The organism is Caulobacter sp. GW821-FHT10E02, assembly GCF_059415225.1.
In genome coordinates, this window is record NZ_JBWKMV010000005.1 from 113642 (window position 1) to 166805 (window position 53164).

Annotated in this window: 65 protein-coding genes and 1 pseudogene (2 of these 66 cut by a window edge); 34 read left to right on the plus strand and 32 right to left on the minus strand. The window is 67.8% G+C overall.

Annotation, left to right across the window (positions count from 1 at the left end):
- The 3 genes from AC07NI_RS23130 to AC07NI_RS23140 all read left to right on the plus strand — a co-directional run.
- A protein-coding gene (locus tag AC07NI_RS23130; protein WP_291871567.1) for an alkylphosphonate utilization protein crosses the window boundary here: on the plus strand, positions 1-73 show its 3' portion. 149 nt of this gene lie to the left of the window's left edge; the window shows 73 of its 222 coding nt (coding positions 150-222); the start codon falls outside the window, past its left edge; it ends in the stop codon at positions 71-73.
- A gap of 53 nt (positions 74-126) precedes the next feature.
- Complete coding sequence (locus tag AC07NI_RS23135) at positions 127-1020, plus strand: CPBP family intramembrane glutamic endopeptidase (protein WP_494623527.1); 894 nt, start codon at positions 127-129, stop codon at positions 1018-1020.
- Positions 1021-1112: 92 nt separating this feature from the next.
- Complete coding sequence (locus AC07NI_RS23140; RefSeq protein WP_494623529.1) at positions 1113-1784, plus strand: hypothetical protein; 672 nt, start codon at positions 1113-1115, stop codon at positions 1782-1784.
- A gap of 135 nt (positions 1785-1919) precedes the next feature.
- On the opposite strand, the gene AC07NI_RS23145 is transcribed toward AC07NI_RS23140, so the two are convergent.
- Entirely contained in the window at positions 1920-2402 is a 483-nt protein-coding gene (locus AC07NI_RS23145; RefSeq protein WP_494623531.1) for a VOC family protein, read from the minus strand.
- 181 nt (positions 2403-2583) lie between these two features.
- On the opposite strand from AC07NI_RS23145, the gene AC07NI_RS23150 reads away from it, so the two are divergent.
- The 6 genes from AC07NI_RS23150 (at position 2584) to AC07NI_RS23175 (ending at position 8988) form a co-directional block, all read left to right on the plus strand.
- Positions 2584-3582 (plus strand): aldo/keto reductase, encoded by a 999-nt coding sequence (locus tag AC07NI_RS23150; protein ID WP_494623533.1) that lies wholly within the window; start codon positions 2584-2586, stop codon positions 3580-3582.
- 217 nt (positions 3583-3799) lie between these two features.
- Positions 3800-5029, plus strand: coding sequence for a sensor histidine kinase (locus tag AC07NI_RS23155; RefSeq protein ID WP_494623535.1), 1230 nt, complete (start codon positions 3800-3802; stop codon positions 5027-5029).
- Between the two features lie 105 nt (positions 5030-5134).
- Positions 5135-6103, plus strand: a complete 969-nt coding sequence (locus tag AC07NI_RS23160; protein ID WP_494623537.1) for a transporter — start codon at positions 5135-5137, stop codon at positions 6101-6103.
- Positions 6104-6227: 124 nt separating this feature from the next.
- Positions 6228-6779, plus strand: coding sequence for a hypothetical protein (locus tag AC07NI_RS23165; RefSeq protein WP_494623539.1), 552 nt, complete (start codon positions 6228-6230; stop codon positions 6777-6779).
- 60 nt (positions 6780-6839) lie between these two features.
- Entirely contained in the window at positions 6840-7874 is a 1035-nt protein-coding gene (locus AC07NI_RS23170; protein WP_494623541.1) for a mechanosensitive ion channel family protein, read from the plus strand.
- Positions 7875-7938: 64 nt separating this feature from the next.
- Positions 7939-8988, plus strand: coding sequence for an HpcH/HpaI aldolase/citrate lyase family protein (locus tag AC07NI_RS23175; protein WP_494623543.1), 1050 nt, complete (start codon positions 7939-7941; stop codon positions 8986-8988).
- A gap of 131 nt (positions 8989-9119) precedes the next feature.
- On the opposite strand, the gene AC07NI_RS23180 is transcribed toward AC07NI_RS23175, so the two are convergent.
- From AC07NI_RS23180 to AC07NI_RS23190, 3 genes are all read right to left on the minus strand, one after another.
- Positions 9120-9545, minus strand: a complete 426-nt coding sequence (locus AC07NI_RS23180; RefSeq protein WP_494623545.1) for an OsmC family protein — start codon at positions 9543-9545, stop codon at positions 9120-9122.
- 72 nt (positions 9546-9617) lie between these two features.
- Positions 9618-11006 carry a cytochrome P450 gene (locus AC07NI_RS23185; RefSeq protein ID WP_494623547.1) on the minus strand — a complete coding sequence of 463 codons (1389 nt, stop codon included), beginning with the start codon at positions 11004-11006 and terminating at the stop codon, positions 9618-9620.
- A gap of 101 nt (positions 11007-11107) precedes the next feature.
- On the minus strand, positions 11108-11308 hold the full coding sequence (locus AC07NI_RS23190; protein ID WP_494623549.1) for a hypothetical protein: 201 nt from the start codon (positions 11306-11308) through the stop codon (positions 11108-11110).
- Between the two features lie 287 nt (positions 11309-11595).
- Between AC07NI_RS23190 and AC07NI_RS23195 the strand changes: the two genes are divergently transcribed.
- The 6 genes from AC07NI_RS23195 (at position 11596) to AC07NI_RS23220 (ending at position 15782) form a co-directional block, all read left to right on the plus strand.
- Positions 11596-12558, plus strand: coding sequence for an acetyl-CoA carboxylase carboxyltransferase subunit alpha (locus tag AC07NI_RS23195; protein WP_494623551.1), 963 nt, complete (start codon positions 11596-11598; stop codon positions 12556-12558).
- 98 nt (positions 12559-12656) lie between these two features.
- Positions 12657-13088 carry a carboxymuconolactone decarboxylase family protein gene (locus AC07NI_RS23200; protein ID WP_494623553.1) on the plus strand — a complete coding sequence of 144 codons (432 nt, stop codon included), beginning with the start codon at positions 12657-12659 and terminating at the stop codon, positions 13086-13088.
- Between the two features lie 42 nt (positions 13089-13130).
- Positions 13131-13523 carry a lysozyme inhibitor LprI family protein gene (locus AC07NI_RS23205; RefSeq protein ID WP_494623555.1) on the plus strand — a complete coding sequence of 131 codons (393 nt, stop codon included), beginning with the start codon at positions 13131-13133 and terminating at the stop codon, positions 13521-13523.
- Between the two features lie 17 nt (positions 13524-13540).
- Positions 13541-13903, plus strand: coding sequence for a lysozyme inhibitor LprI family protein (locus tag AC07NI_RS23210; RefSeq protein ID WP_494623557.1), 363 nt, complete (start codon positions 13541-13543; stop codon positions 13901-13903).
- Between the two features lie 117 nt (positions 13904-14020).
- Entirely contained in the window at positions 14021-14689 is a 669-nt protein-coding gene (locus AC07NI_RS23215; RefSeq protein ID WP_494623559.1) for a superinfection immunity protein, read from the plus strand.
- Between the two features lie 115 nt (positions 14690-14804).
- Complete coding sequence (locus AC07NI_RS23220) at positions 14805-15782, plus strand: NAD(P)H-dependent flavin oxidoreductase (RefSeq protein WP_494623561.1); 978 nt, start codon at positions 14805-14807, stop codon at positions 15780-15782.
- 46 nt (positions 15783-15828) lie between these two features.
- On the opposite strand, the gene AC07NI_RS23225 is transcribed toward AC07NI_RS23220, so the two are convergent.
- Complete coding sequence (locus tag AC07NI_RS23225; RefSeq protein ID WP_494623563.1) at positions 15829-16254, minus strand: helix-turn-helix domain-containing protein; 426 nt, start codon at positions 16252-16254, stop codon at positions 15829-15831.
- A gap of 81 nt (positions 16255-16335) precedes the next feature.
- Here AC07NI_RS23225 and AC07NI_RS23230 point away from each other — a divergent pair, with 81 nt between their 5' ends.
- On the plus strand, positions 16336-16554 hold the full coding sequence (locus tag AC07NI_RS23230) for a helix-turn-helix domain-containing protein (protein WP_494623565.1): 219 nt from the start codon (positions 16336-16338) through the stop codon (positions 16552-16554).
- Here the strand turns inward: AC07NI_RS23230 and AC07NI_RS23235 are convergent.
- From AC07NI_RS23235 to AC07NI_RS23305, 15 genes are all read right to left on the minus strand, one after another.
- Positions 16551-16787, minus strand: a complete 237-nt coding sequence (locus AC07NI_RS23235) for a helix-turn-helix domain-containing protein (RefSeq protein WP_494623567.1) — start codon at positions 16785-16787, stop codon at positions 16551-16553. The two genes, AC07NI_RS23230 and AC07NI_RS23235, sit on opposite strands and share 4 nt — an antisense overlap.
- Positions 16788-16844: 57 nt before the next feature.
- Entirely contained in the window at positions 16845-18359 is a 1515-nt protein-coding gene (locus AC07NI_RS23240) for a class I adenylate-forming enzyme family protein (protein ID WP_494623569.1), read from the minus strand.
- A 44-nt stretch (positions 18360-18403) separates the two neighbouring features.
- The gene (thcA, locus tag AC07NI_RS23245; RefSeq protein ID WP_494623571.1) at positions 18404-19162 is read right to left on the minus strand and encodes a Thoeris type III anti-phage system protein ThcA; all 759 of its coding nucleotides are present in this window, start codon (positions 19160-19162) and stop codon (positions 18404-18406) included.
- Entirely contained in the window at positions 19081-20241 is a 1161-nt protein-coding gene (gene thcB4, locus AC07NI_RS23250) for a Thoeris type III anti-phage system protein ThcB4 (protein WP_494623573.1), read from the minus strand. Before thcB4 ends, thcA begins: the two co-directional genes overlap by 82 nt.
- 39 nt (positions 20242-20280) lie before the next feature.
- The gene (locus tag AC07NI_RS23255; protein WP_494623575.1) at positions 20281-20862 is read right to left on the minus strand and encodes a toll/interleukin-1 receptor domain-containing protein; all 582 of its coding nucleotides are present in this window, start codon (positions 20860-20862) and stop codon (positions 20281-20283) included.
- A gap of 1 nt (position 20863) precedes the next feature.
- A complete protein-coding gene (locus AC07NI_RS23260; RefSeq protein ID WP_494623577.1) occupies positions 20864-21343 on the minus strand; it encodes a TIR domain-containing protein in 480 nt (159 codons plus the stop codon).
- 233 nt (positions 21344-21576) lie between these two features.
- A complete protein-coding gene (locus AC07NI_RS23265) occupies positions 21577-22305 on the minus strand; it encodes a hypothetical protein (protein WP_494623579.1) in 729 nt (242 codons plus the stop codon).
- A 125-nt stretch (positions 22306-22430) separates the two neighbouring features.
- Positions 22431-24689 (minus strand): excinuclease ABC subunit UvrB, encoded by a 2259-nt coding sequence (uvrB, locus tag AC07NI_RS23270; RefSeq protein WP_494623580.1) that lies wholly within the window; start codon positions 24687-24689, stop codon positions 22431-22433.
- 84 nt (positions 24690-24773) lie between these two features.
- Positions 24774-26273 (minus strand): hypothetical protein, encoded by a 1500-nt coding sequence (locus tag AC07NI_RS23275; RefSeq protein WP_494623582.1) that lies wholly within the window; start codon positions 26271-26273, stop codon positions 24774-24776.
- 18 nt (positions 26274-26291) lie between these two features.
- Positions 26292-26864 carry a hypothetical protein gene (locus AC07NI_RS23280; protein ID WP_494623584.1) on the minus strand — a complete coding sequence of 191 codons (573 nt, stop codon included), beginning with the start codon at positions 26862-26864 and terminating at the stop codon, positions 26292-26294.
- 9 nt (positions 26865-26873) lie between these two features.
- Positions 26874-27749 (minus strand): DNA/RNA non-specific endonuclease, encoded by an 876-nt coding sequence (locus tag AC07NI_RS23285; protein WP_494623586.1) that lies wholly within the window; start codon positions 27747-27749, stop codon positions 26874-26876.
- A 23-nt stretch (positions 27750-27772) separates the two neighbouring features.
- The gene (locus AC07NI_RS23290) at positions 27773-28246 is read right to left on the minus strand and encodes a hypothetical protein (protein ID WP_494623588.1); all 474 of its coding nucleotides are present in this window, start codon (positions 28244-28246) and stop codon (positions 27773-27775) included.
- 12 nt (positions 28247-28258) lie between these two features.
- Positions 28259-28582 (minus strand): hypothetical protein, encoded by a 324-nt coding sequence (locus AC07NI_RS23295; RefSeq protein WP_494623590.1) that lies wholly within the window; start codon positions 28580-28582, stop codon positions 28259-28261.
- A gap of 156 nt (positions 28583-28738) precedes the next feature.
- Positions 28739-29176, minus strand: coding sequence for a DUF1810 domain-containing protein (locus tag AC07NI_RS23300; protein ID WP_494623592.1), 438 nt, complete (start codon positions 29174-29176; stop codon positions 28739-28741).
- Between the two features lie 20 nt (positions 29177-29196).
- The gene (locus AC07NI_RS23305) at positions 29197-30093 is read right to left on the minus strand and encodes a LysR family transcriptional regulator (protein ID WP_494623594.1); all 897 of its coding nucleotides are present in this window, start codon (positions 30091-30093) and stop codon (positions 29197-29199) included.
- 118 nt (positions 30094-30211) lie between these two features.
- Between AC07NI_RS23305 and AC07NI_RS23310 the strand changes: the two genes are divergently transcribed.
- Both AC07NI_RS23310 and AC07NI_RS23315 read left to right on the plus strand, forming a co-directional pair.
- The gene (locus tag AC07NI_RS23310) at positions 30212-30952 is read left to right on the plus strand and encodes an SDR family oxidoreductase (RefSeq protein ID WP_494623596.1); all 741 of its coding nucleotides are present in this window, start codon (positions 30212-30214) and stop codon (positions 30950-30952) included.
- Positions 30953-30984: 32 nt separating this feature from the next.
- Positions 30985-31884: an SDR family oxidoreductase gene (locus AC07NI_RS23315; RefSeq protein ID WP_494623598.1), complete on the plus strand. Its 900-nt coding sequence runs from the start codon at positions 30985-30987 to the stop codon at positions 31882-31884.
- 129 nt (positions 31885-32013) lie between these two features.
- Here AC07NI_RS23315 and AC07NI_RS23320 read toward each other — a convergent pair whose 3' ends face one another.
- Positions 32014-32391 carry a VOC family protein gene (locus AC07NI_RS23320; protein WP_494623600.1) on the minus strand — a complete coding sequence of 126 codons (378 nt, stop codon included), beginning with the start codon at positions 32389-32391 and terminating at the stop codon, positions 32014-32016.
- Between the two features lie 137 nt (positions 32392-32528).
- On the opposite strand from AC07NI_RS23320, the gene AC07NI_RS23325 reads away from it, so the two are divergent.
- The 3 genes from AC07NI_RS23325 to AC07NI_RS23335 all read left to right on the plus strand — a co-directional run bounded on the left by AC07NI_RS23325 (position 32529) and on the right by AC07NI_RS23335 (position 35461).
- Complete coding sequence (locus AC07NI_RS23325) at positions 32529-32858, plus strand: PadR family transcriptional regulator (RefSeq protein ID WP_494623602.1); 330 nt, start codon at positions 32529-32531, stop codon at positions 32856-32858.
- Between the two features lie 35 nt (positions 32859-32893).
- A complete protein-coding gene (locus AC07NI_RS23330; RefSeq protein ID WP_494623604.1) occupies positions 32894-33865 on the plus strand; it encodes a hypothetical protein in 972 nt (323 codons plus the stop codon).
- Between the two features lie 429 nt (positions 33866-34294).
- Positions 34295-35461 (plus strand): cell wall hydrolase, encoded by a 1167-nt coding sequence (locus tag AC07NI_RS23335; protein ID WP_494623606.1) that lies wholly within the window; start codon positions 34295-34297, stop codon positions 35459-35461.
- Here the strand turns inward: AC07NI_RS23335 and AC07NI_RS23340 are convergent.
- On the minus strand, positions 35421-36251 hold the full coding sequence (locus AC07NI_RS23340) for an SDR family oxidoreductase (protein WP_494623608.1): 831 nt from the start codon (positions 36249-36251) through the stop codon (positions 35421-35423). The genes AC07NI_RS23335 and AC07NI_RS23340 overlap by 41 nt on opposite strands.
- An 82-nt stretch (positions 36252-36333) precedes the next feature.
- Positions 36334-36513, minus strand: a complete 180-nt coding sequence (locus AC07NI_RS23345) for a YegP family protein (RefSeq protein WP_494623610.1) — start codon at positions 36511-36513, stop codon at positions 36334-36336.
- 158 nt (positions 36514-36671) lie between these two features.
- On the opposite strand from AC07NI_RS23345, the gene AC07NI_RS23350 reads away from it, so the two are divergent.
- Together AC07NI_RS23350 and AC07NI_RS23355 are read left to right on the plus strand one after the other, a co-directional pair.
- Complete coding sequence (locus tag AC07NI_RS23350; RefSeq protein WP_494623612.1) at positions 36672-37223, plus strand: DUF1003 domain-containing protein; 552 nt, start codon at positions 36672-36674, stop codon at positions 37221-37223.
- Positions 37220-38125: a carbon-nitrogen hydrolase family protein gene (locus AC07NI_RS23355; RefSeq protein WP_494623614.1), complete on the plus strand. Its 906-nt coding sequence runs from the start codon at positions 37220-37222 to the stop codon at positions 38123-38125. Before AC07NI_RS23350 ends, AC07NI_RS23355 begins: the two co-directional genes overlap by 4 nt.
- Here AC07NI_RS23355 and AC07NI_RS23360 read toward each other — a convergent pair.
- Positions 38122-38472, minus strand: coding sequence for a DUF3147 family protein (locus AC07NI_RS23360; protein ID WP_494623616.1), 351 nt, complete (start codon positions 38470-38472; stop codon positions 38122-38124). The genes AC07NI_RS23355 and AC07NI_RS23360 overlap by 4 nt on opposite strands.
- A gap of 51 nt (positions 38473-38523) precedes the next feature.
- Here AC07NI_RS23360 and AC07NI_RS23365 point away from each other — a divergent pair, with 51 nt between their 5' ends.
- Positions 38524-39144, plus strand: coding sequence for a DJ-1/PfpI family protein (locus AC07NI_RS23365; RefSeq protein ID WP_494623618.1), 621 nt, complete (start codon positions 38524-38526; stop codon positions 39142-39144).
- Positions 39145-39190: 46 nt separating this feature from the next.
- Here the strand turns inward: AC07NI_RS23365 and AC07NI_RS23370 are convergent, their stop codons facing one another.
- From AC07NI_RS23370 to AC07NI_RS23380, 3 genes are all read right to left on the minus strand, one after another.
- Positions 39191-39442 (minus strand): hypothetical protein, encoded by a 252-nt coding sequence (locus AC07NI_RS23370; RefSeq protein ID WP_494623620.1) that lies wholly within the window; start codon positions 39440-39442, stop codon positions 39191-39193.
- A gap of 100 nt (positions 39443-39542) precedes the next feature.
- A complete protein-coding gene (locus tag AC07NI_RS23375; protein ID WP_494623622.1) occupies positions 39543-39722 on the minus strand; it encodes an HHHH-motif protein in 180 nt (59 codons plus the stop codon).
- Between the two features lie 91 nt (positions 39723-39813).
- Positions 39814-40755: a GlxA family transcriptional regulator gene (locus tag AC07NI_RS23380; protein WP_494623624.1), complete on the minus strand. Its 942-nt coding sequence runs from the start codon at positions 40753-40755 to the stop codon at positions 39814-39816.
- 85 nt (positions 40756-40840) lie between these two features.
- On the opposite strand from AC07NI_RS23380, the gene AC07NI_RS23385 reads away from it, so the two are divergent.
- Positions 40841-41521, plus strand: a complete 681-nt coding sequence (locus AC07NI_RS23385; protein ID WP_494623626.1) for a DJ-1/PfpI family protein — start codon at positions 40841-40843, stop codon at positions 41519-41521.
- Between the two features lie 144 nt (positions 41522-41665).
- Here the strand turns inward: AC07NI_RS23385 and ygiD are convergent, their stop codons facing one another.
- On the minus strand, positions 41666-42436 hold the full coding sequence (gene ygiD, locus AC07NI_RS23390; protein WP_494623627.1) for a 4,5-DOPA-extradiol-dioxygenase: 771 nt from the start codon (positions 42434-42436) through the stop codon (positions 41666-41668).
- A 104-nt stretch (positions 42437-42540) separates the two neighbouring features.
- Here ygiD and AC07NI_RS23395 point away from each other — a divergent pair, with 104 nt between their 5' ends.
- The gene (locus AC07NI_RS23395; protein WP_494623629.1) at positions 42541-43704 is read left to right on the plus strand and encodes an acyltransferase family protein; all 1164 of its coding nucleotides are present in this window, start codon (positions 42541-42543) and stop codon (positions 43702-43704) included.
- A gap of 1 nt (position 43705) precedes the next feature.
- Positions 43706-44479, plus strand: coding sequence for a tyrosine-protein phosphatase (locus AC07NI_RS23400; protein WP_494623631.1), 774 nt, complete (start codon positions 43706-43708; stop codon positions 44477-44479).
- Here AC07NI_RS23400 and AC07NI_RS23405 read toward each other — a convergent pair.
- Positions 44457-44616: pseudogene (locus tag AC07NI_RS23405) on the minus strand (hypothetical protein). The gene AC07NI_RS23400 and the pseudogene AC07NI_RS23405 sit on opposite strands and share 23 nt — an antisense overlap.
- A gap of 81 nt (positions 44617-44697) precedes the next feature.
- Here AC07NI_RS23405 and AC07NI_RS23410 point away from each other — a divergent pair.
- Genes AC07NI_RS23410 through AC07NI_RS23420 form a run of 3 tightly spaced genes read left to right on the plus strand, consistent with a single transcriptional unit; the run spans position 44698 to position 48214 of the window.
- Positions 44698-46137 (plus strand): MFS transporter, encoded by a 1440-nt coding sequence (locus AC07NI_RS23410; protein ID WP_494623633.1) that lies wholly within the window; start codon positions 44698-44700, stop codon positions 46135-46137.
- Between the two features lie 32 nt (positions 46138-46169).
- Positions 46170-47483, plus strand: a complete 1314-nt coding sequence (pabB, locus tag AC07NI_RS23415) for an aminodeoxychorismate synthase, component I (protein WP_494623634.1) — start codon at positions 46170-46172, stop codon at positions 47481-47483.
- Positions 47480-48214 (plus strand): aminotransferase class IV, encoded by a 735-nt coding sequence (locus AC07NI_RS23420; RefSeq protein WP_494623636.1) that lies wholly within the window; start codon positions 47480-47482, stop codon positions 48212-48214. The genes pabB and AC07NI_RS23420 overlap by 4 nt, the downstream gene beginning before the upstream one ends.
- Here AC07NI_RS23420 and AC07NI_RS23425 read toward each other — a convergent pair.
- From AC07NI_RS23425 to AC07NI_RS23435, 3 genes are all read right to left on the minus strand, one after another.
- Positions 48201-48785: a TadE/TadG family type IV pilus assembly protein gene (locus AC07NI_RS23425; RefSeq protein ID WP_494623637.1), complete on the minus strand. Its 585-nt coding sequence runs from the start codon at positions 48783-48785 to the stop codon at positions 48201-48203. The genes AC07NI_RS23420 and AC07NI_RS23425 overlap by 14 nt on opposite strands.
- The gene (locus AC07NI_RS23430) at positions 48782-49339 is read right to left on the minus strand and encodes a TadE/TadG family type IV pilus assembly protein (RefSeq protein ID WP_494623639.1); all 558 of its coding nucleotides are present in this window, start codon (positions 49337-49339) and stop codon (positions 48782-48784) included. Before AC07NI_RS23430 ends, AC07NI_RS23425 begins: the two co-directional genes overlap by 4 nt.
- A 92-nt stretch (positions 49340-49431) precedes the next feature.
- A complete protein-coding gene (locus tag AC07NI_RS23435; protein ID WP_494623641.1) occupies positions 49432-49872 on the minus strand; it encodes a pilus assembly protein N-terminal domain-containing protein in 441 nt (146 codons plus the stop codon).
- A gap of 317 nt (positions 49873-50189) precedes the next feature.
- On the opposite strand from AC07NI_RS23435, the gene AC07NI_RS23440 reads away from it, so the two are divergent.
- From AC07NI_RS23440 to AC07NI_RS23455, 4 genes are all read left to right on the plus strand, one after another.
- Positions 50190-50369 carry a Flp family type IVb pilin gene (locus tag AC07NI_RS23440; protein ID WP_494623642.1) on the plus strand — a complete coding sequence of 60 codons (180 nt, stop codon included), beginning with the start codon at positions 50190-50192 and terminating at the stop codon, positions 50367-50369.
- A gap of 170 nt (positions 50370-50539) precedes the next feature.
- Positions 50540-51052 carry an A24 family peptidase gene (locus tag AC07NI_RS23445; RefSeq protein WP_494623644.1) on the plus strand — a complete coding sequence of 171 codons (513 nt, stop codon included), beginning with the start codon at positions 50540-50542 and terminating at the stop codon, positions 51050-51052.
- A 206-nt stretch (positions 51053-51258) separates the two neighbouring features.
- On the plus strand, positions 51259-52164 hold the full coding sequence (cpaB, locus tag AC07NI_RS23450) for a Flp pilus assembly protein CpaB (RefSeq protein WP_494623646.1): 906 nt from the start codon (positions 51259-51261) through the stop codon (positions 52162-52164).
- Positions 52161-53164, plus strand: partial view of a type II and III secretion system protein family protein gene (locus AC07NI_RS23455; protein ID WP_494623647.1) — the 5' portion only. It continues 796 nt past the right edge of the window; 1004 of the gene's 1800 nt are visible here — the first part of the coding sequence; it begins with the start codon at positions 52161-52163; the stop codon falls past the right edge of the window. The genes cpaB and AC07NI_RS23455 overlap by 4 nt, the downstream gene beginning before the upstream one ends.

The window sequence follows — 53164 nt, forward strand, 5'->3', positions numbered from 1 at the left end:
CGACGAAATCGAAGCCAATGTCGACAAGGTCAAGGGCTTGGTCCTGCGGACGGAGTTCGTGAAGAAGGCGTAAGTTGTAGGTCCCCCGCGAGTCGCCTTATCTGCGAGGACTACGGGGGACTTTTCATGATCAAGACGTCGGACTGGGTGTATCCGGTCGAGCTGGGCGAGCGCCGTTTCCTGCATCCGGGGATGCTGCGCTGGCTGCGGGCACTGGGCTGGGCCGTGGGCCTGTTCTTCCTGGTCGCCCTGACGGCCTTCACGAGCGCGGAAGCGCTGGGCAAGCTGTGGCCCAAGACCTTCGGGCCGGGCCAGCTGTTCGCGCACATCGCCGGCTCGGTGATCGGTCTCTGCGTCTACGGCCTGGCCGTCTGGCTGGCCGAGGGCCGCAAGGCCTCCGAACTGGCCTTGAAGCCGCTGCTGCCGCAGCTGATCGCGGGCCTCCTCATCGGCGCGGCGATGTTCGCCGCGGTGATGGGGATCATGGCCGTCGGCGGCCTCTACGACATCAAGAGCCTGGGCGCGGCGCCGGCCTGGATCGCGCTGGGCAACGCCGTCCAATCGGGCGTGGTCGAGGAGCTGATGATCCGCGCGGTGCTGCTGCGCCTGGTCTGGCGCGCCTTCGGCCCGTGGGTCGCCTTCGCCGTCTCGGCCGCCCTGTTCGGCTTCGGCCATATCGGCAATCCCAACGCCACCGTGTTCGCGGCGATCGCCATCGCCCTGGAAGCCGGGATCATGCTGGGAGCCTTCTACGCCCTGACCGGGCGTCTGTGGATGTCGATCGGCGTCCACGCGGCCTGGAACTTCACCCAGGGCTACGTCTTCGGGGCGGCGGTGTCGGGCGGCAACTTCGGTCCGGCCATGGCCAACAGCGTGGCGCGTGCGGGCAAGCCCGAGTGGCTGACCGGCGGTCCGTTCGGTCCGGAAGCCTCGGCCCCGGCCTTGATCGTCTGCACGGTCGTCGGCCTGGTCGTCGTCTGGATGGCCTGGCGGGCCGGGCAGTTCGCGAAGAAGGCCTAGCTTAACCTCGTCGCGCTAGGATGGTCCTTAAGAGGTCAGAAGACCGCACGGGGCTGAAAGCCATGGTGAGCGCAGCGGGGCAGGCGGGACCGATGGTCCTGGCCGCCTACGGCAAGACGATGGGGCTGGTCGCGCCGGAGCCGTCCCAAGGGGCGGGCAAGGACGATGCTCCGGTGGCGAAGAAGAGCCCCGAGGCCGAGGCGCTGGACCGCCTCAAGAGCGACATGCGCGCCAACCGCAAGACCCAGATCGGCGACGCCAAGGGCCGCGCCCGGGCCAAGCTGCAGCAGGTCATCGACAAGATGAAGATGCTGAAGAAGATCTACGCCAACGACCCCAAGGCGATGGCGAAAGCGCTGGCCGCCGTGGCCAAGGAGCTGCAGGGCGCGGTCAAGGACTACGGCAAGGCGGCCAAGGAGGCCGGCGAGATGTTCAAGGCCGACTTCGCCGCCGCCCCCGACGCCTCCCTGACCCCCGATCAGCAGGCCTCAGCCCGCCAGGACCTGGAAGACCAGGCCAAGACCGAGGCCAGTGGCGACATGGACTTCATCAAGAGCGTCCGCGACCTCAGCAAGGCGCTGAAGGACGACCTGCAGACCGCCAAGACCAAGGGCATCCTGACCCAGCCGGGCAAGTTCGAACGCTCCGACGAGGTCAAGGACGCCGAGGACGGGCTGAAGGAGCTCGACCAGATGACCGAGGACCTGGACAGGCAGATTCGGCGCGACATGCCGCCGGGCAGCTTGATGAAGCTGGCGGCGTAAGAAACAACATCCTCCCCCGCGATGCGGGGGAGGTGGCCCAGAGGGCCGGAGGGGGCTAGCTCGGCCTCGCTCCAGCTAGCCCCCTCAGTCACTCCGTGACAGCTCCCCCGCAACGCGGGGGAGCATCTAACCGCCTCACTCCCCCCGGAACGCCTTCTCGATCGCCGCGACGTCGATCTTCCTCATCGTCATCATCGCCTGGAACGCCCGCCCCGCCGCCTCGCGGTCTGGGCTGGTCGTCGCCTGGATCAACTGCTTGGGCGTCACCTGCCAGGACAGGCCGAAGCGGTCCTTCAGCCAGCCGCACTGGCTCTCCTGGCCGCCGTCGGCGGTCAGGGCGTTCCAGTAGTGGTCGACCTCGGCCTGGCCGTCGCAGTCGATGACGAACGAGAAGGCCTCGGTGAGCTTGAAGGTCGGGCCGGCGTTCATGGCGGTGACCTTCTGGCCGTCGATCTCGAACTCGACGATCATCACCTTGCCGGTCTCGCCGCCTTCCTTGCCGTCGCCAGGATAGCGGGCGATGTTGTTGATCTTGGCGTTCGGGAACACCGAGACGTACAGCTTGGCGGCGTCCTCGGCCTGGTGGTCGAACCACAGGAACGGCGTGATCTTGGGCATGGGTCTTCCTCCGTTATGGTGAGCCTAGGACGGTTGGACGACAGCCGTTCCGACACGTCTCGCGAAAAGATTGGCAATCGCGCCGCGAAGATTGCCTGATCCTCCACATCGGCGCGACCGCCCTAGGCTTGCCGCGCCCGGGGCCCATCTTCATGCTCACCCCACAGCAAGGAGCTTTCCCATGAAGACGCGCAAACTCGGCGACGGCCTCGAGGTCTCGGCCATCGGTCTCGGCTGCATGGGCATGGGCCAGGTGTACGGCACCGCGCTCGACACCGCCGACGCCCACAAGGTGCTGGCCAAGGCCGTCGAGCTGGGCGTGACCTTCTTCGACACCGCCGAGGTCTACGGCCCGTACGAGAACGAGATCCTGGTCGGCGCGGGCCTCAAGCCCTTCCGCGACAAGGTCGTGATCGCCACCAAGTTCGGCTTCGACATCGCGCCGGAAGGCACGGGCGAGGGCTTCTCGCGCATGCGCGGTGTCAACAGCCGCCCCGAGCACATCCGTGAGGTCGCCGAGGCGTCGCTGAAGCGCCTGGGCATCGAGACCATCGACCTGTTCTACCAGCACCGCGTCGACCCGAACGTGCCGATCGAGGACGTGGCCGGCACGGTCAAGGACCTGATCGCCGAGGGCAAGGTCAAGCATTTCGGCCTCTCGGAAGCCGGCGCGGCGACCATCCGCAAGGCTCACGCGGTGCAGCCGGTGGCGGCCCTGCAGAGCGAATATTCGCTGTGGTTCCGTGAGCTGGAAGCCGAAATCCTGCCGACCCTGCGCGAGCTGGGCATCGGCCTTGTCCCCTACAGCCCGCTGGGCCGGGGCTTCCTGACCGGCGCGCTGAAGAGCGATCTCGCCGACAACGACTTCCGCCGCAACCTGCCGCGCTTCCAGGGCGAGGCCATGGCCAAGAACCTCGGCCTGGTCGAGGCTCTCACCGCGATCGCCGGCGAGAAGGGCATTACGCCCGCGCAGCTGGCGCTCGCCTGGATCCTGCACCAGGGCGGCGACATCGCCCCGATCCCCGGCACCACCAAGATCGCCCGCCTGGAGGAGAACATCGGCGCGGTCGACGTGACCCTCTCGGCCGACGATCTGGCCCGCATCGCCGCGGCGGTGCCGGAGACGGCGATCGAAGGCGACCGCTACACCGCCGCCGGCATGGCGATGGTCGGCCGCTGAGCCCACGGTCCGGCGCGGCGCCCCGCTCGCGCCGGACCTCGATCCTTATATCGCGTACAGTCGCCTAGCCGACGTTCCGCGCCGCCGTGGCGTGGTAGCGTTCCGCACGGTGGGGCCGCTTAGGTTTGTCCCGCGAAATAATTCTCCAACAAGCTGAGCCATTCGCGCGTTTGTGCGTTTTGGACCGAGCAGCTGGGCAGTGGGGCGCTCGGAGATCATGGCGGACGGATATCGAGCAGCGGACCAGGGCACGGGGATCGACCCCGCGGTGGCGCACGTCTTCATCACGGACGAGCTCGCCACCCGGCCGATCAAGCCGGCGGACCACCTGCGCGAAAAGCAGGCCATCCAGGACCTGGCCCTGCGCATGGCCGACCAGCCCGAGCAGGTGCTGCCGCGCTTCGTCGACCTGGCCATGGAACTGACCGGCGGCGTCTCGGCGGGCCTCAGCCTCTATGAGCCCGAGCCCAGCCCCGGCGTCTTTCGCTGGCGCTATCTGCGTGGCAGCCTCTCGCCGTTCGAGCAGGCGCTGACCCCGCGCAACTTCAGCCCCTGCGGCGTCACCCTGGACCGCAACGGCCCGACGCTCTCGCGCCATCCCGAACGGGTCTATGACTGGATCGTCGACGCGGGCATCACCGTACCCGAGGTGATGCTGGTGCCCTTGAGCTTCGGCGGTCATCTGCCGATCGGCACCCTGTGGATCGTCTCCGAGCAGGAGGGCTGGTTCGACGCCGGCCACGCCCGCTCGATGACCGAACTGGCGGCCTTCCTCGGCATCGCCCTGCGGATGCTGGACAGCGAGCGCCAGTTGCAGGCCGCGTTGGAGGAGCAGGAGACCCTGACGCAGGAGATGAGCCACCGGGTCAAGAACCTGTTCGCCATCACCGACGGCATGATCCGCGGCACGGCCCGCACCGCCGCCGACAAGACCGAGATGGCGCAGGCGCTTTCGGGCCGGCTGCACGCCCTGGCCAACGCCCACACCCTGGTCAGCCGCAAGCTGCACGAGGTGGGCCGCGCCCCGCGCGCCGGCGACATCGGTACGCTGATCCAGGCGGTGGTGGCCCCGCACGAGCACACCGACCTTGGCCTGCCGTCGCGGTTCTCGCTGGAGGGGCCGCACGTGGCCTGCGGCGATCACGCGATCAACGGCGTGGCCCTCGTCTTCCACGAGATGACCACCAACGCCATCAAGTACGGCGCGCTGTCGAACGAGCAGGGACGGGTCGACGTCCGCTGGACGCTGGACGGCGACATGCTGAACCTGAACTGGCGGGAGCGCGACGGGCCGGTCGTGACGAGCGCCCCCGCGTCCAAGGGCTTCGGCAGCGCCCTCGTGCGCAACACGGTCGCTGGCCAGTTCGGCGGCAGCGTCGACTACGACTGGGCGCAGAGCGGTCTCAGCGTGGCCATGCGCCTGCCCCTGGCCAAGGTGGCGCTCTAGGCCGCCAGCCTGCTGACACAATAGGGCTCCTGCCGCCGCAAGTTCCGGGCGGCGTCGCGGTCGAACGCGGCGTAGGCGCAATGTCGCCGACCCGGGAGGAACCCCATGCACTCGACCATCCTGCGCGCCGTCCTGGCCGCGCTCGCGACCTTCCTGCTGGCGCCGCCGGTCCATGCCGACGTCGAGCGCCAGAGCCTCGACGAGGCCTGGTGGACCGGGCCGCTGCTGGCCTCCGGCGCCTCGACCCTGCCCAAGGGCCACGTGCTGATCGAACCCTATCTCTACGACGCCAAGCCGTTCGGGCGCTTCGACGCCGACGGCAAGCGGCGGAGCGCGCCGGACGAGGACAATATCGGCTCGTCCTCGTACCTGCTGTACGGGGTGACCGACACCCTGACGGCCGGCTTCATCCCGCACCTGGGCTATCGCCGGGCCGGCGGGCGCTGGAGCCAGGGGCTGGGCCTCGGCGACCTGACCGCCCAGGCGCAGTACCGGCTGCTGAAGTACGAGGAGGGCGGCCGCACGCCGACCGTCTCGCTGATGCTGCAGGAGAACCTGCCGATCGGCCGCCATGACCGGCTGGAAGGGCGTCCCAACGACGGCTTCGGCAGCGGGGCCTACGCCACGACGGTGGGGCTGAACTCGCAATATCCATTCTGGCTGCCGAACGGCCGCATCCTCCGCACGCGGCTGAACTTCGCCTACACCCGCTCGGACCGGGCCAAGGTGCGGGGCGCTAGCGTCTACGGCACAGGGGCGGGCTTCGCCGGCAAGGCCCAGCCGGGCGACAGCGTCCTGGCCAACCTGGCGTTCGAGTACAGCGTGACCCAGAACTGGGTTGCGGCCCTGGACGTCGCCTGGCAGCGCGACGCCTCGACCAAGGTCACCGGGCTGCTGAACGGCGCGACGTTCGAGCGCCGCTACCCGGTCAGCAAGGCGCTGATCCTGGCCCCGGCGGTGGAGTACAACTTCAACAGTCAGGTCGGGGTGATCGTCGGCGCGCGGATCGTTCCGGCGGGACGGAATACGACCGCCTCGGTGACGCCGGCGGTGGCGGTGAACTACGTGCTGTAGAGTGCTGCCGGCGATCTCGACCACAGACGCGATGGCGATCAGCTCTACCCGTGCGCGAGGGTTGCGATTAGGCTTGCGCGGTGCGGGGCGAAGTCGCCGCCGCGGGGTGTCGAAGGGGGCGTTCTTGAAGATTCTATCGGTGCTGGGCGCGGTCTGTGCGCTTTCATTGGCTATTCCGGCGGCGGCTCAGGCTCAAGCGGCCCAGCCGTCGGCCGATATGGCGGCGCTCCAGGGCAAGACGCTCTGGACCAATCTCACATTCGGCATGACCCCCGATGAAGTGCTGGCGGCTCAGCCGACAGCGACGCCATTGAAGAAGCCTCGAAAGGGCGACGACGGATCGACTTGCGAACTCCGCCTCAAGGAGTACCGGGTCATGATCAACATTTATGAAGCCTGCTTCTACTTCAAGAATGGGCGCCTGCTTCAGGTCGTTCTCCTCCGCGAAGCCGGAAGGGTGGCCATGTTCGATGACGTATCGGAGCAGATCCGTCGCAAGTACGGGCCGGAGCAGGAGGCCCAGACGGCCAACATGTTCTTGAAGATGCGGCGGTGGCATACCGAAACGAACACGATCACGCTGACGCACAAGGTGCCAGTCGGCCTGGGCGGCGACATCGGCGACATCAATTGGGTGTACGGCCCGCCGACACCTTCCGAGGCAGACAAGCTCTAGTCGGAGGGCGCGCTCCCTCGGCCCTTGATCCTCGGCGCAACCCGGCCCCAAACTCTGCCCATGGCCGCCAACCCGCTCCGCACGCTCGATTCCTTCGAACTCCTGAAGCTGGGCAAGGCCTCTGTCACGGTTGGAGGCCTGGCGGCTGGCCTGCTAATCGTCGCCGTCGCCCTGTTCGCCGCGCGGCTGAGCGCGGCGGGGCTGCGGCGGTTGCGTGAGCGGGCCGCCGGGGACGCCGCGTCGCTCTATATCGTCGAGAAGGTCCTGACCTACGGCCTGGTGGTCATCGGGGTGACGGTGGGCCTGTCGACCATGGGCCTGGACCTCACCTCGCTGGCGGTGTTCGCCGGCGCCGTGGGCGTTGGTGTCGGTCTGGGCCTCCAGGGCATCATCAAGGACTTCGCCTCGGGCGTCAGCCTGGTGTTCGAGCGGCTGGTGGCGGTGGGTGACTTCGTCGAGCTGCCCAATGGCGGGCGCGGCGTGGTCCACGAGATCGGCCCGCGCGCCACCCGCATCCGCACCAACGACAGCACCGACATCATCGTGCCGAACTCGGTGCTGGTGAACGACCAGGTGATCAACTGGACCCTGCGCAACACCAACCGCCGCCTGCGCGTGCCATTCGTCACCGCCTTCGGGGCCGACAAGACCAAGGTGCGCGAGGCGGTGCTGAAGGCCGCCAAGGCCGCGCCCTACACCTCGCCCGACGACGCCGTGCGCCGCGCCCAGGTCTGGCTGGTCGGCTATGGCGAGAGCAGCCTGAAGTTCGAGCTCGTGGTCTGGCCGACGGTCGAGGCGGTGCGCCGGCCGGCGGCGATCTACGCGGCCTATACCTGGCTGATCGACGACGCCCTGCGCGGGGCGGGGATCGAGATTCCCTATCCGCAGCGCGACATCCGCGTGCGGGGGCTGTTTGGGGAGGAGGGTGAGGACGCCCTGACCAGCCTGCGCCTGGAGCCCGCCGCCCGCCGCCGCAAGGCCGCCAAGGCGGTCAAGCCCGACTCCAGCAACGACGCCGCCGCCGACCTCGAGCGCGAGGATCCGGACGAGATGCCCCAACCGCCTCAGCCAAAGCCTCCGCCGCCGAAGCCTTGACCTCGATGCCGCGCCGCCGCAGGGTCTTCGCAATTGCGAAATAAGAACCTCGGGGAGTAGGCGCATGAAGACGCCGCGCGGCTTTTTCAAACCCTTGGCGATCGGCGCGCCGACGCCCTATCGGGAACTCCCCGCCCGCGTCGAGCGGATGATCCACTTCGTGCCGCCGCACCTGGACAAGGTCCGCGCCAAGGTCCCCGAGATCGCTCCGACGGTCGACGTCATCCTGGCCAATCTGGAGGACGCCATCCCCGCCGACGCCAAGGGCGCGGCCCTGGCGGGCCTGATCGCCATGTCGCGCGAGGTCGATTTCAAGGCCCTGGGCGTAGGCTTCTGGACGCGGATCAACTGCCTGAACTCGCCCTGGCACCTGGATGAGGTCGCCACCATCGTCGAGAAGGCCGGCGACAAGATCGACGTCATCATGGTCCCCAAGGTCGAGGGGCCATGGGACATCTTCTACATGGACCAGCTGCTGGCCTCGCTGGAGGCCAAGCACGGGGTGACCCGGCCGATCCTGCTGCACGCCATCCTGGAGACGGCCGAGGGCGTGATGAACGTCGAGGCCATCGCGGCGGCCAGCCCGCGGATGCAGGGGATTTCGCTGGGCCCGGCGGACCTGGCGGCCAGCCGGGCGATGAAGACGACGCGGGTCGGCGGCGGGCATCCGGGCTATCGGGTGATCGAAGATCCGCATGCGGATGGTTCGGCGCGGGCGTCCGTGCAGCAGGACCTCTGGCACTACACCTTCGCCAAGATGGTCGACGCCTGCGCGGCGCATGGGATCAAGCCGTTCTACGGTCCGTTCGGGGCCATCGACGATCCGGTGGCCTGCGAGCAGCAGTTCCGCAATGCGTTCCTGATGGGGTGCGCGGGGGCGTGGAGCCTGCATCCGAGCCAGATCGAGATCGCCAAACGGGTGTTCAGCCCGGACCCTGCGGAGGTGGCGTTCGCTCGGAAGATCCTGGAGGCGATGCCGGACGGGACGGGCGTGGCGATGATCGATGGGAAGATGCAGGACGACGCGACCTGGAAGCAGGCCAAGGTGATGGTCGACTGCGCGCGGCAGATCGCGGGGAAGGATGCGGAGTATAAGGCGCTGTACGGGTTCTAGGAATAGATGCTCCCCCGCGATGCGGGGGAGCTGTCGCGAAGCGACTGAGGGGGCGAGCTGGAAGTCGGCCGAGCTAGCCCCCTCCGGCCCTCTGGGCCACCTCCCCCGCATCGCGGGGGAGGAGCTTGGAACTAGTCGTTGTTGCCGATGGTGGTGATCACCCGCGCCCCGGTCGTCAGCATCTTGTGGATCGGGCACCGTTCCGCGATCTCGAACAGCCGCTCGCGCTGTTCCTCGTTCAGGTTCCCCTCGATCGTGATCACCCGCTCGAACCGCTCCGGCGGCACCACGTCGGCGTCGTAGTGCGAGAACACCTCCACATGCATCCCCGAGACGTCCCAGTTCTTGCGGTTGGCGTAGAGGCGCAGGGTCATGCTGGTGCAGGCCGCCAGGCCGGCGGCGACCAGTTCGTGCGGGTCGGGGCCGAGGTCGAGGCCGCCTTGCGCCACCGAGACGTCGGCGACGATGGTCGAGGGGCCGGCCGTGACGAAGGTCTGCAAGGCCCCGCTGCCGGTGTCGGTGGCGGTGGCGAACGGGCGGGTAGGGGCTTCGGTCATGGCGGGGTCCTTCTCGGCGACGCGGCGAAACTCACCCTTCCTAACCCGCCCGGCAAGGCCGCGCTTGGACGTTTAGACCGGAGCCAGCACGAAGTCCGGCTCGTGGTCCGGCCCTAGCGTGATCGAGGCGCGGGGGATCACCGGCCGCTCGCTGGCCATCGCCACCGAGACCCTTGCCAGCAGGCTGGCCAGCACGATCTGCGCCTCGGCCAGGGCGAAACCGGCCCCGATGCAGACGCGCGGCCCGGCCCCGAACGGCATGAAGGCCTCGATGCTCCAGGGATGGGCGTGGTCGATGAAGCGGTCGGGGCGGAAGGCGGTGGGGGCCTCCCACAGCTTGCGGTGCCGGTGCATGACCCACGGGCTGATGGTGATCATGCAGCCGGGCACGACCTCGCAGCCGGCGACCACGTCGGCTTCCTGGGCCTGGCGGGCGATCATCGGCGCGGTCGGGTAGAGCCGCAGGGTCTCGAACAGCACCGAACGCAGCAGCGGCCAGGCCTTGAGGTCGTCCAGGCTGGTCACCTGCTCGGGCGGGAAGGCCGAGACCTCGGCCCGCACGCGGTCCTGCGTCGCCGGATCGAGCGCCAGCAGATAGGTCGCCCAGAACAGCAGCCGCGAGGTGGTCTCGAAGCCGGCGGCCAGCATCGAGCTGCACTGGTCGCGGATTTCCTGATCGGGCAGGGGCGAGCCGTCCTCGTTCCGCGCGGCCAGCAGGCGGTCGAGCATGTCGCGCACCTCGCCGTGCGGGTTGCTCCGCCGCTCCTCGACCAGCGCGTCCACCGCCTTGAACCACTGCGCGCCCATCCGCCGCCGGTCGCCGTCCAGGAAGGTCAGGTCGTCGGCGCCCTTGGCCATGAAGTCGAACAGCTTGAAGTGCGCCGGCCCCTCCATGTAGCGGCGGGCGAGATCGGCCAGCACCGCGCCTTCCGCGTCGGCCCGGCGCGAGAACAGGGCGCGCAGCACCGCGTCCAGCGTGGCGCGGTGGAAGTCCTGGGCGAGGTTGGCGCGGTCTCGGCCGCCGAGGGCCTCCACCAGCCCCACGCCGGCGGCGACGAAGTGGGGCAGCAGGCCGCCGGTCGCGGCGGGGGTGAAGACGGGGGCCAGGCTCTTGCGCTGCCGCCGCCAGGTCTCGCCCTCGGACATCAGCACGCCCTCGCCGACCAGGGGCTTGAGCGAGCGGGCGGCCTTCACGGGGCGCATGTATTTGGGCGAGGTCAGGACGTGGCGCGCGCCGGCGGGGTCGTTGAGGAACAGGCCCGGCTGACCCATGAACAGGTAGGGCGTGGCGAGACTCTCATAGTCCTCCTCGCAATAGGCCCCGATCAGGCTGCGGCCCATCTCCCAGGCGACGCGGAACTGCCCGAGCGGGGTGACGCCCAGCGGACTGGCATGGATTTTCGGGGCAGGCGGGATCAGCGGCGCGGAGAGGACATGGTCCAGGAGAACTGGGGAGTCCATGAAGCAGCCTTCCGGAAAGCGGAGCCCGTTTTGGACCCCATCCGGAAGCTGACGCTACAGCCGCTCAAGTTGCGATGCAATAATTCATCGCTTGAAGAAAACTAGGCGGCGACCGCCCGAAGCGGCGAGATGTCGAACACGCGCTGCGACCCGCGCCAGACTTCGACGAAGTCACAGCGGCGGTGCATGTCCAGTAGTTCGAAAGCTCTCGCGCGCGCCGCAGAGTCGTCAGCGCAGGGCGTGACGTCGAAACGGGGAACCGAGCCATCGGACTCGACGCAGAAAAAGGTAAACACCTGCATGGGCACTATGCGCTCTCTACAGGCGGGGCCGCGCACGTTCGATGGCGGGGGCCGCGGGGGCGCAAGTCGTCTTCCGCGACCTGCTACAAAAGAACATAGGACTCTATGTCGCGATTCACCAGAGCAGAGAGTCTCGATTCGAGACTCACCTGTGAACCGCACCTTCGAGCCTGTGGATAAAACCCGGCTGATTCATGACGGTTCCCGGCCTGAATCTGGCCCCTTTCCCTTGAGGGATTCCGCCACTAGGTTCGCACCCTTTCATCAACGGCGACGTTTAAGAGTCCATGGCCGCCCATTATCTCGATTTCGAACGCCCAATCGCTGACCTGGAAAGCAAAATCGAGGAGCTGAGCAAGCTCTCCGAGACCGCTGGACCAGGTGCGTTCGACCTCGAGATCCAAGCTCTGCGCGACCGCGCGCAGGAGCTGCGCAAGGAGGCCTACGCCAATCTCGACGCGTGGCAGAAGACGATGGTCGCGCGGCATCCGCAGCGGCCTCACCTGCGTGATTATGTCGCGGGCCTGATCGACGAGTTCGTCGAGCTGCGCGGCGACCGCAAGTTCGCCGACGACCAGGCGATCGTCGGTGGCCTGGGCCGTTTCCGCGGCCAGCCGGTCGTGGTCATGGGCCACGAGAAGGGCCACGACACCACCACGCGCCTGAAGCACAACTTCGGCATGGCCCGCCCGGAAGGCTACCGCAAGGCCGTGCGCCTGATGGACATGGCCGAGCGCTTCAGCCTGCCGGTCATCACCTTCGTCGACACCGCCGGCGCCTATCCGGGCCTCGGCGCCGAGGAGCGCGGCCAGGCCGAGGCCATCGCCCGCTCGACGGAACGCTGCCTGACCCTGGAAGTCCCGATGGTCGCCACCATCGTCGGCGAAGGCGGTTCGGGCGGGGCCATCGCCCTGGCCGGCGCCAACCGCGTGCTGATCCTGGAGCACTCGATCTATTCGGTGATCTCGCCGGAAGGCGCGGCCTCGATCCTGTGGCGCGACGGCGCCCGGGCCAAGGACGCGGCCACCAACATGCGCATCACCGCCCAGGACCTGATCAAGCTGGGCATTGTCGACCGCATCATCGAAGAGCCCGCCGGCGGCGCGCACTCCAACAGCGACGTGGCCATCCAGGCGGTTGGCGACGCGGTCGAGGACGAGCTGAAGGCCATGGCCCAGATGAGCGCCGCGCAACTGAAGAAGCAGCGCGCCGAGCGCTTCTACGCCATCGGCCGCACGGGCCTGCAGTAGGTCGAATTTTCAGGCCGGCGGACGTCACGTTCGCCGGACCTGCCTCGTCTAGCTCCCCGAAGGGCCGATCCTGGCCTTCGAGACTGGAGCTTAAGACCATGGGCGCCGACGCCGCCTTCCGCCACGACCAGAACATCCCCGAGGTCTACAAGGCCTTCCTCGCCGCCGAGATGGCGATCCGCACCGCGGGCATCCCCTCGGCGCTGAAGCACCTGATCTATCTGCGCGTCTCGCAGCTGAACGACTGCGCCTACTGCGTGAAGATGCACAGCCACGAGGCCCGCGAGGACGGCGAGACCAACGAACGCCTCGACCGCCTGGTCGTCTGGCGCCACGTCGAGGACTACTCCGCCGCCGAGAAGGCCGCCCTGGCCTGGGCCGAGGCCCTGACCCGGCTGCCCCAGCCCGAGGGCTTCGCGCCGCTGCGCGCGGCCCTGCGCGAGCACTGGACCGACCAGCAGGCCAGCGCCCTGACGGCCATCGTCGCCCAGATCAATCTCTGGAACCGCTTGGGCGTTTCGAGCCATTAGACAGGTGCGGCGGCGAAGGGCCCCGTTCTTCCGGAGCCTCCGATGATCCGTCTCTTCGCCGCCGCGACCGTCCTGCTGCTCGCCAGCGCCGCCCATGCCGAGCCGAAATACACGCCGGCGTACGGCAAGTGCCTGGCCGCGCCTTCGGGCCAGAGCACCGCCGGCATGATCGACTGCATCGGCGCGGAGCTGAAGATCCAGGACGCGCGGCTCAACCGGTCCTACCAGGCGGCCCAGAAGCGCATGACCCTGCCGCGCCAGAAGGCGGCCCTGACCAAGGCCCAGCGCGCCTGGATCGCCTTCCGCGATGCCGACTGCGCCAGCCGCTACGATGCCGACTGGGGCACGATCAGCCGCGTCGAGGCGGGCAGCTGCGTGCTGGACCGCACCGCCGAGCGCGCCGACGACCTGGACGCGTTCCAAGGCCAGCAGTGACGCGCTAGGCTGATCGGATGATCAACGCCCTCGTCGTCGCCCTGCTGTTGTCCGCTCAGCGCCTGTCGGCCAGCGAGGAGATCGACAGCCGTTGCGGCGGCTCGACCCCGGAGGTGCAGATCTGCGCCGCCGGTATCCTCGACCGCGAGGACGCCCGCCTCAACCGCGCCTACAAGGCCGCAATGGCGCGGCTGAAGCCGGCCCGGCAGGCCTCCCTGCGCGCCGAGCAGCGCCAGTGGATCAAGGACCGCGACACCGAGTGCGACGCCGAGTACGAGCAGGGCGGCACCCAGGCCGGCATCCAGGCCACGGCCTGCCGGGCGTTCCTGACCCAGACGCGCGCCGACGAACTGGAGCGCCTCGGACGCCCGTCGCGATAGGCGAACCCGTTTCGAGAGCGCGGCCTTGCGGCCCGTTCCAATCGCCCGCTAGAACTTAACCTTGGGGTGAGTGGGCGTGTCTGGCCCGCTCCGACAATTGGTAGGGGGAGTTTCCACATGGGCACGACGCTCGGCTTCATCATCGGCATCGCCATCTATTTCATTCCAACCTTCCTGGCCTTCTCGCGAGGCCACAAGTCCAAGATCGGCGTCACGCTGTTCAACCTGTTCCTCGGCTGGACGCTGCTGGGCTGGGTGTTCGCGCTGATCTGGGCCCTCGGCGGGCGGTCGCCCAAGAAGGAACAGGAAGCCGACGCCGTGGCCGAAGCCGCGGGCGTCATCGCCGCGACCGGGGCCGGCGGCCGGATGACCTTCAACGGCCGTGAGGTGACCATCACCCGCAAGGGCGTCAGCGCGTTCCTGATCCATGGCGCGGCGGGCGAGAAGTCGATCGCCATCTCGTCGATCAACGCCGTGCAGCTGCGCGGCGTCGGCGGCGGTCTGCGCGGCTATCTCCAGCTGACCGTGACGGGCGGCGTCGAGAAGCGCGGCGGCGCGTTCAATGCGGCCAAGGACGAGAACAGCGTGCTGTTCGACAAGGCCGACCAGCAGGCCTTCGAACGTCTCGCCGAGGCGATCAAGACCGCGATCCACGACGTGCGCAAGCCGACCGTGGTCAACGCCATCAGCGAGGCCGACGAACTGGCCAAGCTGGCCGAGCTTCGCGACAAGGGCGTGCTCAGCGAAGAGGAATTCGCCGCCAAGAAGGCCAAGATCCTCGGCTGATCCGGCTTCCCGATGCGCTGCTCGACCGGCGCATCGGGGCTTGCCTGACCCTACGGTCACCCTCGCATAGTCCCTCGAAACCAGAGGGAGCGCCTCGCGGGGCGATATTGGGCGCATGGCCATCAAGACCCGTTTCACCGAGATGTTCGGCGTCGAGCATCCGATCGCCCAGGGCGGCATGCAGTGGGTGGGCAAGGCCGAGCTGGTCTCCGCCGTCGCCAACGCCGGGGCGCTGGGCTTCCTGACCGCCCTGACCCAGCCGACGCCCGAGGCGCTGAGCAAAGAGATCGCCCGCTGTCGGGAGATGACCGACAAGCCGTTCGGCGTGAACCTGACCATCCTGCCGGCCATGACCCCGCCGCCCTATGCCGAGTACCGCGCGGCGATCATCGAGAGCGGGATCAAGATCGTCGAAACCGCCGGCTACAAGCCGCAGGAGCATGTCGATGACCTCAAGGCCCACGGGGTCAAGGTGATCCACAAGTGCACCGCCGTCCGCCACGCGCTCAGCGCCGAGCGGATGGGCGTCGACGCCATCTCGATCGACGGCTTCGAGTGCGCCGGCCATCCGGGCGAGGACGACATCCCCGGCCTGATCCTGATCGCGGCCGCCGCCGACAAGGTGAAGATCCCCATGCTGGCGTCGGGCGGCATCGCCGACGCGCGCGGCCTGGTGGCGGCCTTGGCCCTGGGCGCCGACGGGGTCAACATGGGCACCCGCTTCTGCGTCACCCAGGAGGCCCCGATCCCGATGGCCTTCAAGGAACAGATGGTCGCCAACGACGAACGCCAGACCGACCTGATCTTCCGCACCCTGCACAATACGGCCCGGGTGATGCGCAACGCCGTCAGCCAGGAGGTCGTGCAGATCGAGCGGGCCGGCGGCGCCAAGTTCGAGGACGTCGCCCACCTGGTCGCCGGCACGCGCGGCCGCGACGCCCTGGCCAAGGGCGACACCGACGGCGGCATCTGGAGCGCCGGCATGGTCCAGGGGCTGATCCACGACGTGCCGACGGTGAAGGAACTGGTCGACCGGATCGTGGCGGAGGCCGAGGTGCTGATCCGTGGGCGGCTGGCGGGGATGGTGGGGTAGGGGCGGCTATTTCTCCTCCCCCAGAGGGGGAGGAGAGTTCAAGGCCTCATCGCTCCGCCCCGATCGCCCGCGCCAGCGCCGTCAGCCGGTTCCGCACCGGTCCCGACGGCAGCCGCAGGAAAGCCTCCGCCAAGGCCGGCCCGTCCGGCGTGGCGATCATCTCGGCGACCAGGTCGCGGCCTCGGCCATCGTCGGGGTTCTCCGGCTCCGGCAAACCCTCGAAGAACCGCGCCACCGGCAGGTCCAGCACCAGCGACAGGGCGTGCAGGGCCGAGGCGCTGATCCGGTTGGTCCCGCGCTCGTACTTCTGCAGCTGCTGGAAGCTGAGCCCCAGCCGCTCGGCCACCGCCATCTGGGTCAGCGCGAGCGCCCGCCGACGCGCGCGCAGCACCTGGCCGACATGGCGGTCGACGGGGTGGACTCCGCTCCCCGCACCAGTGGCGGGGTCCGGACGGCGAACTTGACGACCCATGCGTGCGCTCCTCGACCTCGGCGCGAAAAATACACACTGAAGGTGTGTAGATGCGGGAAGCGACCAAGGCAAGGGTCGCGCGTGTCCGACGATCCCGACCTGACCGCCCTGGGGCGTGAAATCCGCGACCGCCGCAAGGCCCGCAACCTCAGCCAGGAAGCCCTGGCCGAGCTGGCCGGACTGCACCGCAACTATGTCGGCCTGCTGGAGCGCGGCGAGCGCAACCCCAGCGCCACCACCCTGTTCCAACTGGCCCGCGCCCTGGGCGTGCGGCTGTCCGAGCTGGTCGGCAAGCTCTAGGCTCCATCCTCCTCGTCCATCGCCGACAGCAGGTCTCCGACCGCGACCTCCAGCGCCCGGGCCAGCCGCGCCAGGCTCGCGTAGTCGGGATCACGCCGTCCGGCCTCGATCGCCGCCAGCGCGTCCGCATCCATCCCCGCCGCTTCCGCCAGCCGGGCCGCGCTCAGCCGCGCCGCCTCTCGGCGCTCGCGGATCCTTCCACCCAGCCTCTGCAGCGGAGACGGCGCGTTCATGGAATGTTCTAGTCATGAGCGAGTATCGGCGTCAACTCGCCTTTTGAGCCCGAGCCGCTAAGAGGCCAGCAGTCCGGCTTTCAGCGTCTTGCGGTCCAACTTGCCGACGGCGGTCTTGGGGATCGCCTGCGCCAGCACCACGCGGTGCGGCTTCTTGTACGAGGCGATCTGGCCGGCGACGTGGGCGATCAGTTCGGCCTCGGTGACGGTGGCGCCAGGGCGGGGGACCACGACGGCGGTCACCGCCTCGACCCACTTGTCGTCGGGCAGGCCCACCACGGCGGCCTCCAGCACGGCCGGGTGGCCGGTCAGGGCGTCCTCGACCTCGCGCGGATAGATGTTGTAGCCGCCCGAGATGATCATGTCCGAGGTGCGGTCGCGCAGGTGCAGCAGGCCGCCGGCGTCGAACACCCCGACGTCGCGGGTATGGACCCAGCCGTCGGCGTCGAAGGTCTGGGCGGAAAGCTCCGGCGCGTCGAAATAGCCTGCCGCCGCCGTCGGCGAGCGCACCAGGATCTCGCCGGCCTCACCGGGCGCGACGTCGCGGCCCTCGGCGTCGACGAGCCGGATCTCGACGTCCGCCGCCGGCCGCCCGCAGGCGCCCAGCTGCTCGCCGTGATGGTCCTCCGGTCGCAGCACGGCGATGCACAGCGGGACCTCGGTCTGGCCGAAATACTGCCAGAACTTCTCCTGGCCGAACCGCTTGATGGCCCGCTGGATCACCGCGCGCGGCATCGGCGAGGCGCCGTAGATGATCCGCTCCAGCGACGAGACGTCTGCGGTCTCAAGGCCTGGATGCTCCAGCAGCATCTGCAGCATGGTCGGCACCAGGTTGATCGCCGTGACCCGATGGCGGGCGATGGCGTCCAGGAACTCAGGCGGCGCGAACCCCGGCAGCACCACGCTGCGCCCGCCGCGCAGCCACAGCGGCAGGACGAACGTGCCGCTGGCGTGGATCAGCGAAGCCGCGTGCAGCATCGCGTCGTCAGGCCCGGCCGGGAACAGGTTCAGCAGCACGTTCCGGCAGATCGCCGCGTACGAGGCCTGCGTGTGCTGCGCCGCCTTCAGCACGCCGGTGGTGCCGGAGGTGTAGAGCGTGATGATCACGTCCTCCGGCCGCGCGTCGCTGGGCGGGGCGGTGGGGTCCTGCGTCCGCGCCAGGGCCAGCAGGTCGGTTTCCAGGTGCAGGCAGACGAGCTCCGGCCGCAGGGCCTTCAGCGCGGCGGCCCGCTCGGCCAGGTCCGCCCCGAACACCAGCACCCCGCACCGCGCCTCGTCCAGCATCCGCGCGTGCTCGGGCGCAGACAGGCGGGCGTTGAGCGGAACCCGGTTCACCCCAGCCTTCACGCAGGCGAAGTCCAGCGGGACGGCGTGGAGGGAGTTGTTGATCAGCAGCGCCACGCGGTCGCGCGGCGCGACCCCGGACGCATGGAGGGCGCGTGCGAGGCGGTTCGCGAGGGTGTTCACCTCGGCGAAGGTCAGGTGGTGGTCACCGGCCACGACGGCGATGCGGTTGGCGTGCTGGAGGGCGCCGCGCTCAATGAGGTCCAGGGTGGTGGGGCCGTGGGACATGGGCGTGGGCCTCTAGGGTAAGAGGTTGCTGCTGATGCGGTTGCTCAGGGGTGCTCTATAGTTCGGCCAGCATGCCAGTAGCGTTGTTCAATCGTGGCTGGCTGTTCCTCGGGTATTTTGTAACGAAGCTCACGTGGTGAGACGCCTAAGCGTCTGTGAAGAAGGCTGACGTAGTCGAAATTAGTGCGTAGTTCATCGTCAATATCAATAGAGCGGTTGGCCAGTTCTAGTGCGGCTCCGCCCGTCGATGCAAGTACAATTTTAGGTACTTTAGGGTGATGCTTAGAAAATAGATCGTATTCGTCAATAATGCCCTGCATGCCGCCGATAAAGGCTGCTGCTTCAAATTCATTTTCGGAAAACATCCTTTCTCGCATGGTCAGCAGGCTTTGTTCTCGGTCGCCGCCCGCATCCTTTGTGAAAGTTACATTTCCAAAATGAGCATTTTCCTCCGGGAAATCCTCTTCGAAATAGCGTGATTGGTAGAGCTTTACCCAACGACCATAGTTGACGCCAATCTCGCTCGCGACGACCCATATCATGGGTGTAATCGCAGGTTGGCCACCCCATACTAAGCGGCGTCGACCCAGCACTATATGGACCAGAGCTGAAACAGCTGTGCCGATACTGACTACGTCCGCAGTAGCGGAAAATTCAGCATTTCTCGGGTTTGACGGGGAGTGAGGCACGCCGGCAGAGAGAAAAATGGACCCAGCCATCGCTACGCCTCCATGGCCGCGAGGGACCACGCTGCTTCCGAAACCTTGATCGCGCGAACGGACTTGATCTGTTCGTCTAGCCATTGAAGATGTTCATTCCAAGCCTCTTGGATACCGACATGATCGTATACTAAGAGAAGGCTTTCTACCTGTTCTGCCCGCCGAGCTTTCTCGGCGACATCATACAAAGCTTCAGCGTTTGGGACGCCAACAATTGGATATGCCCAGACCTTTTTTCCGTCGTAGAGGCGAATTGCAATGGAGCGGTGAGCGCCAATTCCTTCGAAGCTGCCTGAAATTCTCTCGACTTCTGCTCTTAATTTTCCAGTAATCGATGTGTATCGCGCGGAGATACTCCTGCTGCGCAATCGTTCTACTGAAATATTGATTGTTTCAGCGATCTCTGGAGTTAGTGGCCCGCTTTCGCTTTGAAGGTCGATGTTCTGGAGGTAGATGGTTTCCGACAAATTTGTCAGTTTGTTGGGAGTGACGTCCGGCCAGACTACTCTAAGTACCTGAATTTCCTTTGCGCGGGCTCTTCCAATCTCTTGAACTGTCCATCTGCTTTCAAAGTAGGTCCGCGTATCGAGCATGACCATTACATCTGAATCGACTAGCTTATGCCAAAGGACGTTTTGAAATGGCTCTCCGGGACGGATGTCATGTGTATCCAGGAAAACGTCGAAGCCGCGTTCACTTAGCAGGTCGTGAAGTTGTAGAGCTGCGGGGCGAGATTCGGAGCGCCTATAGCTAACGAAAATCCGTCTCTGGCGGCGAAGTAGGCCGATGCATTCGAGAAGCGCTGTGGCGAGTGCGGTCATTTCTACGTCATCGTCTCTACGCCGCAGGCCGTTTGCTGCTTGCAATAGGCTAGGAATTTCTGTTGCGAAGTCTCCGCTCTGAGCAATTGTGGGGATGACGGGGACGTTGGCTCCTACTAATGCGCGTGCTGCAGCCTCATCGGCAGTGGAGGGGCCGCCAAAGAAAGCTGCGGCGCATGCAACCCGAAAGTCGCGGCGGGAAATTGTAGAACTGTCGTGAATGATGATGTCGTCGCCGACAGACAGGCCGAATTCTGCAACCATAATAGAAATTGTAGCTGTGAGAGTATTCTTTTCTTTATTGGAGGCGTTTCCTAGAATGGCTAATTCGTAAACGCTCATAGTGATTGCGACCTATTTCTATGTGTTTATGTTGCTCGTTTATATTTGTGGGCGAAGTTTATCTACGCCATCTCGCCACCGCGAGAATGGAGCATACATTTGGCTGTCGCGATTAATCCATATTGACTTATTGGTTTGTCCAGATGTGGGGGCTAGGTCGGCATAGGGGTAGAGGCCAAGGTACTCTTCGCCTTTAAGATTTACTGGTGTTACGCCGCCGCTAATTGGGAGAATTGCAACGTTACCATTGAATCCGTCGAAGTATCCAAGCTCCCATGGCATCCATCTAGATTTGGTCGCATTAGTCGAGTGTGCGTAGAATAGTGCGCGCGATTGTCGCATGCGAATTCTGAGCTTTTCGGCGGTTGCACTTGTGACCTGACTTCTATCGAGATTGGGGTCGTCGATCCAATCAACGTAGACAGTTTGACCAGTTTTTTCGAGAATGATTTTCACGCCAAGGATAACATCGCCATCCAGTCTAGAGTGCGAGAGAAAAATATCGAACGATGTTCTAGGTGTGCTAGCTTGTTCTCTCAGAATTGAATCTGCGCTTTTCTGAAGACTAAAGCGTTGGGTTGCCGCTGCTTGACGTGCTTCACTTTCAGTGAGGATGGCCATGTTAGCGCCCCGCAGCTTTTGCGGCCGCTTCGACCCAAGTCGAGAGGTTCTGATAGCCGTTACCGGCAACCCAGTCATAGGTCGGATAAACGCGGTCGAGTGTGACGCCGGCGCTGGTGCTCACCTGACTTAGTGGGTTCATTCCCTGAGTGTCTGTGCCGCTACGGGGATCTTTAACATCATGAATATCGACCGCGATTAGCCCCTTTTTCAGTTCGACGCTTTTGCGGATTTCGTAGAGAACCCACTCTCGGCTGTAAGTTTCCGCACCAAACAGCACAACTGTAACCGATGTTCCTTTGAGTTGCTCATCAATCCAGTTTCGAATACCTCCGGCCCGTCGCTTTGCCTCTTCGAATGCTGCCGCATCGTAAAAGGGAGGGGCCTCTGATTGTGGTCTGGTAACCCAAGAGTTGCGTACTTGCATTACTCGCATGACGTCGCGGGAATAGTGAAAGCTGAAGAATACCCGACGGACCATTATACCCTCCCCTTATTTCAACTTTGGGTTGCGATGTAAATTGAGCGTCTTTTCAGGAGCATAAGCTTTACCTTAAGATTGCTCAACTGATAGGCGTTTCAGTGCGTATGTACCCGAATAGGGTCGTGGTCCGTCAAAATGGGACGTGGGGTATGGCGCTGCCTGCGATGTGGGCTGTGGTCAGATGATATCGCGGCCTCTTTGGCTAGAATCGAATTGTTCTCGAACTCCTTCTACCGCCCCATCACCCCCTGAAACCGCGCGTAATCCTCCGCGTTCAGCCGCTCCGCCCGAGCCCTCACGCACTCGACGTCATGCGTCTCGAACCGCGACACGCCCGCCGCCCTTAGCGCCGCGTCGATCGGGGCGATCGCGTGCACCCAATCTCGCGTGCTGTCTCGGTCCGGCGACAGGCGCGCCACGCGCTTGTCCGGGAAGGCGACGTCGTAGTTCAGGTGGTGGGTGTAGTGGACGTCGTGGTAGCGGTCGTACCATTCCTCGGTGATGCAGCTGGTCATCACGCGCGTGGCCTGGCTCCAGGCGAGGCGGTCGACGGTGACGCCGTCCTGGATCCATTCGGGGCCAGCCTCGGTGGCCAGGGCGATGCGGTGGCCGTAGGTGAGGTGCTCGACCAGGCCGGCCAGGCCGATCAGGCCGCAGAGGGCGAAGGTCAGGGCCAGGCGCTGGTTCAGGGGCAGCTTGGGCACGACCTGGCGCCAGACGAGGCCCCAGGCGCCGGGCAGCACGGCCAGCGGCAGGAACGGGACCAGCCAAACCCAGCCGGTCAGGGCGGGCTCGTCGCGCCAGTGGATCAGGTGGTCGGGCCGGGCGGCCAGCATGCCCATGACCCGCAGGTTGCCGTCGCGCCAGAAGAGGTAGAGCAGGGCGAGGCCGCCCAGGACCAGGATCGTGGTCAGCAGGAGGCCGCTGGCCTGGTCGAAGATGTCTTCGCTGTCGTCCATGCGACGGAGCTTGACGATCTCAGGTTGAGATATGCTTGCGCTGTCCCCCTCCACCGCCGTTCGGCGGTCCCCCTCCCCCAAGAGGGGGAGGAGAGGGGAGCTTCCTCTCGCCGGCGGTGCGGCGCCTACCGCCGCTTCTTTCGGAACTCTTCCGCCTTCTCCTGGCGGATCTCCGCCCGCAGGCGCTTCGGGGCCGACTTGTCGACCTCGTCGCCGGTCGCCGAGAGCACCTCGTTGGCGAATTCCAGGTCCATCAGCTTCATGCGCTTGATCTCGTCGCGCAGGCGGGCGGCCGTCTCGAACTCCAGGTTCGCCGCGGCCTCGCGCATCTTGGCTTCCAGGTCCTTGAGCGCGGCCTTGAAGTTGTCGCCGTTGAACGGGCGGTCGTCGGTTTCGGACATGCCCATCGGCACCAGCACGCGGTCGCCGCGCTCGTAGGGGCTGTTGAGGATGTCCTTGATGTCGCGCTTGACGCTCTCGGGCGTGATGCCGTGCTCGATATTGTAGGCGTGCTGCTTCTCGCGGCGGCGGGCGGTCTCGGCCATGGCCCGTTCCATCGAGCCGGTGATGCGGTCGGCGTACAGCACGACCTTGCCGTCGACGTTCCGCGCCGCCCGGCCGATGGTCTGGATCAGGCTGGTCTCCGAGCGCAGGAAGCCTTCCTTGTCGGCGTCGAGAATGGCCACGAAGCCGCACTCGGGGATGTCCAGGCCTTCGCGCAGCAGGTTGATGCCGACCAGCACGTCGATATTGCCCATCCGCAGTTCACGGATGATCTCGATGCGCTCCAGCGTATCGATGTCGGAGTGCATGTAGCGGACCTTGATGCCCTGCTCGTTCAGATATTCCGAGAGGTCCTCGGCCATCTTCTTGGTCAGCACGGTGACCAGGGTGCGGTAGCCCTTCTTGATGGTCTGGCGGATCTCGTCGACCACGTCGTCGACTTGGCTGGCCCCGTCCTTGGCGACCGGGCGCACCTCCACGGGGGGATCGATCAGGCCGGTGGGGCGGATCACCTGCTCGGCGAAGACGCCGCCGGCCCGTTCCAGCTCCCATGAGGCCGGGGTGGCGCTGACGTGCACCGACTGCGGCCGCATGGCGTCCCACTCCTCGAACTTGAGGGGGCGATTGTCCAGGGCCGAGGGCAGGCGGAAGCCGTACTCGGCCAGGGTCCATTTGCGGTTGCGGTCGCCCTTGTACATGGCGCCGATCTGCGGAACCGTCTGGTGGCTCTCGTCGGTGAACAGCAGGGCGTTGTCGGGGATGTATTCGAAGAAGGTCGGCGGCGGCTCGCCCGGCTGGCGGCCGGAGAGGTAGCGGCTGTAGTTCTCGATGCCGGCGCATGAGCCGGTGGTCTCGATCATCTCCAGGTCGAAGGTCGTGCGCTGCTCCAGGCGCTGGGCCTCCAGCAGCTTGCCGTTCTCGACCAGCCAGGCCAGGCGCTCCTTCAGCTCGGCGCGGATGGCGATGATCGCCTGGCGCAGGGTCGGGCGCGGGGTGACGTGGTGGCTGTTGGCGTAGACCTTGATGGTCTCCATGTCGGCGGTCTTCTTGCCGGTCATGGTGTCGAACTCGGCGATCGACTCGACCTCGTCGCCGAACATGGTCACGCGCCAGGCGCGGTCCTCGTAGTGGGCGGGGAAGATCTCGATGGTGTCGCCGCGCCGGCGGAAGGTGCCGCGCTCGAAGGCCACCTCGTTGCGCTTGTACTGCTGGGCCACCAGGTCGGCGATCAGCTGCTTCTCATCGACCCGATCCCCCACCGTCAGGGTGAAGGTCATGGCCGTATAGGTCTCGACCGAGCCGATGCCGTAGATGCAGCTGACCGAGGCCACGACGATGACGTCGTCGCGCTCCAGGATCGCCCGGGTGGCCGAGTGGCGCATGCGGTCGATCTGCTCGTTGATCGAGCTGTCCTTCTCGATGAAGGTGTCGGTGCGGGGGACGTAGGCTTCCGGCTGGTAGTAGTCGTAGTAGCTGACGAAGTACTCGACCGCGTTCTCCGGGAAGAACGACTTCATCTCGCTGTAGAGCTGGGCGGCCAGGGTCTTGTTCGGGGCCAGGATCAGCGCCGGTCGCTGGGTGGCGGCGATGACCTGGGCCATGGTGAAGGTCTTGCCCGAGCCCGTGACGCCCAGCAGCACCTGGTCCTGGTCGCGGTTGTTGATCCCCTCGACCAGCTCCTTGATCGCCGTCGGCTGGTCGCCGGCGGGCTGGTACTCACTGACCAGCTTGAACTTCTTGCCACCCTCGGACTTGTCCGGTCGCGCGGGGCGGTGCGGGGTCCACAGCATGGGCATGGTCGCGTCGGCGACGTCCTGGACGACGTCCATGACGAAGGGCGTGGAGACGTCGGAAACGCCGCTATTGGGGGTGCGAGGCATGGCCCCAAGTTAGGAGCGGCGGTCGCCGAACGCTAGAGGGGCTGCTGACGGGGAGTGGCAGTAGTGTGGCGGGAGGGGGAGGCGCTAGATCCGTCCCCAGTAGGTTCCCGCCAGCGGCACGGTGAGCACGCGACCCCAGCGGGCGACGGCGGCCTGGACCTCGGGGCGGGCCTGGACGCTTTCGAGGCGGGCGCGGAAGGCCTTTTCATAAGCGGACTCGACGGGCGGCGGGCGGCCCGTGCGGAAGGCCTCCAGCGCTCCGCCGCGGGTGACCGGATCGTCGAGCCGCTGGACATAGAGCGCGGCGGCTTTGTCGAGCTGCTCGGCGCAGATCTGGGCCTTGATCACCGCGCCGGCATTGTCCTTCCAGCGCGGGGCCAGGGTCTCGGCCATGGCGCGGGCGGCGGCCAGGTCGCCCAGCTGGGCCTTGGCGCAGGCCAGGCCCGCGTCGCGCCACATCAGGCCATAGGGCGAGCTCTGCTTCTCCTTGACCGAGTCCAGCACCTTCAGCGCTCGCGCGGCCTGGCCGGCGTTGGTCAGCAGTTCGGCGCGGTTGATGCGCTGGCTGACCCCGTCCTTGCCCTCGGCCTCGATCATCACCTTGTCGGCCGCCTCGTAGCGGCCGACGGCGGACAGGGTGTAGGCGTGGCTGTTCAGCATCCACGAGCGCTGGTCGGCGGCGTCTTCGAAGGTCTCGCCGGCCTTCAGGCGACGGAGGTGGTCCTCGCCCAGGGCCAGGGCCTCGTCATAGCGGCTCAGCGCCCGCAGGGCGTCGATCTCGCTCGCGACATTCATCAGCAGTTCGGGCTGGCGACGGCGAGCCTCGCGCCAGCGCTCCAGGTCGACCGTCTGGACCTTGATCCAGTCGAAGCGGCCGGCGGCCTCCATCTCGGGCCAGATCTTCTCGAAGCGGCGGTCCTGGGCCACGTCGAGCAGCGCGAGCGGGTCCGTCGTGCGGTCCAGCAGGGCGAGGGCCTTGGTCCTGTCGCCCTCCTCGACGGAGATGCGGGCCAGGGTCTGGGCCCAGCCGTTGTCGACGGCGTCGCGGCCCACGGCGTCGCGCCAGGGCACCGCGCGGAGGTGGGTGAGGATATCGGTGGTCAACGCCGTGTCGCCGCGGGCGCGCTCGGTCGCCCAACCGAAGGCGCGCGGGCTGGTGTCGGCGAAGATGGCCGGGTCCACGTCGATCAGGCGGCCGACCGCCGCGATGAAGGTCTTGGGATCGCGGCGGCGCTCGCCGTCGCGCAGCAGCACCCAGTTGGCGGTCTTGATCTCATCGGGATCCTGGGCGATCGGCGCGAGGCGCGCGGCCGCCGAGATCGCGGTGGCGGAGTTCTCCTTGGCGCAGGCCAGGACCATCAGCAGAGCCACGCGCTGGAAGGGCGTGGCGAGGTCCTTCAGCCCCGGATCGGCCTCGATCCGCGCCAGCCGGGCCTCGACCGGCTTGCAGAGCGACGGATCGTTCTTGCCGGTGAACAGGATGTCGGCGACGGCCGCGACCTCGGCCTTGAGGTCTGGCGCCTGCGGAGGCGGCGCGGTCTGGACGGCGAGGGCGGCGGCGAAGGCGAACGGTGCGAGAACCATGACGCGAACACAGCATGTTCACGGGGCTGGAACAATGCGCGGTTGAGCCTGTGGCGTCGCGGGCGATGGCACACGCGGCTGTCGGTCCGCGAGGCCCTCGGCCAGTCCTTCCGTCCAGGGCGAAGCATGCCGGCAGTGGGCGCGGCAAACGAAGAAGCCGTGCAGCTTCGTGATGTCCTCGCGCGTACGCCAGGTCTCGGCGCGCGTGACCCGAGGTTCGAAGGCCAGGGACCACCAATAGCCGAAGTCGTGGCCGAACAGGGCCGGCAGCCTGCGATCATCCAGCATGCGGGCCTCCCGCATGACATTCAGCCGGTGGTAGAACCGCGCGATGACGTGGAGGGCGTCCCGATCGCGCTTGTGGTCGAGGTCAAGCGGGTTGTCGGTTCCATCGAGCGTCCTGAGCACGCCGCGTCTGGCCTGACCTCGGGCTAGCGACATCTCCGGGCCATTGAACTCCTTGAGGAGTTCGGAGGTGTTGGTCAGGCGCGACGAGAATTTTTGCCCGGCATAGAGCGCTATGGGAATGGCGAAGCCCGTCAAGGTGCTCAGCCCAAGCTCCAGCATGTCCTTGTTGGTCAGGACGTCCACGCCGCCCCCCTAATCCCTCACCTCATTCGCGCACCCCTGGCCGTGCCCCCAGAAGCTCCCCTTGCTGCTCTCCAGCACGTTCTGGTCGCGGCGAGGCAGCGCGGCCAAGAAGTCCAGACCCGTCTCGACCTCCAGCTGGCTGATCGGGACGATGAACTTGTCGGAGGGGGTCTTCTTGTAGGGCTTGTTGTCGAGGCGGAAGCCGATCGCGCGGCCGCGCTGGACGTCGTACAGCACCTTGAAGTAGGCGGCCGGCGACAGGATCTTGTACTGGCCCTTGCCGATCCACAGCGAGCTGGAGCCGTAGATCGGGCCGGTGATGACGATGACGTCCTGGTGTCCGCCGCACAGCACGGCCGCGCGCACGTCCTCCTCCAGGAACCGCCACTGGGCGCGGTTGAAGCCCGCCCCGACCTGCGGCGACATGTTGGTCATGTAGAAGCTGTCGTCGGTCTGCGGCTGGCTGGACTTGAAGTCGGCGGCCGGGGCCTGGTGGCCGCGATCGCGCGGGTTGGCCGGGTCGGTATAGTCCTGCGGCGTCGGGCTGAAGCCCTTGGCGTCGGGATCGGCGCGGAAGTTGTCGGCGCGCTTGGCCGTCCCGGTCAGGGCGGCCGGCGACAGCCGCTCGATCACCCAGTCGGGATTGCGCGTCTCCTTGTTGAAGGACACGGCGTAGCCGTCGCGGCAGATCAGGATCTGCCTGGCCAGCGCGTCGTCGCCGCGATGCCGGGGCAGGCCGACCTGGGTGAAGCGGGCCAGGCAGGCCGCCGGGGCCGGATCGGGGCGAGCGCCCTTCTGCGGCGCGCCGGGGGGCGTGGTCTGGGCCCAGGCGAGCGCGGGCGTCAGCGCCAGGATCGCGGCGCCGAGCAGGAGCGAGCGGATCATGTTGGTCTCCTCCCGTAGCGGGATCAGGTCTGCGAGCCGTCGCCGGTGGTGTTGGCCGTGCCGCCGGTTCCGCCGCCGCTGTTGCTGGAGATGCCCTTGGAGACGATGAAGCTGCCGCCGCTGATGCCGATCAGGCCCAGCACGGTCGGCGGCACCTCGACGAAGGCCCCGGCCTCGATCGACAGCAGCAGGAACAGCCCCGCCACCACGAAGGTGAAGATCAGGAACTGGAAGCGCGACAGGCTGGCCTTGACCGGCACGCGGCGCACGGCGGCGGCCACGGCCTCGGCGGACGGGGCCTGGCCGCCCGACGCGGCGATGGCCGCCATCAGGGCCGCCTTCAGCGCCGTCTCGGACGGGATCTCGGCGATCAGCCCGTCCAGCTCGCCGCGCTTGGTGGCCAGCCGCCAGGCGACCACGGCCGCGAAGCTCAGGATGATGGCGACGATGGCGACGCCGACAATGTAGGCCAGCAGGCCCCAGGGCGTGTTGATCATGATGCTTCCCCCTTATGTGCGTTCGTAGAACTTGCCGCCGAGATGCACGCCGAGGCTGGCGGCCAGGATCGAGAGCGCCTCGGTCGGAAGTGTGGGCAGGGCCGTGGCGTGGGCCGAGATCGCCTCCAGCCCCAGGGTCGCGTACCAGCCGGCGAAGCCGACCACGACGCCCAGCGCCTGCAGCCGCGACGGCGACACGCCGCCGGTCTTGGGATTGACGACCAGCCCCCGGATGTCGCCGCCGGAAAAGCCCTTCAGCAGCAGCACGGCCGCGACCATGGCCAGCCAGATCAGCAGGCCGTATTGCGCAAGCTCGGCGACAGGCTTCAGCGACATGCAGGGCCCCGGAGGAGAACGACGCGAACGCTAGCCAGAGGGGGAAGGCGCCGGCCCGGACGCGACGCGCGCGCCCACGGACCCGGCAAGGCTCACGCCCCCGGTACAGCTTGGACGGTCGCGCGAACTTTTCTGAGTGTCAACTCAAAGATGTTTTCAGAGTCGTTCCAGCGTCAGCGGGTCGGCCTGCCCGGCGAAGTACTTGTCCAGCGCCTGCTGGAAGGCCGGCTCTTGCGGATCGGCGGCGCGGAACAGGGTCAGGGATGAGCGCAGCTTCAGGTCGTCGGGCGAGCCGAACACGGCGTTGGCGTCGCGGCCGGGCAGGGCGAGGATGGCCTCGACCGCTTCGACGAGGCGCGGACCCAGCACGGGGTGGGCGAGGTAGGCGCGGGCCTCGTCCAGGTCGGCGATGGCGTAAAACCGGGCGGTGGGGCTGTGGCCCAGGCCGGCGATCTGCGGGAACACGAACCACATCCAGTGGCTGGTCTTCTGGCCGCGGTTCAGCTCGGCCAGGGCGGTGTCGTAGGTGGCCGTCTGCGCCTCGATGAAGCGGCTGAGGTCGTGGCGGGGTGGTGTTCGGGCGGTCTGGGCCATCGCGACGCCTCCTTGCGTCGTCACGCGCTGAGCGGGTCGGCGAAGCGTTTCGCAACCCAGTCTATAAAGACACGAACGCGCGGGGACAGCTGTCGGCTGCGCGGATAGAGCAGCGAAACGGGCGTCGGGGTCGGCGGGTAGCTGGAGAGGAGTTCGACCAGGGTCCCGTCGGCCAGCTGCGCCTCGACGCGGTAGCGGGGCACCTGGATCAGGCCGAGGCCCAGCAGGCCCATGGCCACGGTGTTCTCGGCCGAGTTGACGGTGACGTCTGCGGCGACTGCCACTTGGCGCGGCTTGCCGTCGATGGTCAGCTCCAGCGGGTAGGGGTGTCCGGTCCCGGCCTGCAGGAAGCCGACCATGCGGTGGGCCTTGAGGTCTTCCGGCGCGCGGGGCGTGCCCATGCGCGCCAGATAGGCGGGCGCGGCGCAGGTCACCTCGGGCAGCAGGGCCACGCGGCGGCCGACCATGGCGCTGTCCTCGAGATCGCCCAGCCGCAGCACGCAGTCGACGCCCTCGCGCACCAGGTCGACGAGGCGGTCGCCCTCGGTCATCTGGATCTTCAGCTCGGGATAGCGGGCGAGGAATTCCGGCAGGCCCGGGACGATGAAGCGCCGGGCCAGCGCCCCCTGGACATCGACCCGCAGCAGGCCGCGCGGGGTGCGTTCGCGGAAGGCGCCTTCGGCCTCTTCCAGGTCGTCGAGCAGGCGCAGGCAGCGCTGGTAATAGGCCTCGCCGTCCAGGGTGGGGCTGACCTGGCGAGTGGTGCGCTGGAGCAGGCGGACGCCCAGCCGACTCTCCAGCTGCTGCACGGCCTCGGTGGCGGTCGAGCGGGGCAGGTCGAGATCGGCGGCGGCCTGGGTGAAGCTGCGGCGCTCCACGATCCGGGTGAACAGGCGCATCGCCTCGAACCGGTCCAACCGCTGCGTCTCCATTATTCGGCAATGCGAACAGTCATGTCGTGATTGGCTGAATTATTCAACCGAGGCGAAGGCGCATGGTCTCCCTGCCGACACGAGGTCGGCCGGAGAAACCGAGATGACCCAACAGACTCAGAAGGTGGCGCTGGTGACCGGCGCCTCGGGCGGCATCGGCGCGGAGACCGCCAAGCGCCTGGCCCGCGACGGCTTCGCCGTCATCGTCAACTACGCCGGCAATGCCGCCCCCGCCGAAGCGGTGGTGCGCGAGATCGAGGCCGCCGGCGGCAAGGCCGTCACCGCCCAGGCCGATGTCAGCGACCCCGCCGCCGTCCGCCGGCTGTTCGACAACGCCGAGGCGGCGTTCGGCGGCGTCGACGTGGTGGTCAACAACGCGGGCATCATGAAGTTGGCGAACCTCGCCGACACCGACGACGCCCTGTTCGACCAGACCATCGCCGTGAACCTGAAGGGCGTCTTCAACGTCCTGCGCGAGGCCGCCCAACGCCTGCGCGACGGCGGCCGGATCATCAACCTGTCGTCTAGCGTCGTCGGCCTGCTGCCCACCGGCTACGGCGTCTATGCGGCCACCAAGGCCGCGGTCGAGACCATGAGCGCCATCCTGACCAAGGAGCTGCGCGGCCGGAACATCACGGTCAACTCGATCGCGCCCGGTCCGACGGCGACCAAGCTGTTCCTGGACGGCAAGCCGGCCGAGGTCATCGAGCGCCTGTCCAAGGCCGCGCCGCTGGAACGCCTGGGCCAGCCGGAAGACATCGCCGGGACCATCGCCTTCCTGGCCGGTCCGGACGGCGCCTGGGTCAACGGCCAGGTCCTGCGCGTCAACGGCGGCATCATCTGATCCCGCGCCCCTCCCAAGAAAGGAACAGTGTCATGAGCAAGCAAGTCATCCTCGTCACCGGCGCCTCCTCGGGCTTCGGCGCGCTCACCGCCCGCCAGTTGGCCGACGCCGGCCACACGGTCTACGCCTCGATGCGCGAGACCCAAGGGCGCAACGCCCCGCAGGTCGCCGCTGCCGCCGACTACGCCAAGGACCACGGCGTCGACCTGCGCACGGTCGAGCTGGACGTGGCTTCGGACGCCTCGGTCGAGGCCGGTATCGCGCAGATCGTCGCCGCCAACGGCCGTCTGGATGTCATCGTCCACAATGCCGGCCATATGAGCTTCGGCCCGGCCGAGGCCTTCACGCCCGAGCAGTACAGCCAGCTGTTCGACATCAATGTGCTGTCGACCCAGCGGGTCAACCGCGCCGCCCTGCAGGTGCTGCGCAAGCAAGGCAAGGGCCTGGTGGTCTGGGTGTCGTCCAGCTCGACCCGGGGCGGCACCCCGCCGTTCCTGGCTCCATACTTCGCGGCCAAGGCGGCGATGGACAGCCTGGCGGTGTCCTACGCCAGCGAGCTGACCCGCTGGGGGATCGAGACCTCGATCATCGTGCCAGGGGCCTTCACCAAGGGCACCAACCACTTCGCCCACTCGGGCAAGCCGGCCGACACGGCGGTGGCCGGGGCGTACATGGACGGCCCGTACGCCGGGGTGGCCGAGGCCGCGCTGAACGGCCTGGCCGCGCTGGAGCCGGCCGACGCCGACGCCGGCGAGGTGGCCAAGGCCATCGCGGCGGTGGTGGACACGCCGTTCGGCAAGCGGCCGTTCCGGGTGCACATCGACCCGTCGCAGGATGGGGCGGAGATCGTCAACGGCGTGGCGGATCGGGTCCGGGCGGAGCTGTTCTGGCGGATCGGGTTGCAGGATCTGCTGAAGGTTCGCGCGAAGTGAGATCCTCCCCCGCGATGCGGGGGAGGTGGCCCGGAGGGCCGGAGGGGGCTAACGCGGCGCGCGTCCAGCTTGCCCCCTCAGTCGCTCCGCGACAGCTCCCCCGCATCGCGGGGGAGCATCTTGTCGGCTCTAGTAATTCCCCAGACTCAGCACGTTCCCGTCCGGGTCCTTGAACCACACCACCCGCATGCCGCCGGCCACATGGACGTCGCCGTCGTGGCCCATCCCCGGCAGGTCGTACTTCTCGAACACCACGCCCCGGTCCCGCAGCATCTCGACCGCCGCGTCGAAGGTCTCGCCCAGGGCCCAGGTCAGGACCGTGGCCTTGTTGGTCCCCGCGAACTGCGACTCGTAGACCAGCACCAGGGACTTGCCGGCCTGGAAGGCCTGGACGCTCTCCTGGTCGGAGGGCAGGGGCCTCAGGCCCAGGATCTCCTCGTAGAACGGCCGCGCGACCTTCAGGTCCTTCACCGCCACCGTCGCCTGGGCGTCCTGGTCGCCGAGCATTCGAACATCTCCGTCTGACTTGCCGGAGAAAAGCGCGAAGCCGAACGGCGTTCCGTGGCCGTTGACTCCCCTTCATACTGTGTGGCATACAGTGTGTATCGCACACCATGTGCCACACACTATGCGACACACACCCAATGCCAACCGATACGGACATCTTTGAATCGCTCCGCCAGGAGCTGCGGCGGGGGAGCCTGATCCTCGCCGTCCTCGCCCAGCTGCGGGAGGAGCGGTACGGCTACAGCCTGCGCCAGGCCCTCTCGACGGTGGGCGTGGAGATCGACGAAGGCGCGCTCTATCCGATGCTGCGCCGGCTGGAGACCCAAGGGCTCCTGGCCAGCGAATGGCGCGAGGAAGACAAGCGCAAGAAGCGTTTCTACCAGCTGTCGGACGAGGGCAGGGCCGTGCTGGCCCGCCTCGCCGGCGAATGGCGCGCGATCAACGCCGCCCTCGAGCCGCTGCTGTGAGCGCGGCTTCCAACCATTCCAAGGGGAACAAGACCATGAGCGATCTGATCGATCGTTATCTGGCGGCCGTCGCCGCCCTGCTGCCCAAGGCCCAGCGCCAGGACATCACCGCCGAGCTGCGCGACCTGATCATGAACAAGGTCGAGGAGACGGAAGGCCGCACGGGCCGTCCGCTCGACAAGCGCGACATCGAGGCGCTGCTGCACGAGATCGGCCACCCGATCGCCGTGGCCGGCCGTTACGGCCCGCGCCAGTCGCTGATCGGGCCCGAGCTCTATCCGTTCTGGGAGTTCGCGGTGAAGGTGATGCTGGTCATCGCCGCCCTGGCCAGCTTCGTCCCCGGCGCGGTGCTGCTGGTCATCGGCGACGCCGACGCCCACCGGATCGGCGGGCTGCTGGGCGACTTCACCTCGCTGGCGTTCAGCCTGATCGGCGCTGCCACGATCGTCGCGGCGTCGATCGAGCGCGGCTGGATCAAGGTCGACGAGTTCGCCAAGTGGAAGGTCGCCGACCTGCCGCACATCCAGCCGGGCAAGCCGCTGTTCTCCAAGAGCCGCTTCGACGCCGTGTTCGAGCTGGCGGCCCTGTCGTTGTTCGTCGGCTGGTGGACGGGGGTGGTGAAGTTCCCGATCGGCAACATGTTCGACGCCGGGCGCGGCGACCTCAAGGTCGTGCTGGCTCCGGTGCTGACCACGCTGTGGTGGCCGATCCTGGCCCTGGCGCTGCTGCAGATGGTCTCGGCCGCCCTCACGGCGATCCGGCCGGGCGCGGTGCGGGTGCGGGCCGGCGCCGAGATCGTCTGCGCCCTGGGCGGCCTGGTCCTGGCCGCCGTGCTGTGGCCCGCCCAGCCGCTGCTCACCTTCCAGGCCCCGGACGGCGCCTATGCCGCGATCGGCAACCTGCAGCGCAGTGTCGACCTCTCGATCCAAGTGACGATCGTGGTGATGGCGGCGGTCAATCTGACCACCCTGGCAGTCAACGGATGGCGTCTGGGACGGGGGCGGTAGGGGGAGGCCGAGAGGCCTCCCAAACCTCCGTGTGCAGAGTCTTCGTTGACCACGAATGTTAAGGTTTATGTCGTCGTCGAGTAACGATGCGGCGGCGCCGAAGACGGCTCAGAAATCGTCGAGCACAGGTGCGGCAAGGCTTTTCTATCCACAAAAAAACGACGCTCTCGGGTGTCCAGCTTTTCGCTTTGATTCAACGCGTTAACAATTTGACTGTGCGACTTCTAGGCGCAGAAGCCATGCTGCAGCGCAGCAAGTGCTTGCGAGTCGGTCATGGATACGTCATAAGCCGCTACAAGCAGGACCTTGGCCACATCGTGATACGGCCGGGTCTCCGCTTCGAAGCGCTCCCCGCAGTGGTTTTACCGGGGATTTCGGGGCGGTTTTTGTCGGGGGGCCGGAGCGCCCTCGCCGCGCAGGACACGAGTTTTGTATATCAAGTCGCAGACGCGCGCGGACGCGCGCGGGCTGGTCGGCGCCGTATTGGTCGGATCCATCACGGGTCTGGCTCTGGGCGGCGTTTACCTTCTGGGTGGCCTGGCCCAATCGGCCTCCACCCATGCCCGCGTCGCCCGATTGGCGGAAGGCGCTTCGGGGGATTTCTCCGACGCGGCGATGCTCAGCGCTTCTACGCGTATGGACCCCGGCGCCCTTGCCGTGGCCAAGCGTCATGATCCGTATCTCTTCGCCGCGGTCGAACGCGGCGATCGCCAGACCCAGCAATTGGCCGCGCGTCTGGAAGGCAATTCGCAGGCCCTGCTGCCCAACCAGAGCGGCCGCACCGGTCCTCTGATGCTGCGCGCCAGCTTCGGCAGTGGATTCAACGTCGCCGGCCCCAGCCTGTTCCAAGGCCCGTTCCAGCTGGGCAACGCCCTGGAGAGCTCGCGCGAGCTCGAGTGCCTGGCCGACGCCGTCTATTACGAAGCCCGTGGCGAGACCCCCAGCGGCCAGGCGGCCGTGGCCCAGGTGGTGATGAACCGCGTGCGCCACCCGGCCTTCCCGAAGTCGATCTGCGGCGTGGTCTTCCAAGGCGCGGTCAACCGCACCGGCTGCCAGTTCAGCTTCGCCTGCGACGGCTCGATGCGCCGGGCTCGCGACATCGGCGCGTGGGCCCGGGCCCGCAAGGTCGCCTCGCGCACCCTGGCCGGCACCATGCCCAGCGAGGTCGGTTCGGCCACGCACTTCCACACGATCAACGTCTCGCCCGGCTGGGGTCCGCGCCTGCTGCGCGTCGCCCAGGTCGGCATGCACATCTTCTACCGCTTCGGTCGCGGAGGCGTTTCCAACTACGCCCCCTCGCGCCTGCCGACGGTCGACGACATCGCCCCTTCCGAGATCGCCAGCCTGACCGCTGACGGCCGTCCGCCGGTGGTCTATGCCGCCAGCGCCATCGGTCGCCTCGAGCAGGTCTCGACGACGCCCGGCATGGGCGGTCCGGTCGGCGCGGCGGTGACCGAGCCGGCCTCGGCCCCGATCGCCACGGCCCCCAAGGCTCCTACCTCGGCGACCCCGACGGCGACCAAGGTCTCGTCGGATCGCGCGCCGCTGGAAGGCCTCAAGACGACAGTAGGGGCTGGGAGCGGAGCCGCTTCCTGACCGCATTCGGCATGTGGCTGGTGGCGAAGCGCATCTGCTTCGCCCGTTTGCCCACGAAGTAATGCAGCTGCTTGCCGTGGGCGGCGTCCCAGACCACCTGGGCGGCGTCCTCGACGGGATAGACCTCCAGCCCGCCCTTGCGCAGGGCGTCGGACATGTTCTCGTTCGTGCCTGACGCCCCGGCGTGCAGGATGGGCGTCTCGACGAACCACGGCATGACGCAGGCGACGCTGACCCCGTGCTGGGCGTATTCGACGTCCAGCGCTTCGGACAGCCCCCGCACCGCGAACTTGGTGGCCGAATAGACCGCCAGCTTCGGCGAGCCGTAGAGCCCCGCGCACGAGGCGATGTTGATCAGCCGCCCGCCGGCGCTCTTCAGCAGCGGCAGGCCCGCCCGCGCGCCGTTGATCACGCCCTTGATGTTGACGTCGATCTGGATGTCGCAGTCGGCGTCGGAGAGGTCCTCAAGCACCCCGAAGCGGGCGACGCCGGCGTTGTTCAGCAGGACATCGGCCTTGCCGTTCGTCTCGCGGCCGAACTCGCCCAAGGCGTTGGCCCAGCCGTCGCGGTCGCGGACGTCCAGCGAGTGGATCGAGCCGTTGTCGGGGCCGATGGCGTCCAGCGCGGCTTTCAGCCCGGCCTTGTCGATGTCGGAGAGCCCGACAAACCAGCCGGCGCTTGCGAACCGCTTGGCGCAGGCCAGGCCGATGCCGCTGGCGGCCCCGGTGATGAAGATGGATTTCCGGCCGTCGGCAGCCATGGCGGTCCCCTCCCGTATCATTGTTATCAATGATCAGAAGGCCGATTGGGGGAGGGGTCAAGATGTCTCGATAGAGGCTCCCCCGCATCGCGGGGGAGCCTCCACGCAGAGCTTAGTCCGTCTGGTCGTCGGTCTCGGCCTCGGGGCCGTTCTTCTTGATCGACTCGATCGCGTTCTTGGCCGAGGCCTTGGACGAATAGCCTTCCGTCCAGAAGATGTTCTCGCCGTTGTAGGTGAAGTAGGCGACGAACTCGCCCGCCTTGTTCTTCTTGATCAGAAACTTATGGGCCATCGGCTCTCTCCTCGAAAAACAACGAAAGATCATCGGCCCCACCCGACGTCGCGACGGTCGCCTTGCCGACACGTCGCTGTCAATCGCCACCTTGTCATGGCTTGCCAGGCTCAAGGCCGCGTGCCGATGATCCGGCCTCCTTCCCGCGTGAGTCCGCCATGTCCCTGGAACGTCTCGACGAGCTCTCCCGCGAGCTGCTGAACCGGCCCTATGGCGAACTGGCCGAGGTGCAGCGGCGGGTCATCGACCGCATCCTGCACGAGGAGCCGTCGGAGCAGCCCGACGAGAACGAGGACACCACCTACTGGACCCGCCTGGCCGACCGGGTGGCGGCGGTCGGCGGCTCGTGGGGCTTCATCGGCGGCTTTGGCCTGGCGCTGGTGCTGTGGATGGGCGGCAACCTGCTGCTGACGCCGTTCAAGCACGCCTTCGATCCCTATCCGTTCATCTTCCTCAATCTGCTGCTCTCGACCCTGGCGGCCATCCAGGCGCCGGTGATCATGATGAGCCAGAACCGCCAGGCGGCGAAGGACCGCAAGACCGCCGAGCACGACTATGCCGTCAACCTGCGCGCCGAGCTGGAGATCATGCGGGTCATCGACAAGCTGGACGCCCTGCGCGCCGAGGAACTGATGGTCCTGTGCCGCGACCACGCCGCCCGGCTGGAGGCGTTGCAGGACGAGGTGGCCAGGCTGCGGGCCGGGCGGTGAGGGTCGCCACCGCTCAGTTCGCCGTCTCGGCCGACATCGCCGCCAACCTCGCGGCGGTGGAACGGCTTATGCGGCAGGCGAGGGCGGCGGGGGCCGATGTCGTCCACTTCTGCGAGGCGGCGCTGTCGGGCTATGCCGGCGTCGATTTCGCGAGTTTCGAGGGTTTCGACTGGCCGGCTCTGGAGGCCGCGACCCGGCGGGTCATGGCGCTGGCCGGGGAGCTCGGTCTCTGGACAGTAGTAGGCTCGTCCCACCGCCTGTCGGACGGCCACAAGCCGCACAACAGCGTCTATGTCATCGACGCCTCGGGCGCGCTGGTCGACCGCTACGACAAGCGCTTCTGCGCCGGCGACGCGGCGGGGCTGACGGGGGACCTGGCCCACTACACGCCCGGCGACCATTTCGCGGTGTTCGAGATCGCCGGCGTCCGCTGCGGGGTGCTGGTCTGCCACGACTACCGCTATCCGGAGCTCTATCGCGCCTATCACCGGCAGGGCGTGCGGTTGATGTTCCACGGCTTCCACGCGGGCGGGCTGTCGGCCGAACGGTTCGCGGACATGGAGGCCGGCGTCGGGACCCACCTGCTGACCGGCGGGACCACCTTGCCGGCCATCACCATGCCGGCCGGCATGATCGCGGCCGCCTCGAACAACAACCTGTGGATCAGTTGCCCCAACTCCTGCGCGCCGAAGAGCTGCTGGCCGTCGTTCTTCGTGCGGCCCGACGGGGTGATCACCGGCGTCTTGGAGGCCGAGACCGAAGGCCTGCTGCTCTCAGAGGTCGATCTGGCCGCCGACATCTACGACAGCACGGTGGCTTGGCGCGACCGCGCCATCGACGGTGTGCTGCACTCAGGGGACTTGGTCGAGGACCTGAGGTCGAGGGACCGGACGGGGCTCTAGAGCTTCAGGCCCAGCTTCGGTCCGCCCCACACCATGGCCGCATAGAGCGCCATGGTCAGCACGCAGCCGGCGACCAGCGCCGCCCAGAACGGCGCGCCGCGCTTCAGCAGCGCCGGGATCAGCAGGAACATCGGCAGCGACGGCAGCACGAACCAGAACGTGCCGCTGGCGTGGGCGGCCATCCGCGCCGGGTCGTGGGTGTCGCGCCACAGCCAGATCATGCCCAGCACAGAGACCAGCGGCAGGGACGCCACCAGACCGCCCAGGCCCGGATAGCGCTTGGCGATTTCCGACACGGCGGCGACGATGACCCCCGAGACGGCGGCCTTGATCACGAGATAGAGCATGTCGCCAGCCTGGACCGATCCGAGGCCCTGGCCAAGCGGTGGAGACCTCCCATGCAGATCGCGGTGCTGACCTTCGACGGTTTCAACGAGCTGGACTCGTTCATCGCCGCGGCGATGCTGAACCGCATGAAGGCCAGGGGCTGGAAGGCGCACATCACCAGCCCGACCGAGACGGTGACCTCGATGAACGGCGTGGTGGTGCACCGCCAGCAGCCGCTCGAATTCGCCGCCGAGGCCGACGCGGTGCTGATCGGCAGCGGGATCAGGACGCGGGAGTTCGCGGCCGACGCTGAGCTGCTGGCTCAGATCAAGCTCGACCCGTCGCGGCAGCTGATCGGAGCGCAGTGCTCGGGCACGCTGATCCTGGCCAGGCTGGGCTTGGTCGGCTCGCTGCCGGCCTGCACGGACCTCACGACCAAGCCCTGGGTGATCGAGGCTGGGGTCGAGGTGATCGACGCGCCGTTCGTGGCCCACGGCAATGTCGCCACGGCGGGCGGCTGCCTGTCGTCGCAATATCTGGCGGTGTGGATGATCGCCCGCGCGGCGGGGCTGGCCGACGCCGAGGACGTCGTGCGCTACGTCGCGCCGGTGGGCGAGAAGGAAGCCTGGGTCGAGCGCGTCACGGCGGTGATCGCGCCGTTCCTGCCCGCCCGCGACGCGGCGGCGGCTTGAGTTAGCGGCCGCCCGCCGAGGAGGCGGACGGCCTTAAGCGTACAAGTTAGCGCCACACGTAGCGGCAGATGGTCACCCGGTGATGGTGACGCCACTCGGGGCGGCACACCCGCACCTTGTGGGGACGATAGTGGCGACCGCGATCGTAGCGGGCGCGCTCGTAACGGCCACGGTCGTGGTGGCGCTCGTACCGGTCATGACGATCATACCGGTCGTGGGCGCCGGCCGTGGCCGGAATGGTCACGGTCAGGGTGGCGGCCGCCAGGGCGACAGCGCCCAGCAGTTTCGCGACAGTCATACTGTGCTCCAAGATCGAATAGTCCCTCGATCCCGAAACGCACGATACGGCCACGGTGTTGCGAGGCGATGTCCGAATGTACGGCCGCGCTTGTCCTGCCTTAGCGGCGGGTCACCCAATGGCAGACCTTGGTCTTGTGGCCGTGGTGACGCTCCCACTTGCAGACCTTCACCTTGTGCGGGCGATTGTGGTGCGGGGCGGCGGTGACGGCGGTGGGGACGGCCAGGGCCAGGGCGGCGACGGCCAAGGTGGTGACGCCCAGCATCTTCGCGACGGTCATATGGTGCTCCAGGTTCTTTAGAACAGTGATGTCCCCCGACGCGGGCACCGTCCGCGCGCAATGTTGCGGGCCTGTTTCGGCTCTGTAGCCTTCACACAACCTTCGCCGAGCGGCGCAGCGCCTGGGGCGGCTGGCCGAAGGCGCGGATGAAGGCCCGGCGCATGCGCTCAGAGTCGCCAAAGCCCGTTTCCAGGGCCACGTCCTCGACCTGCAGCGGCTGGCTGTCCAGCAGGGCGCGGGCGGCCTCGACCCGCAGGCGCTCGACGGCCTTGGCGGGGGTGACGCCGGTCTCCTGGGCGAACAGCCGGGCGAAGTTGCGCGGGCTCATGGCGGCGCGGTCGGCCAGTTGCTCGACCGACAGGCTCTCGGCCAGGTTCTGGCGGGCCCAGGACAGCAGGGCGTCGAAGCGGCCGGGGCGCAGGTCGATCAGGGCCGAGAACTGCGACTGGCCGCCGGGGCGGTGGTGATAGACGACCAGCTGCTGGGCCGTGCGCCGGGCGATGGCCTCGCCCTCGTCGGCGCCGATCAGGGCCAGCGACAGGTCGATGCCGGCGGTGATGCCGGCCGAGCTCCACACCGCCCCGTCCTGGATCCAGATGCGGTCGGGCTCCAGCTTCACGCCCGGATAGCGGCGCTGGAAGTCCTTGGTCCGGCTCCAGTGGGTGGTGGCGCGCTTGCCTTCGAGCAGGCCGGCCTCGGCCAGGACGTAGGTTCCCGAGCATACCGAGGCCACGCGCCGGCAGTCGCGGGCGGCGGCGCGGACGAAGGCCAGGGTCTCGGGACAGGTGGCCGGGACCTTCACCCCGTCGCCGCCGGAGATCAGCAGGGTGTCCAGCCTGGGCGCGTCGGCCAGGGCCGTGGTCTGGATGGTCACGCCGGACGAGCTGGGCGTCGGCTCGCCGCGTAGCGACAGGAAATGCAGGCTGTAGGCCCCCGGCGAGAACCGCCCGGCGATCTCGAAGGCCGCGATGGGGCCGGTGGCGTCCAGCAGCTGGAAGCCGGGGTAGACGAGGAAGCCGATCGCGCGGGGCATTGGCTGTTTCCGTGGGAACTATGTCATTTCTGACAAGGCTTAACTGAACGATGTTCTCCACGTCAATCGTGACGGAGACCATCGCATGAGCCAGTCGTTGCAAATCGTGATCGCGCTGTTCCCGGGTGTGACACACCTGGACTTCACCGGGCCGCACCAAGTGCTGTGCCGTCTGCCCGGCGCCAAGGTGACGGTGGCCAGCCTCGCCGGCGGCGAGATCGAGGCCGATGGGCTGGTCTTCGCGCGGCTGCCGAAGCTGTCCGATATCGAGGCTTGCGACGTGCTGCTGGTGCCGGGCGGCTTCGGGACCACCGAGGCCATGGGCGACATGGACTTCATCGCCGAGATCCGGCGGTTGGCGGATGGGGCGCGGTACGTGACCTCGGTCTGCACCGGTTCGCTGGTGCTGGGCGCGGCGGGGCTGCTGAAGGGCAAGCGGGCGGCGTGCCACTGGGCGTGGCGGGACCAGCTGTCGCTGTTCGGGGCGATCCCCGATCCGTCGCGGGTGGCGCGGGACGGGCGCTACATCACCGGCGGCGGGGTGACGGCGGGGATCGACTTCGCCTTGACGATGGTGGCGGAACTGGCCGGCGAGGAGATGGCGCAGAGCATTCAGCTGGCGGTGGAATACGCGCCCGCGCCGCCGTTCGACGCGGGGCGACCGGAGACGGCGCCGGCGGGGGTGCTGGCGCGGGTGCAGGGGATTTACGGGAAAGGGATGCCGGAGCGGTTGGCGGCGGCGGAGAAGGCGGCGGCGGTGCTATGAGCGCCCCCTCCGTCACGTCGCGTATCCGCGCCGCGCCACCTCCCCCGCATGCGGGGGAGGAAAGTGGTCTTCTCCTCCCCCGTGAAACGGGGGAGGTGGATCGCTGCGGATACGCAGCGAGACGGAGGGGGCGCTCCTGTAGCGTCAGCCGACCTTCACGCCCGTCATCGAGATCGCCGCGAACACGTCGTCGGTGAAGAAGCTCACCGGCTCACCAGCCGCCTGCGCCCCGAGCACATACAGCAGCGGCAGATAGTGCTCGGCGCTGTTGATCGAGATCTCCGCGTCCGGCCCCAGGCTCCGCCAATCGATCAGCGGGTCATGATCCCCCGCCGCGATCAGCGCCTTCGCTTTCTCATTGAACCGATCCGCCCATTCCGGCGCTTCCGGCCGCCGGAAATCCGCCGCCCGCAGGTTATGGACGATGTCGCCGCTGCCCATGATCAGCACGCCTTCGTCGCGCAGAGCCGCCAAGCGCCGCCCGGCCTCGTAGTGCCAGCGATCCGGCCGCCCGCGATCGATGCTGAGCTGCACCACCGGCACGTCCGCGTCCGGATACATCGGCTTCAGCACGCCCCAGGCGCCATGGTCGAGCCCGCGCGTCGGATGCTGCACGACCACGTCCGGCGACAGCAGCTCCGCCACCCGCCCAGCCAGCGCCGGATCGCCCGGCGCCCGGTACTGGACGTCGAACAGCGCCTGCGGGAAGCCGCCGAAATCGTGGATCGTCTCCGGCGCTTCAGAAGCGCTCACCGCCGAGGCGCCGCGCGTCTCCCAGTGGGCGCTGACCATCAGCACGGCCTTGGGGCGCGGCAGGGTCTCGCCCAGCCGGCGCCAGTCGCGGCTCCAGGCGTTGTCCTCGATGGCGTTCATCGGCGAGCCGTGGCCGACGAACAGGACGGGCATGCGAGACATGGTCGAAACCTATTGGAAACAGTAGAAGTTGCAGATAGTGGCCGTGACGCCATACCGCAAGCCGACCTTGGGCTGACGACTTTCGCAGGAAGGCCGGCTTTGGTATGCCGCCGGCCGTGACCGTCCCGCTTTCCCAGATTCCCCCGGGTCAGACGCCCGCGCCGGAGCCCGTCAGCCTCCGTCCCGAGCGGGAAGTCGTGCGCGGCGGCGCGCTGGATTTCCTGCGCTTCCTCGCCTCGCTGCTGATCGTCGTCTACCACTATGGCGCCGAGAGCCCGATGCGGATCGAGCGCTTCGGCCAGGTGTTCTCGCGCGGGTTCCTGGCGACAGACTTCTTCCTGATGTTGTCCGGCTATGTGCTGGGCCGGGCCTATGGCGGCTCGGTGCTGAGCGGGCGGATCTCGCCGGTGCGCTTCTGGGCCCGCCGTGCGGCGCGGGTGTGGCCGGGGCACCTGGTGGTGCTGGGCTTCCTGGCCGTGCTGGTGCTGCTGCTCAACACCGTCGGCACCGACGCCCACAAGCCCAGCCGCTTCGCCTGGGACCAACTGCCGGCCCAGGCCTTCCTGGTCCACGCCTGGGGCTTCACCAGCGACGGCTGGAACCTGCCCAGCTGGTCGCTGTCGGCGCTGATCGTCTGCTACGCCCTGTTCCCGTTCTTCTGGAAGACGGTCAGCAAGGTGCGCCACGCCTGGGTGCTGCCGCTGGGCGCGGCCGCGATCCTGGCGGTGTTCGAGGTCGTCGCCCGCCACGTCTTCCACCACGCCCTGCCGGATCTGCAGTTCCAGTACGGCGTCATCCGCGCCCTGCCGCTGTTCATCCTCGGCATCTGCCTGGCGCGCGCGGTCGACATGCGCTGGCCGTCGGAGCAGGCGGCCAAGGCCCTGCTGTGGGGCGGCGTCGCCCTGCTGGTCATCACCCAGCCGCTGGACCGCTACGCCCTGCCCGACACCTGGCTGTTCGACGGCCCGTCGCTGCTGGCCATCGCCATGATCGTGCTGGGCGCCGGCCGCCTGCCGGTGAAGAACCCGCGCCAGTGGATCGAGGAGGGCGCCAAGCTCTCCTTCGCCCTGTTCATCACCCACATCTTCGTGGGCGTGATCTATTGGAGCGCCGTCCACAAGCTGATCGAGACGGTGCCGATCGGCATCGGCTGGCAGTGGCTGATGTGGCTGGCCGGCTTCCCGATCGCCTATGGGGCCGCGTGGCTCTTCCACACCTATGTCGACCAGCCGTTGCAGGACCGCATCCAGCCGCTGCTAAGGAAGTAGAATGACCCGGCACATCCCTCTCCAAGGCGTCGAGAACTTCCGCGATTTCGGCGACTACGCCGTGGGGGAGGGACGCCTGAAGCGGGGCGTGCTGTTCCGCGCCGCCCACCAGGCCGAGGCCACCGACGCCGACCTCGCGACCCTGGCGGCCATGGGCATCGTCACCCTCGTCGACCTGCGCCGGCCCAATGAGCGCGAGCGTTCGCCCTCGCGCCGCTGGACGGGGTTCGCCGCACAGGTGATCGACAACGACCTGGGCGTCACCGGCGTCGATCCGTGGCTGGAGTTCATCACCAGCACCGACCTCACGGTGGATACGGTCCACGACTATATGGACGAGTACTACCGGCGCCTGCCGTTCAAGGAACGGCACATCGACCTCTTCCGCCGCTACTTCCTGGCGCTGGCGGAAGGCAAGGGTCCGGCCCTGATCCACTGCGCGGCGGGCAAGGACCGCACCGGCGTGCTGGCCGCCCTGACCCACCACATCGCCGGGGTGTCGGATGACGACGTCATCGACGACTACCTGCTGACCAACGACCCGACCCGCTTCGACCGGCGCGGGGCGATGTTCATGGACCACATCCAGGGCCTGACCGGCCGCCGCCCGGACGAAGCCGCCATGCGCGCGGCGATGGGCGTCGAGGCGCGGTACCTGGCGGCGGCGTTCGAGGTGATCAAGGCGCAGCACGGGGGGCTGGACGGGTATCTGGAGCAGGCGGTGGGGGTTGATGCGGACACGCGGGAAGCTGTCAGGGCTCACATTCTCGCCTAATCCCCTCTCCCCTTGCGGGAGAGGGTGGCCCGCGAAGCGGGTCGGGTGAGGGGTTTCTCGGCACGTCCGGCGCGACCCCTCATCCGTCAGCCTGCGGCTGACACCTTCTCCCGCAAGGGGAGAAGGAAACTCCAAATCCGCCACGTGACAAACGCTCGTTTAAGGTCCAGCCTCACCCCACGGCCCCACCAGAGGGCCAAGCGTCATCAGGGTGCGGTATGAGCGAGTTGGCGGGCGCCCCTCCGGGCATGAGCGATGTCGTGGGCGACGACGAACTGGTCCCCGCGCCCAAACAGAAGCTCTCCCGAGGCGCGCTCAGCTGGATCCTGCACCAGGGCTCGCGCGACCCCTATGTGATCCTGGTCACCATCTATGTCTTCTCGCCCTACTTCTCGCGGGTGCTGGTCGGCGATCCGGTCCGGGGCCAGGCGACCGTCGCCGACATCTCCACCGTCTATGGCCTGCTGACCGCCGCCCTGGCCCCGATCCTGGGGGCCTCGATCGAGCGGTTCGGGCCGCGCAAGCCGTTCATGGCCGGGATCCTGGCGATCATGGCCCCGCTGCTGTTCGCCCTGTGGCTGGCCAAGCCCGGCGGGCTGCCGGTCGACCTCGTCGGCCTGGCGCTGATCGTCCTGGGCGTGGCCTATAACTGCGGCGACGTGCTCAACAATTCGCTGCTGGCGCGCTCGGCCGAGAAGGGTCAGGAGCCGGTGCTGTCTGGCCTGGGCTACGCGCTCGCCAACGGCCTTTCGGTGTCTCTGCTGATCTTCGTGATGTGGGCCTTCGTACTGCCCGGCGTGGTGCCGTGGTCGTTCGTGCCGTCGGCCCCGCTGTTCGGCCTCAGCCAGGCCGACCACGAGCCCAGCCGCGTCGTCGGACCGCTGTCGGCGGCGGTCATGCTGCTGGGCGCGATCCCGTTCTTCCTGTGGACCCGCGACGCCCCGCGCACCGGCGTCTCGCTGCTCGCGTCGATCAAGGAAGGCATCAAGCTGATCCTCGACACCTTCGGCAACCTCAAGGGCCATGCCGACGTCGCCAAGTTCCTGGGCGCGCGGATGCTCTATTGCGACGGCATGACCGCGCTGCTGATCTTCGGCGGCCTGTTCGCGGCCGGCCTCATGAAGTGGGGCGAGCTGGAGATGCTGGCCTACGGCATCTCGCTGTCGATCTTCGGGGTGCTGGGAGGCCTCGTCGCGCCGTGGTTCGACAAGACCCTGGGGCCGCGCCGCGCGATCCAGGTCGAGGTCGGGGTCTGCATCCTGGTGCTGCTGGGCACGCTGGGCATGGGCCGCGAGAAGATCCTCTACTTCTGGACCTGGGACGCGGCGACCCATCCCGCCGTCTGGAACGGCCCGCTGTTCCGCACCTTGCCGGAGATCATCTATCTGGGCCTCGGCCTGCTGATCGCCGTCTTCGTCACCGCGCAATACGCCTCGAGCCGCACGCTGCTGGTGCGCCTGGCCCCGCCGGATCGGATGGCGGCCTTCTTTGGCCTGTTCTCGCTGTCGGGCACGGCGACCATGTGGCTGGGCTCGCTGCTGGTGGCCCTGGCGACGAAGATCTTCGCCAGCCAGGTGGCCGGGTTCATCCCGATCGCGGGGCTGCTGGCCCTGGGGCTGATCGGGCTGTTCACGGTGAAGGGCGGGGGACGGGAGTAGTCCCGACGGGCGGGAGCCGCTAAACCCCGCCCATGCGCCGCGTCGCTCTTCTAACCGCCCCCTGGCGCGAGCCGGTGTGGGCGTTGGCCCCGTTCCGGGACGAGGCGTACGCCTGCGCCTTGGTCACGGGTGGCGCGGGGCGGTGGTCGTATCTGCTGCGCCAGCCGGACGAGACGTTCGAGGTCGCTGACGATCCGTTCGTCGCGCTGACCGACCTGCTCGGCCCTCGCTTGCCCGCCGATCCGGAAGGTCCCCCTTTCCAAGGTGGCGTCGTCGGCCTGGCGTCCTACGAGCTCGGCGACCGCGTCGAGCAATTGAACCTCGCCCGCACCGCCTGGCCGGACCTGACCTGCGCCCGCTATCCGGCGCTGCTGGCCTTCGACCATCACGCACGGCAGGTCGTTGCGGTCGGACGCGGCGAGACTGACAGCGAGGCCCAGAGCAGAGCTCGGGACGCCCTCGCCTGGCTGGACGCCTCCGCCGACCAGGCGCCGTTCGAAGGTCCGCTGTGCCCGGACCTCACCGCCTCCGACGGCGAGGCCTACGAGGCCGCCGTCGCCGAAGTGGTCTCCCGCATCCTCTCCGGCGAGATCTTCCAGGCCAATATCGCCCGCGCCTGGACCGGGCGCCTCGCCGCCGGCGCCGACCCGTTCGACCTGTTCACTCGGCTGCGCGGCCAGAGCCCGGCCCCGTTCTCGGCCTATCTCCGCCTGCCGGGGCGGGCGCTGGTCTCCAACTCGCCCGAGCGGTTCCTGAAGGTCGACGCGGCCGGCGCGATCCTGACCCAGCCGATCAAGGGCACTCGTCCCCGAGGCCGCGACGCGACCGAGGACCGCGCCCTGGCCGCCGCGCTGCTGGCCAGCGACAAGGACCGGGCCGAGAACCTGATGATCGTCGACCTGATGCGCAACGACCTGGCCCGGGTCAGCCCGCCGGGCAGCGTCCGCGCGCCGGAGCTCTTCAAGGTCGAGAGCTTCGCCAACGTCCATCACCTGGTCTCGACGGTGACCGGCCGGCTGGCCAGCGGTCGAACGGTCGCCGACCTGCTGCGGGCCAGCTTCCCGCCCGGCTCGATCACCGGGGCGCCCAAGGTCCAGGCGATGAAGGTCATCACCAGCCTGGAGCCGCCGCGCGGACCCTATTGCGGATCGCTTTTCTGGGCCGGCTTCGACGGGGCGTTCGACTCCAGCGTGCTGATCCGCACAGTCGGTCTCGTGCAGGACGGCCAAGGTTGGACGCTGGAGGCCCGCGCCGGAGCCGGGATCGTCGCCGACAGCGACCCGCACGGCGAGCGCCTGGAGACCGAGGCCAAGATCGCCGCGCTGAAGAGGGCCCTGACGGAATGATCCCCCAAAACGATCGCGGCCTGCTGTTGGGCGACGGCCTGTTCGAGACCCTGCTGGCGGTGGACGGCGATCTGCCGCATCTGACCGCCCACCTCGACCGCATGGCCGCCGGCTGCGCGATGCTGGACCTGCCGTTCGCCCGCGACGAGGCCGAGCGCCGGGTGCGTGACGCCATCCGGGGGGAGGGCCGGTTCGCCGTGCGCCTGACCCTGACCGCCGGCTCGGGCGGGCGCGGGCTGGACCGGCCGGCCGTGCCGCTGCCGCGTCTGTTCGCCACGGCCGCGCCGTCCGCGCCGCCCGCGACCCCGGCCACGGCGATCATCGCGACCACGCGCCGCAACGAGGGCTCGCCGGCCTCGCGCCTGAAGACCCTGAGCTATCTCGACAACGTCCTGGCCCGGGCCGAGGCCAAGGCCGCCGGCGTCGACGAGGCGGTGATGCTGAACAATCGCGGCGAGCTCGCCTGCGCGGCGGCGGCCAACCTGTTCTGGATCGAGGACGGGCGGCTCTACACCCCGCGCCTGGACTGCGGCGTGCTGGCGGGGATCACCCGGGCGCGGCTGCTGGCGCTGGAGCCGGTCGAGGAGGTCGCGGCTGGGGCCGATGCGCTGGACCGCGCCGAAGCTGTGTTCCTGACCAACAGCCTGATCGGCGTGCGTCCGATCGCTCAGCTGGGCGAACGCGTCTTCGCGCCGCACCCGCTGGTCGAGAAACTGGCTACAGCGTGTTGATCCAGGCCACCGCGTCGGTGCGGCGCGGGCGCAGATAGTAGGTGCGCTTGAAGGTCATGGTGGACTGCATGACCAGCTTGATCGGCGAGGTGTAGTCGTAGCTGGCCTTGGAGACGATGATGCTCTGGCTGGCGGGCAGGGCGCCGACCGGGATGTCGGTGACGGTCACGCCCGCCTTGGACGGGCAGCCGGTCATGCCGGCCCCGGCGGCGTTGGGCTGCACCCAGGCGACGGTGTCCTTGCCCTTGTCGTCCGAGATGACGCTGTAGATGCACATCTTCAGCGTGGCCGTCGGGTAGGGGGCCATGATCACGTTCCCGATGGCGAAGTTGTCGTTCATCTTCAGCGGGCCCGTCTGGGTGCCCTGGGCCACCAAGTCGCCGATCTGCGAGGTCAGGTTCGACAGGCGCCGCTGGGCCATCATGGCCTGGGTCGTCTCGGCGAAGCCGCAGTACATCAGCAGCAGCACGGGGGCGATCAGGGCGAACTCGATGGCCGTGACGCCACGGCGATCGCGCCAGAAGGTCTTCAGCGAGACGCTTTTCAGGAAACGGGGCGAGCGACGGGTCATTGGTCGTACGGCTCGTTGGTGAAGGCGGTGGCGGCGTAGATGATCCGCTTGCCGCTGGAATTCTGCAGACCGGTCTGCAGCAGCGGCGTGACCAGCGGCCAGGTGTAGTAGGCGCGGACCAGCACGATCGAGCCGGCCACGCCGGGGGTGAACTGCATGGTGGTCGGCACGGTGCCGGTGGCGGCCGACGAGCTGTTGCTGGTCGAGTAGTCGGCATAGGTGCGCACGTCGAGCTGCAGGGCGCTGGAGCAGCTCATCGAGCCGATCACCCCGATCCTGTTGCAGACGGCGGTCTTGAAGGTGGCGGCGGTGCCGCCGGTGGTCTGCACCTCGCCGGTGCGGATGGTGCGGCCCACGTCGATGATGGCGTTCTCGAGCAGGAGCGAGACCAGGAACGCCAGGCCCAGCTCGATCATCGCGAAGATGAGCATCAGGAACGGCATGAAGACCAGGGCGAACTCGACCGCCGTCGCGCCCTGCTCGGCGCGCGAGAAGCGGCCGGTCAGGCGGGCCAGCCGGCGGCGGGCGCGAACGGGGATGAAGCTGTAGGCCATGCGGCGCCAGGACCCTGAAGTGATCGTCCCGCAGGTTAGCCGAGCGATCCTACCAAGTGGTTAGAGCGCGCGCCTACGTACGTGAGGGGCGCTTACGGCGTGCCCGCGGCCGGGGCGGGAGCGGCGGCGCCCGGGGCGGCGGCGACCACGCGGGTGCAGCGGCTGGCGCAGGCATAGCCGGCGCCGTTGACGCCGCGATAGATGGTCACGCCGCTGTCGCCGCTTTCCGAGACCACCACCTGGCGGGCGGCCAGGGTGCGGCCGCCGGCCCCGAAGATCATCAGGGCGGTGACGCCCGGACGCTTGCCCATGACCAGCAGGGTGCGCTCGTTGACGACGCTGATGTCGGCGACCGCCGGATCGGCGACCACGACGTCGCGCACCGCGCCGCCCACGGTCACGTAGGAGGTCTCGCCCTGGCCGAGCGGCAGTTCGACGGAGGCCGCCGTGACCGGCAGGACGCCCGTTTGAGCATGAGCAGCCGCGCCCGAGAGGGTCAGGACGGCGGCGATGGCGAGCGAGAGGCGACGCATGAGGTTTCCGATCTGGGATCCGAATGTCCCGCAGCATCACTTTGTTTGGTCAACAAAAGACTAAAGCCACGCTGTATGCGTCCAAGCGTCGCTTGAGAAAGTCCTTGATTCAGAAGGGATTGAGCGCGTTTGTCGCGCCCATGGTTAAGAACAAATAACGGTAAATACAAATAAACCAAAAGAAAATCGCTGAAAACTATTCCGCATTTACTGGCCATTAAGCGAGCTGGGCGAAATTGATCGTGTTTTCGGGGGTGAGCAAGTCGAGCCGGCTTGAGACCTCAAATCAACCCGCTCTGACTTTAGGAGATCTACTCATGACCAAGTTCGTCACGCGCTTTCTGAAGGATGAATCGGGCGCCACGGCCATCGAATACGGCCTGATCGCTGCCCTCATCGCCGTCGTCATCATCTCGGGCGTCACCGTCCTGGGCACCAACCTGAACTCGAAGTTCAAGAGCGTCGCCGACAAGGTCTCGACCGCTGGCGGTTCCTAAGTCCTAGGCTACACGCTCGAAAAGAAGAGGGTCGAGGCTTACGCCTCGGCCCTTTTCTTTTGTTTTGAAGCCTGGATTTCCCCGTTCGCGGGAAACGATTGCTTCACCCGTCCGTCCCAGAATGACCCGGTCGAAGAGGTCCCGCGAGGGACTGAAGAAGGCTCGAGAGCATGCAAGCCATCCAGATCCCGCTGCTGCTGATCTTCCCGATCCTGGCCATCCTGGGCGGGCTGAAGGACCTGGTCAGCTACACGATCCCCAACTGGATCTCGCTGGCCCTGCTGGCCGCCTTCGTGCCGACCGCGCTGATCTGCGGCGCGCCCCTGGCCCAGATCGGCCTGTGCCTGGCCGTGGGCGTCGGCGCTCTTGTCCTCGGAATGGGGATGTTCGCGGCCGGCTGGATCGGCGGCGGCGACGGCAAGCTGTTCGCGGTCTGCGCCCTGTGGATGGGCTGGCCCGGCGCCTTCATGTTCCTTGTCTATACCGGTCTGGCGGGCGGCGTCCTGACCCTGACCATCCTGGCCCTCCGCTCGGGCTACCTGGTCCCGGTGATGGCCGGCGGCCCGGCCTGGCTGCGCAAGCTGACGGCCAAGGAGAGCGATCTGCCCTATGGCGTCGCCATCGCCGCCGGCGCCCTCTGGGCCTTCCCGCACGGCGCGCTCGCCGTCGCCGCCCTGGGTTGAGACTCCTTTGAGTTGAGTCCAGCCGCGCGCTGACTCATCCCGCGACACCCTGCCGCGTGTCCCGCCTCCTGAACGGTGAAAACTTTTAGCAGCCGTTAACCATGCACAGGCGAGCATGGGACGTGGCCAGAAAGGCTGACTGACGAATCGTGCGCGCTCGCCGAATTGGCGGCCGCTCGGCTCCCCCTAGAGTTTCAGCCCGCGCCATGAGCCCCGTTCGACTCCTGATCGTCCTGATCGCCGCCGTCTCGGCCATCGGCCTGGCCGTGGTCCTGCAGCGCGCGCTGGGCGGCAAGCCGGTCGCGCCGGTCGCCGCCGCGGCCCCCGTAGCGCCGGGCAAACCCATGACCCAGGTCCTGGTCGCCAAGCGCGACCTGCCGATCGGCACGCGCCTGGTGGCCGCCGACGTCACCTGGCAGGCCTGGCCCTCCGACGCCATCAACAGCGCCTTCATCACCAATGGCGCGGCCCAGGCCTCGCCGGACGGCAAGGTCGAGGCCGCCAAGGCCGCCGTCAGCGGCGCCGCCGACCAGATGATCGGCGGCGACCCCGCCAAGATCGTCGAGGGCGCGATCGTCCGCGACCCCGTCCTGACCGGCGAACCGATCACCAACCGCAAGATCGTGCGCGGCGGCGAGGGCGGCTACCTGTCCGTCGTCCTGACCCCCGGCAAGCGCGCCATGGCCGTGCCGGTCACCTCCGAGACCGCGGTCGGCGGCTTCATCCTGCCCGGCGACCGCGTCGACGTGCTGATGACCCGCGAGCTGCAGGACACCAGCGCCAACGGCGGCGGCAACAAGCTGATCCGCGCCGAGACCGTGCTGGAGAACATCCGCGTGCTGGCGCTCGACCAGTCGACCTCCGCCGAGAAGGACGCCAAGTCCATCGTCGCGGCCACCGCCACCCTCGAGGTCGGTCCGGCCGAGGCCGAGGCCCTGACCCGCGCCAAGGCCAGCGGCCCGGTCACCCTGGCCCTGCGCGCCTATACCGACCTGGGCGGTCCCTCGGGCATCACCAACGCCAAGGCCCAGGCGCCCGTCATCGCCGCTGAAGAACCCACCATCCGCATCAATCGCGGCGGCCAGACCACCAGCGTGGCGGTGCGTCCATGAGCCGCCCGGTGAAGGTCCCCATGCATCCCAAGCGCCGCATCCTGACGGCCAACCTGGCTGTCCTGCTGGGCCTGTCCTCGACCGCGCCGGCCTTCGCCGACGGTCCGGTCGGCGGCTCGCACGTCTATCGCCCCGCCGCCCGCGTCTCGCGTCCGGCCCCGGCTCCGGTGATGCCGGCGATGCCGATCGCTCCGCCGCCGCCGATGGGCGACCAGGTGACCCGCATCGTCCTCAACGCCGACCAGAGCGCCGCCACGGTCGAGCTGGTCCGGGGCAAGTCGGCGATCATCGAGCTGCCCAGCGACGTCCGCGACCTGCTGGTCACCAACCCGCTGGTGGCCGACACCGTGCTGCGCGACAAGCGCCGGGTCTATGTGCTGGGCCTGACCGAGGGCGTGACCGACGCGGCCTTCTTCGACGCCGCCGGCCGCCGGATCGTGTCGCTGAACATCCGCGTGGTCCAGCCGGTCGAGCAACTGGCCGCCACCCTGGCCCGCGTGCTGCCCGACTCCAAGATCCAGGTTCAGCCGATCCGCGACAGCGTCGTGCTGACCGGCATGGTCCGCAACGCCTCGGAATCCGACGCCGTCTCGCGCATCGCCGCCCAGTTCACCGGCAAGCCGGAGAACGTGCTGAACATGCTGACCATCGCCGGCAAGGACCAGGTGATGCTGCAGGTCCGCATCGTCGAGGTGCAGCGCAACGTCATCAAGCAGCTGGGCATCTCGACCTCGAACCTGCTCAACGACGGGTTCAAGACCTACGGCCTGGGCCGCGACAACACCTTCGGCGTCAACGGCGCGATGCTGGGCGGGGCCGACCTCTGCTACGGCCGCAACAACCTGCGCACGACCAACAACCAGCTGAACAACAGCACCACCAGCCAGTCGGGGTCCAGCAGCGGGACGAACCAGTCCAGCAACTTCAGCAGCTCGACCAGCCTGGCCGACGTCACGACGTCGGTCTCGCCGGACGGCTCGCGGACCTTCACCAGCTCGAT

Bases quoted from the DNA above. Each gene is read 5' to 3' on its own strand.
- AC07NI_RS23135 (WP_494623527.1), top strand. From the start codon at position 127: ATGATCAAGACGTCGGACTGGGTGTATCCGGTCGAGCTGGGCGAGCGC.
- AC07NI_RS23140 (WP_494623529.1), top strand. From the start codon at position 1,113: ATGGTCCTGGCCGCCTACGGCAAGACGATGGGGCTGGTCGCGCCGGAG.
- AC07NI_RS23145 (WP_494623531.1), bottom strand. From the start codon at position 2,402: ATGCCCAAGATCACGCCGTTCCTGTGGTTCGACCACCAGGCCGAGGAC.
- AC07NI_RS23150 (WP_494623533.1), top strand. From the start codon at position 2,584: ATGAAGACGCGCAAACTCGGCGACGGCCTCGAGGTCTCGGCCATCGGT.
- AC07NI_RS23155 (WP_494623535.1), top strand. From the start codon at position 3,800: ATGGCGGACGGATATCGAGCAGCGGACCAGGGCACGGGGATCGACCCC.
- AC07NI_RS23160 (WP_494623537.1), top strand. From the start codon at position 5,135: ATGCACTCGACCATCCTGCGCGCCGTCCTGGCCGCGCTCGCGACCTTC.
- AC07NI_RS23170 (WP_494623541.1), top strand. From the start codon at position 6,840: ATGGCCGCCAACCCGCTCCGCACGCTCGATTCCTTCGAACTCCTGAAG.
- AC07NI_RS23175 (WP_494623543.1), top strand. From the start codon at position 7,939: ATGAAGACGCCGCGCGGCTTTTTCAAACCCTTGGCGATCGGCGCGCCG.
- AC07NI_RS23180 (WP_494623545.1), bottom strand. From the start codon at position 9,545: ATGACCGAAGCCCCTACCCGCCCGTTCGCCACCGCCACCGACACCGGC.
- AC07NI_RS23185 (WP_494623547.1), bottom strand. From the start codon at position 11,006: ATGGACTCCCCAGTTCTCCTGGACCATGTCCTCTCCGCGCCGCTGATC.
- AC07NI_RS23190 (WP_494623549.1), bottom strand. From the start codon at position 11,308: ATGCAGGTGTTTACCTTTTTCTGCGTCGAGTCCGATGGCTCGGTTCCC.
- AC07NI_RS23195 (WP_494623551.1), top strand. From the start codon at position 11,596: ATGGCCGCCCATTATCTCGATTTCGAACGCCCAATCGCTGACCTGGAA.
- AC07NI_RS23200 (WP_494623553.1), top strand. From the start codon at position 12,657: ATGGGCGCCGACGCCGCCTTCCGCCACGACCAGAACATCCCCGAGGTC.
- AC07NI_RS23205 (WP_494623555.1), top strand. From the start codon at position 13,131: ATGATCCGTCTCTTCGCCGCCGCGACCGTCCTGCTGCTCGCCAGCGCC.
- AC07NI_RS23210 (WP_494623557.1), top strand. From the start codon at position 13,541: ATGATCAACGCCCTCGTCGTCGCCCTGCTGTTGTCCGCTCAGCGCCTG.
- AC07NI_RS23215 (WP_494623559.1), top strand. From the start codon at position 14,021: ATGGGCACGACGCTCGGCTTCATCATCGGCATCGCCATCTATTTCATT.
- AC07NI_RS23220 (WP_494623561.1), top strand. From the start codon at position 14,805: ATGGCCATCAAGACCCGTTTCACCGAGATGTTCGGCGTCGAGCATCCG.
- AC07NI_RS23225 (WP_494623563.1), bottom strand. From the start codon at position 16,254: ATGGGTCGTCAAGTTCGCCGTCCGGACCCCGCCACTGGTGCGGGGAGC.
- AC07NI_RS23235 (WP_494623567.1), bottom strand. From the start codon at position 16,787: ATGAACGCGCCGTCTCCGCTGCAGAGGCTGGGTGGAAGGATCCGCGAG.
- AC07NI_RS23240 (WP_494623569.1), bottom strand. From the start codon at position 18,359: ATGTCCCACGGCCCCACCACCCTGGACCTCATTGAGCGCGGCGCCCTC.
- thcA (WP_494623571.1), bottom strand. From the start codon at position 19,162: ATGGCTAGACGAACAGATCAAGTCCGTTCGCGCGATCAAGGTTTCGGA.
- thcB4 (WP_494623573.1), bottom strand. From the start codon at position 20,241: ATGAGCGTTTACGAATTAGCCATTCTAGGAAACGCCTCCAATAAAGAA.
- AC07NI_RS23255 (WP_494623575.1), bottom strand. From the start codon at position 20,862: ATGGCCATCCTCACTGAAAGTGAAGCACGTCAAGCAGCGGCAACCCAA.
- AC07NI_RS23260 (WP_494623577.1), bottom strand. From the start codon at position 21,343: ATGGTCCGTCGGGTATTCTTCAGCTTTCACTATTCCCGCGACGTCATG.
- AC07NI_RS23265 (WP_494623579.1), bottom strand. From the start codon at position 22,305: ATGGACGACAGCGAAGACATCTTCGACCAGGCCAGCGGCCTCCTGCTG.
- uvrB (WP_494623580.1), bottom strand. From the start codon at position 24,689: ATGCCTCGCACCCCCAATAGCGGCGTTTCCGACGTCTCCACGCCCTTC.
- AC07NI_RS23275 (WP_494623582.1), bottom strand. From the start codon at position 26,273: ATGGTTCTCGCACCGTTCGCCTTCGCCGCCGCCCTCGCCGTCCAGACC.
- AC07NI_RS23285 (WP_494623586.1), bottom strand. From the start codon at position 27,749: ATGATCCGCTCGCTCCTGCTCGGCGCCGCGATCCTGGCGCTGACGCCC.
- AC07NI_RS23290 (WP_494623588.1), bottom strand. From the start codon at position 28,246: ATGATCAACACGCCCTGGGGCCTGCTGGCCTACATTGTCGGCGTCGCC.
- AC07NI_RS23295 (WP_494623590.1), bottom strand. From the start codon at position 28,582: ATGTCGCTGAAGCCTGTCGCCGAGCTTGCGCAATACGGCCTGCTGATC.
- AC07NI_RS23300 (WP_494623592.1), bottom strand. From the start codon at position 29,176: ATGGCCCAGACCGCCCGAACACCACCCCGCCACGACCTCAGCCGCTTC.
- AC07NI_RS23310 (WP_494623596.1), top strand. From the start codon at position 30,212: ATGACCCAACAGACTCAGAAGGTGGCGCTGGTGACCGGCGCCTCGGGC.
- AC07NI_RS23315 (WP_494623598.1), top strand. From the start codon at position 30,985: ATGAGCAAGCAAGTCATCCTCGTCACCGGCGCCTCCTCGGGCTTCGGC.
- AC07NI_RS23320 (WP_494623600.1), bottom strand. From the start codon at position 32,391: ATGCTCGGCGACCAGGACGCCCAGGCGACGGTGGCGGTGAAGGACCTG.
- AC07NI_RS23325 (WP_494623602.1), top strand. From the start codon at position 32,529: ATGCCAACCGATACGGACATCTTTGAATCGCTCCGCCAGGAGCTGCGG.
- AC07NI_RS23330 (WP_494623604.1), top strand. From the start codon at position 32,894: ATGAGCGATCTGATCGATCGTTATCTGGCGGCCGTCGCCGCCCTGCTG.
- AC07NI_RS23345 (WP_494623610.1), bottom strand. From the start codon at position 36,513: ATGGCCCATAAGTTTCTGATCAAGAAGAACAAGGCGGGCGAGTTCGTC.
- AC07NI_RS23350 (WP_494623612.1), top strand. From the start codon at position 36,672: ATGTCCCTGGAACGTCTCGACGAGCTCTCCCGCGAGCTGCTGAACCGG.
- AC07NI_RS23360 (WP_494623616.1), bottom strand. From the start codon at position 38,472: ATGCTCTATCTCGTGATCAAGGCCGCCGTCTCGGGGGTCATCGTCGCC.
- AC07NI_RS23365 (WP_494623618.1), top strand. From the start codon at position 38,524: ATGCAGATCGCGGTGCTGACCTTCGACGGTTTCAACGAGCTGGACTCG.
- AC07NI_RS23370 (WP_494623620.1), bottom strand. From the start codon at position 39,442: ATGACTGTCGCGAAACTGCTGGGCGCTGTCGCCCTGGCGGCCGCCACC.
- AC07NI_RS23375 (WP_494623622.1), bottom strand. From the start codon at position 39,722: ATGACCGTCGCGAAGATGCTGGGCGTCACCACCTTGGCCGTCGCCGCC.
- AC07NI_RS23380 (WP_494623624.1), bottom strand. From the start codon at position 40,755: ATGCCCCGCGCGATCGGCTTCCTCGTCTACCCCGGCTTCCAGCTGCTG.
- AC07NI_RS23385 (WP_494623626.1), top strand. From the start codon at position 40,841: ATGAGCCAGTCGTTGCAAATCGTGATCGCGCTGTTCCCGGGTGTGACA.
- ygiD (WP_494623627.1), bottom strand. From the start codon at position 42,436: ATGTCTCGCATGCCCGTCCTGTTCGTCGGCCACGGCTCGCCGATGAAC.
- AC07NI_RS23395 (WP_494623629.1), top strand. From the start codon at position 42,541: ATGCCGCCGGCCGTGACCGTCCCGCTTTCCCAGATTCCCCCGGGTCAG.
- AC07NI_RS23400 (WP_494623631.1), top strand. From the start codon at position 43,706: ATGACCCGGCACATCCCTCTCCAAGGCGTCGAGAACTTCCGCGATTTC.
- AC07NI_RS23410 (WP_494623633.1), top strand. From the start codon at position 44,698: ATGAGCGAGTTGGCGGGCGCCCCTCCGGGCATGAGCGATGTCGTGGGC.
- pabB (WP_494623634.1), top strand. From the start codon at position 46,170: ATGCGCCGCGTCGCTCTTCTAACCGCCCCCTGGCGCGAGCCGGTGTGG.
- AC07NI_RS23420 (WP_494623636.1), top strand. From the start codon at position 47,480: ATGATCCCCCAAAACGATCGCGGCCTGCTGTTGGGCGACGGCCTGTTC.
- AC07NI_RS23425 (WP_494623637.1), bottom strand. From the start codon at position 48,785: ATGACCCGTCGCTCGCCCCGTTTCCTGAAAAGCGTCTCGCTGAAGACC.
- AC07NI_RS23430 (WP_494623639.1), bottom strand. From the start codon at position 49,339: ATGGCCTACAGCTTCATCCCCGTTCGCGCCCGCCGCCGGCTGGCCCGC.
- AC07NI_RS23435 (WP_494623641.1), bottom strand. From the start codon at position 49,872: ATGCGTCGCCTCTCGCTCGCCATCGCCGCCGTCCTGACCCTCTCGGGC.
- AC07NI_RS23440 (WP_494623642.1), top strand. From the start codon at position 50,190: ATGACCAAGTTCGTCACGCGCTTTCTGAAGGATGAATCGGGCGCCACG.
- AC07NI_RS23445 (WP_494623644.1), top strand. From the start codon at position 50,540: ATGCAAGCCATCCAGATCCCGCTGCTGCTGATCTTCCCGATCCTGGCC.
- cpaB (WP_494623646.1), top strand. From the start codon at position 51,259: ATGAGCCCCGTTCGACTCCTGATCGTCCTGATCGCCGCCGTCTCGGCC.